This window comes from Prochlorococcus sp. MIT 0701 (assembly GCF_000760295.1).
Taxonomy (GTDB): domain Bacteria; phylum Cyanobacteriota; class Cyanobacteriia; order PCC-6307; family Cyanobiaceae; genus Prochlorococcus.
The window spans coordinates 1-54,560 of the sequence record NZ_JNBA01000027.1 but is presented as its reverse complement, the minus strand read 5'-3'; the positions used below and the strand labels follow the sequence as shown (position 1 = coordinate 54,560).

The window sequence follows — 54,560 nt, the reverse complement described above, 5'->3', positions numbered from 1 at the left end:
CATGGTGACCTGGGGCATCACTCCTGGTCAGGGCATTGCTGTAGACGAATCGGTGCCGACCGCTGATTCGCTTGAGCCAAGTGAACGTCCAATCGCCGAGGAAGCTTGTCGCTATATGGACTTGGAGCCGGGAATGGCTATTGAAGGGGTTCCAGTTGATGTTTGTTTTATTGGCAGTTGCACCAATGGTCGCCTCAGTGATTTAAAGGCTGCTGCCGCTATTGCCAAGGGCCGCCATGTAGCACAAGGGATTAAGGCCTTTGTGGTGCCAGGGTCGGAACAAGTTGCCAGGGCCGCTGAAGCAGAGGGGCTCGATGGTGTTTTTCGGAAGGCTGGATTTGAGTGGCGTGAACCAGGCTGTTCCATGTGTCTGGCGATGAATCCTGATCGTCTAGAGGGGCGTCAGATCAGTGCAAGTTCCAGTAACAGGAATTTCAAAGGGCGTCAGGGTTCGTCCCGAGGCCGAACCTTGTTGATGAGTCCCGCAATGGTGGCTGCTGCTGCCATTACCGGTCGGGTCACCGATGTGCGAAAGCTAATCAGCAACACTGCCACTCCTAAAAGATTCCACCAATGACGATTGAGGCCATACCTTTCCCCCATGGCTCTATAGACCAGGTGCGTGGCCGTGCCCTGATGTTGCGTGGTGACGACATTGACACGGATCGGATCATCCCGGCCCGGTTCCTTAAGTGTGTGAGTTTCGAGGCGCTGGGGGATCAGGTTTTTGAGGATGATCGCTTGGAACTGGGCGGTTCACATCCCTTCGACCTGACGGTTCATCAGGGTGCTTCGATCTTGGTTGTTAATGATAATTTCGGCTGTGGTTCTAGTCGTGAACATGCACCTCAAGCCCTGATGCGCTGGGGTATCCGTGCGCTGATTGGTCAGGGCTTTGCAGAGATCTTCTATGGCAACTGTCTGGCGCTGGGAATTCCATGTGCAACTGTCGCCCTTGCTCAGATTGATGCCTTGCAGCAGGCGGTGGCCGCGGATCCGTCGCAGAGCTGGGGCTTCAATCTTCAGACTCAGCAGTTGACGAGTGCTACAGGATCATGGGATCTACAGCTTGAGTCTGGCCCTCTCGAGATGCTGCTTAGCGGACGTTGGGATGCCACATCTCAGTTGGTGGCTCAGGACGCAGCCCTAAAGCGCACGATGGCGGACCTCCCATACCTCAATGATTTTGTGGCGTCGCTGCATTGAAGGTTGTTTGTTGAGGAGACGGAAGATTGAATTTTTTAGTGATTTGCTGCGGCAGATCATTTGCAGCGTGTCTATGAAAAGAGAAAGTCGAGCTGGTCATGGTTCCTCCCCCTTGCATCTGCACCATGGTGCTCGTCTTGTCAGCTTCTCCAGCGTTTGCGGCGCCAGTTGTGTCGCTCAACGTTGAGCCTTTCACAACACAGATGGAGCAGTTGCATCAATTCGGAGCCTGTAGGAGTTGTGATTTGCGCGGGGCAGACCTCCGTGATGCTCATTTGATTGGTGTAGACCTTCGCGATGCTGATCTGCGGGGCGCTCGTCTCGAGGGAGCGAATCTTGAGGGTGCTGATCTAAGTGGGGCTCGCTTGGATGATGCTCAGCTCAATAGGGCAATGCTCACGAATGCTGAGTTGAGTGGGACAGACTTGCGGCGTGCAGACTTACGTGAGGCTGTGGTGATCAATGCTTACTCGCCAGATGTGCGTACGGAAGGAATGCAGTTTGCCGGTGCTGATCTAACCGGTAGTCATTTGATTTATGGAGGTGCTCCATGATCAAGCCAATTAGAAGAGGTGTTCTTCAAATTGATCGAATTGATTGATGGGTGTATAGGGAACAAAAGGTACGCCGGTGCCGGTGAAGTTGAAATCATTGAGACGGAAACGAAAGCCGCCGATGCCTTTGTAGGGGTTGAAGTAGAAACCGAAGTCATAGGAACGACGTTGCCAGCGCAGTTCGATGTTTGAGTTAATGATGTCGCCGTAATAAGGTGAATTAGGGTCTACGTTGTAAGCGACGCCGGTATTAAGAAGTAAAGGTCCTGCGATTTGCTGTGTCAGGCCGATTCCTAGGGTGGCGAGATCAATGTTTTGGTCAAATTTAAATGGGCTAGAGCCTTGTTTTAAGGTGCCCCCACCACTAATAGATAAACGAGTAAAGTCTAAGAATGGCTTGCTGAATGTCCCAAGTGTGAGCGCTGGTCCTCCGGTAAGACCAATGGTGGCTTTTCGCTCTCCATCGCCATAGGCATCAAAGGTGGTTTTGAGATTAGTGTTGAATCTAAGTCCAGGTACGATTGCTACAGGTGAGTAGCGGTATGCTGCTTCAGGTGTTAGGGCAGCAGATTTGCCGATCCATAGTGGATAGCTGCTGTTTAATGACCCGTAGAAATTAGCGCGCCAGAGGTCAGAAAGATTTTCACTTTTGAACTCTTCTGCTTGATAGTTACCTGCGCCTGCTCTAAGGAGATAGTTGTTAGTCAGTTTGCCCCATGCCCAATCACCTTTCTTTTGGAGGAAAGCCCCATAGGCTGAATAAATATCAGTTTCTCCTAGGGATCCATTCCAGGCTTCGTAGCGATAAGCCGCAAAAAGGTTGGCCTGCAAAGAACCAATCCAGGGGATGTCAAAGTCCCTTTTTAAATCACCCCAGTAGCGGCTACCATTAGCAATATTTAGAGGATTAAAGGTACTTATATCAGCATTAATATCAACATCCCACCCCCAAGTTTTCCCAGTTAATTCTGCTTCTAGGCCGAATAAGTCAGCAGCCGTAATTGGCTGTGTTGTTTTGCTGCTGTCAATCGAGCTGCCAGGCGCGACGTAGCTTTTTGTCTCTCCGTCGATGGCTCGCTCTAGGAGGAATTGAGGCTGGAGGGAGAGGGTGTAGTTCTTTGTCAGCTCAATAGGTTTTAGATCACGGCCGACAAAGAAACCGTCTCGGTCTTCATTGTCGATGCCAAATACCCAACGGTTCTCAACCTCTTCCTGCTTTTTGATGGTTTGGGTTCTGGAGACTGGGATAGGAAAACGTTCCTCTACAATGAGTCGATTGCGGCGGCTTTGGATCACAATGTCCCCACTAGGTTCTTCAGTGGCAATCACATCTTCGGCATCAATCCGCGTTTGAGAAGGTGTGTAGGGATCATTTGAGAAGCCCATGCGGTCTGCTTTCCATCCCTCTGGGCTGATCGTGACCTTGGCGGCTTGAATCCTCCAGCGGCTGATAGAACCAGTGATGAGTTTGCTGGCTCCCTGTTGCTTGAGCTGAGAAGCGCGAACTCCGCCGTATTTGTTTTTTTCTGCGATATTGCCTGTTGTCGGACCAACGCCCTGTCGCCTCTCAATGGTGAGAGCTTGTTGGAACTGGATGCTGCTAATACGTTGATCGATCTTGGCAATTGCCTTGGCGCGCAATGCTTCTTGCTCTGCTGGAGAGAGCGTCGATGAATTCGTCTGGGCGAGTCTTTGTCGTGTGGCAACAGCTTGGGGAGGAGTAGTGCCAAGGGGGAGAGCCTCTGCTTGGGCTTTAGGGTCACCCTCCCCAAGGGTGATCGACTCAAGTGTCTCTTGAAGTCCTTGGCGAGTTGTTCGATTAGCACGATCGGGGTCAGGACAACCCAGTGGTGGCGGAACGTCAACTTGCTGCGGTGCTGTGTTGTCTTTGCCCCAGCGGTATCTCAAGCCAACAAGGTAAGCATTACTTCCTTCCTTGACACCGCTATAGGTGCCGAAGGCTCCTGAGCGATGGTGAATGCGTCCCACAAGAGAGAGTTGTTGTGAGACTGCGGCTTCAAGCTCAAAGCTCAGATAGTTGAGCAATTTTGCATAGTTCTCTCGGTATGTCTTTTCATAGTTGCTATAGGTCGTGTTGAAGCTGATTCCCTCGATCACGCCAAAACTCAACCACGGTTGCACCCATAGCCGTGCACCGATACCCAGCACACCTTCACCAAAGCTCTGGGCAGGTGTGTCTGAAAATGGTACTGATTGATTGAATTCTCCTCCAGCTTGTTGGTTGGCATTGTGAGCAAAGAGGTCTGCTTCTAGTTCAAGAGCGAAGGGGCCTGCACGAGCGATTCTTTTCTGTAGACCAAGGCCCAGTAGATATTCCTCCCTCATTCGGCCATTGAACAGAAAGGTGTCTCCAAAATTTGAATCAATCATCTGGCCACCCCAAGCCGTTACAGCCCAGGGATGGGGATGCCAGTCTGGTATCGGCGGCAGCACAGGTGGACAGGCCATGCCTGGTTGATTGTTTTCGTCTTGTCGAGATGTCTCGGACGATTGCGGTGGCTGATCTGGCTGTACCCATTGATTGTTTTGGGCAAGAGTTTGATTCCAGATCGTTGTTGAAGCGGTCTGGTTGCTGATAGCTCCAGCCGTGGTGCTGTTTAACTCAATGTCTAAAGCGGTGGGGAATCCGAGGCTTTCGCTTTCTTGTATTGCTAGGAGCCGTCTTGGCGTTGAGGGGTTTTGTGGGATCTGAGCTGCATCGGGTGAAGTGGGGCCAAGGTCGATTGCTGCGCTGTCGAGGTCTAGAACGCCATAGACGTCCTCAAGTTCACCTTCTTTTTGAATCAGGCTGTAGCGCAGGGAACTGGCTTGGAAGTACTGAGATCCCTTGCGGAAATTAACGCTACCCCTGGCATAAAGGGTGTTGAAGTTGCTGTCGAACTCAATGCGGTCTGCATGAAGGACGCCTCCATTGAGAACGGCCTTGACGTTCCCTTCAGCGATAAAACGCTCTTGTCTGGCGTCATAGCGTTGACGGTTAGCCCGAAGTTTGAGCTCTCGTGGAGGTTCGGGAGATTGTTCTGGAAGGCTGGACTGTTGTTGAAGGCCTGTTGATTGCCCAATCTGCCTCGCTGGTATTGCGATGGGAGCCGCTTGGGTGGGCGAGGAGGTGCCTTCTTTGTATGAGTTGCTTGGCTGAGAATTTGCTTCAGCAGGGATTAACCCTGTCGCAAGTAAGAGTCCAACGAGAAGGGTTGGGGGACTTTTCGCCGCCAATAGGCTTCAGCTGGGGCAGCTGATCTTCCCACAATTGATGGAAGATCTGAGCAGACCTCAGTCCAGTGTGTTGCGTGACCCGAGAAGTTTCGCTTGCAAAGGTTTTCAGTCTTCGAGATCCTTACGGGCTGGTGTCCTCGAAGGATCGCTGGCCAAGAAGCCGAAGACGAAAACCGCAATGAAGAAGAAGACGACCGAGTAAACGGAGAGCTTGAGGGCGAGCATGGAGAGACCGTTCAGCTTCTAGTACATCGATGACATCTTATGGGGCATAGAGGACGCTTAGGGATGCAGAAGCAGCTTCAAGCCCGACGATTGGCGTGGATTGAAACTTTTCGAAGTCGCTCTCGGCGGGATCTCAAGCCAGGTTGGTATCGCGCAGGGGATCGTGATCGGCTGTCTCTGCTTCACGATGATTGGGCTCAAATCCATCGACCCGACTGGTTTAACAGAGGTTTATTGGTCTGGCCTCGAGGCGGAGTATGGCTGCAATTGCAGCAGGAGATCCTTTGTCCTGAAGACTGGCGACAAGCTCAAGCCAGTTGTTTGCGGCTGGTCTTGGGTTGGTGGGCTGATCAGATGCGGCTGTGGGTGGATGGTGTGTTGGTGCATGAGGGGGATCTGTTCGATACCACTTGTCGTTGGAGCCTTCCTGAATCGATCCGTTTGGAGCGACCTTTAACACTGTTGCTGGAGTTGAGGAGTCCTAGCCATGACGATGGCGCGTTGATCAATAGTGAGTTGGTGCTGGAACCCAGGGCCGTTGCAGTGGATCCAGATCAGGTTCTGCTGCCTGAAGCGCTGGCGCTCTATTTAGAGGCGGGAGAGGTGTTGCCGGAGGCTTGGCTTGAGCTGGATCCGCACAGTCAGGAGGCAACCGTGGCTGTCGACCAGCAACTACGCAATGCAGCGCGGCCGCCGGGGCTGATCCATTGGATCGGCCATGCCCATCTTGATTTGGCCTGGCTGTGGTCAGTGGCTGACACCTGGCAGGCGGCAGAGCGCACGTTCCGTTCTGTGCTGCACCTGATGCAGCGATTTCCTGATTTCCATTTCAGCCACTCCTCGCCTGCTCTCTATCAGTGGGTTGAACATCACCGTCCAACTTTGTTTGCTGCGCTTCAGGATGCAAGTAGGGCAGGTCGTTGGGAGCCGATCAATGGCCCTTGGGTCGAGACTGATTGTGTACTGGTGAGCACTGCTTCGCTTTGGCGACAGTTCACGCTTGGACAGCAGTACAGCCGATCAGCATTTCCGGAGTGGTCCCATCAGTTGGCCTGGCTTCCAGACAGCTTTGGCTTTGCCGCTGGATTGCCAGCGGTAGCTACCCAGACAGGAATCCGTTGGTTCTGCACCCATAAACTGGCCTGGAATGCCAGCAATCCCTTCCCGCATCGACTGTTTCGTTGGTGCAGTCGTGGACAGGCTGAGGTACTAGCGCTGATGCTTCCGCCAATTGGCACTGATGGGAATCCGATGGCCATGCTTCGCGAGCAGCGGTCTTGGCAGGCGTCTACCGCTGTTGAAGAGGCTTTGTGGGTTCCGGGAGTTGGCGACCATGGAGGTGGTCCCACTGCGGAAATGCTGGAGCAGCTGCAGCTTTGGGAGGATCATCCCCAGGCTTTACCCCAGAGGTCGAGCACAGTAAGGTCTTATCTTGCGACACTTGAGGCTCATATTGAGACTTTGCCGGTGTGGCGTGATGAGCTCTATTTGGAGCTTCATCGCGGTTGTGCGACGACCCGTCCCGATCAGAAGCGTCAAAATCGTCACCTTGAAAGGCTTTTGAGGGAAGCAGACCTAGCTATAGCTTTGCTGGCTTGCCATCTTGGCGATAGGACTGACGTTCCTGGAACCTCGGTATCTTCATTGCCAGATTGGCGGCCTTTGCTCTTTCAGCAATTTCACGACATCCTTCCAGGTACATCGATCCCTGAAGTGTTTGAGCAGGCTGAGCCGGTCTGGCGATCGTCATGTCGTGAGTCAAGGCGGAGCCGCGACCAGCATCTGCAGCAGCTTTTGCGCAGTGGGGTCTCCTGCTCCGATCGATTCGATCCAGAGTCTTCCGAGGGGGGCTGGGTCTGGATGGCTCTACAGCCACTACAGCGTTGGTCGCCGGTGCTGAGATTGCCCCGAGACCAATGGGGCAGCGCAGATGGGAGGCTTCCATGCCAAGAGGCCAAGGGAGGCGGAACCTGGGTGCAGTTGCCTGTGCAGCAAGGGGTGACAGCAGTTCCGCTTCAACGTTGTGTCGGTAAGGCCTTAGATGGTGCTGATGGTTTACCTGTTCGTGGGGCTGTGCAGATTCAGCCCCTTGATGAAGGTGGTTGGCGGATTGGTAATGGCCTGTTGGAAGCTGATTTTGGTGCCGAAGGCTTGCAGCAACTCTGGGATCGGAACGGGATACCTCAGTTAGCAGGACCTCTGATCTGGGGCCTTTTTCGCGATCGTGGCGAATTTTGGGATGCCTGGGATCTGGCGGCTGATTATCGCCAGCATCCGTTGGCTCTGAACTGGAATGGTTCGATGGAGCTTGTGGAGCGCGGACCGCTTGTAGCGCGCTTGGTCTATCGAGGTTGGGCCGGGAGCAGTGCTCTGCGGCTTGATGTGCAGCTGAGGGCTGATTGCCCCTGGCTCGAGCTGCGTCTAGGCGTGGATTGGCGTCAAAGTCATGAGTTACTGCGTTTGGAGGTTCCCCTGGCTTGCTCAGCGGTGCGATGGGCGGCGGATACAAGCGGTGGAGTCATTGAACGACCTGCTGAGGCTATGACTGCTAGAGAACAAGCACGTTGGGAGGTCCCTGTGATCTCCTGGTTGGCGAGCGAGTCGTCGGCGCCAGGTGGTGGCCTTGCGGTGTTATTGGATGGCCCTCAGGGTGCGCAGGTGTGCCCAGACAGGCTTGGTGTTTCTCTGCTTAGAGGGGCTACCTGGCCAGATCCCTCTGCTGATCGGGGTTGGCATTGTCAGCGATTGGCACTGATGTCTGTTCCTGATGGCTGGAGTCGGGAGGCTGTCCCTCAGGCAGCATTGGCTTTTCGAGAGCCTGGGTGGTTGGGGCCTTCTGATCTCAAGGTGTCATGGCCAGGATTGCCGTCGCTGCCTTCAAAGCTGGTTCCATTGGCTGTGACGTATGCCGAAGTAAGGCGGCTGAAGATCAGCGTGCTTAATGCCGGTGCAACACGCCAGTCTTGGGCCGTAGGGAAGACTTGGCGGGTTGGTAGCGCTCACGAGTCCTGTCTCGGCGAAGCGGTAGAGCTGAAGCCTGGAGAGTTGGCTGAACTATTGCTTGAGCGTTTCGATTGATGTGATCTTCAGTCTTCGTGTTCTTCAAAGGGGTCTTCGAGTTCTTTTGAGGGAGGACCAAAAGCTGTGTAGAGACCGTATCCGGTCAGCCCGAAGGTGATGGTGACCATGGCAATGAGCAGGGAGTAGGTCTCGGAGGAGGAGTTTTCCATCACATCTCTCGACAGGATTAGTCCGTATGCGGACTATGACCATTACAGTAGGCATGCTTAATCACCATCCGAGACCGAAGCTCCGTTATGGCTCAAAGCACCCGTCTGGGAAATCTGATCAAATCTCTACCCGGCTACGCCCCTGGCAAGGTAGTGCCAGGTTGGGGAACTACCCCAGTGATGGCTGGGATCGGCTTCATGTTGCTGATTTTCATGGTGACCATCTTGCAGATCTACAACCAGTCGCTTCTCCTCCAAAGCATTAGCTTTGAATAGATTGTCCTCGGCTCTGCTGGGCTGAGGTTCGTCTATGAATGTGTTTGGCATCGGTCTCCCCGAGATGGCGGTTATCGGCGCCATAGCATTGCTTGTCTTTGGACCTAAACGACTTCCAGAGTTTGGTCGCACCCTTGGGAAAACCTTGAAAGGTTTTCAGGCAGCCTCAAAGGAGTTCGAGCGCGAGATTCATAAAACGATGGCAGAACCTGAGTCCATCGAACAGGCTGCGACTGAAGAGTCCACGCAGCAAGATTCCAATGAAATAAGTGAATCCCCTCAGGAGGCTAAAAACCCTCCCGCCAGCTGAGAGTGGTATGAGGCCGGGTCGTTTACGTCTATTGGTAGGCCTAGGTAATCCAGGGTCAAAGTATGTCGGTACCCGTCACAACATCGGCTTCATGGCCCTCGATAAGTTGGCTGGGCAGAAGTCAGTCAGTTTCCGGCCGCAAACAAAATTCCATGGACTGATGGCGGAAGTAGGGGTTGGCTCAGAGAGGCTTCGATTGCTGATGCCTCAGACTTATATGAATGAAAGCGGTCGGGCGATTCGTGCAGCCATCGATTGGTTTGGCTTGGAGGTTGATCAGTTGCTGGTGCTTGTAGATGACATGGATTTGCCTTTGGGTCGACTGCGGCTTCGCGCCCAGGGAAGTGCAGGAGGTCACAATGGTTTGCGCAGCGCGATTCAACATCTGGGGACCCAGGATTTTTGTCGTCTGCGCATCGGGATCGGTGCTCCAGGTTGTACCTCTGAGGAACGTAGAGCTCGAACGGTCTCGCATGTGCTCGGGGTGTTTAGTCGGCAGGAGAGCCTCCTAGTCGATCAAGTGCTTGATGAGGTGCTGATGGGTTTGGATCTGATTCAATGCCTTGGGTTGGAACGGGCAGGTAATCGTCTCAATGCTTTTCAACCGGAGGGTTGTTCTGCCTGCTGATGAGTCATTTGCCTGTCACAACGGCTCGCCTCTGTGTACACCGGCAAAGCTTTGCCGATCAGCGCTTGGATGGCGAGGTCTCGGCTGGGGGGTTTCAGTGGCAGTTCAGCTGGGCTTTCGATCGGGGTGAACTGAGAGTGGAACCCTCTCTTGGGCGAGCACTTATTGAGGATGCTTTACTGCGCTTCCTCGTTAAGGCTGACTACCACCTTGAGCCTGGTGGGGATTATCTGTTCACTGTTAGGGCCCGATTCTGAAGTTGGGTGGTCCGGGCCAAAGGAGTTGTTGCCCGAGGTGGTCTTCAAGCAACACCATGGCGGCTATGGCGTCCAGATGATGGGGAGGCAGGATCATTCCTCGGGGTAGCCAGCGGCGCCAGTTGCTTGGGGGCCATAGCTCCCAATAGCGATGGCGGGCGCGCAGCGTGCTTCCACGTTCTTCGACCACCTGCAAGGGGGCAATATGCAGCAGAAGGTTTTGCCAGTATTCACTGCTGGTGCCATTGCCGATCAAGATGCCTTCAAAGGGTGCTTGGTTTTGCCAATGCATGATGAGGTCGATCACAGCGGCTGCGGCCACCACTTTCCCCTCAAGCACAGCACTTGTTCCTGTATCGGCAAGAACTAATCCACATTTATTGCGGCCAGGATCTACGGCCACAAGCTTTGTCATGGTTTGTCTTCGGGAATCTTTGTCCAAGGACCACCCACGGGCTGCAGGACAACCGCTACCTGATCGGCCGTATCGCTATTGCGAAGTGCCACGGCTTCTAGCTCAACCCGCTCTTTAGAACGGTTCAGTAATGCCTTGCCGAGCCGGTTCATTTCACTGCCATCGAACTGCAGTCCTGAACTGAGGGATCCGCGTCTTTTTACCTCTGCCAGAGTTGATGCAAGCAGGAGGCTAAGTCGGTTGCGTACGCTTTCGGTGCTCTTCTCGTTTTGGTCAAGAGTCGTTCGTGCGAGTACTTCGCCTTTTCGGACGATGTTGATATTTGGGCGAGCATCCGGGAAGGCGTACACCACGTTCTCCCCACGCAACACGTTTGCGGCAGAGCGAACATGGACCACCCAGGTGCCTGGCTTTCGGATGATCTGTTCGATTCGGTTGATATCGGTGCGTGGCACGAGCAGGATTTGTCGATTGGCTTCTTCACCGGGACGTACGCGCCGAAAAGCCTCCAGGTTTGCTTCCTGAAGTAGGCGGTCGATCACGGCTTTCGCCTGGCTGGGGTTATCGAGCCGCAGGGTGGCTGCGGCAAGCTGCTGACCACTGCTCAGCACAACATCCCCTCGACGTAAGGCAATGAGGTTGGTCTCGAGCTGCTTCAGTTCTTTTTCAGCCGCGCTAATTCTGCTGCGAACATTGGCTAGTTCAACTTCCGTTCGGCGGATGTCGGCATCTTTTTTGGAAATGTCGCGACTGAGACGAGCTCGTTCCGCCTCGAGCTGTTGTCTTTGTTTTTGTAGTGGTGCGAGTTCGTTGCGAAGGGCGGCGGCTCGCTTTTTGGCTTCCTTCAGTTCATTCTGAACCTGATTGCTGTCCGACCTGGCCTGCTTGAGATCAAGCTCGGCATTGAACTGGGCCGAGCGACTTGAATTGAGGGCATCGCGGCTTTGTTGGAGCTTGGCCTGAAGATCATCCAGTTCAAAAAGTCCTACTCGCAGTTGTCGACTGACCAGCAGCATCAGTCCTAGGGACAGGGCGCTGATCAGGCTGCCAGTGAGAACGGTTATGAATACGGCTGTCGTTCGTGGTCTGAGATTGAACAGGCTCAGCCTTGCTTTGCCTACACGGCTGCCGAGACGATCGCCGAGGGTGGAGAGCACACCACCGAGTACGAGCAGGGAGAGGATCAGCAGCCAGCCGGTCACGACAATGGGCGGGTGGGATCAGGAATAGTGTCAACCCGTTCCACCATCCTGGACTGGGACGGGGATCAGTTGAACTTTTTGGCAAGGGCGATCGGATCAAGAACGGTGATTTTCTTGCGATCGATTTGTACTAGACCTGAATTGCGCAGGTCTCCTAACAGGCGAGTAATGGTGACGCGAGTCGAGCCGATTGCTTCAGCGATGGACTGATGTGAGAGGCGTAGGTCAATCGTGATTCCTTGCTCTCCTGGAACCCCGAAATCCCTGCAGAGGACTAGTAGGAAACTCACAAGCCTTGATGACATGTCGCGGTGAGTGAGGGTCTCGATCATGGTCTCGGTTTGCAAGATCCGACTCGAGAGACCCTGCAGCAGAAGTAATCCCACGCTGGTGTCGTTTTCGATCGCCTGGCGAACTGAGGTGGCTGGCGCTGTGATCATTTCCACTCGGGTGAAGGCTACAGAGTGATAAAAACGGTCCGAGCGATGGCCTGTGAGCAGTGAGAGCACGCCAAACAGACTGTTTTCACGCAGCAATGCCACGGTGATCTCTTCACCAGATTCATAGACCCGAGAGAGTCGAACAGCGCCGCGTCGGATGAGATAAACCTTTTCGGCAGGATCGCCAGGGAAGAAGATGGTTTTAGAACGTTCCACCATTTCGTTGCTGGCGCCATCCAGTTCGCGGATGACTTCCAGCAGGGTTTTCTGGGTTGGAGCAGGCGAGTTGGCCAAACTTCCGGCCCCTTGAACATAGGGTTGCTGGGCGTAACGGCTGAAACCGTGGATGACGCCGGCCATGGCTGCGCCGCAAATGGCAGAAATATGAAGCTAGGGAGTGGACCTCCACCACCATGTAGCAATGGTGACTGTTTTTAGTCTTCTTGCATTAACGCCGAACGTTGGAAGGCTTGTAGATGTTGTAGGCCGGGTTCCGCCAGATTCAGCAAGTCGTTGAGTTGATTCCTGCTGAATGGAGCCCCTTCAGCGGTGCCCTGCAGCTCCAGTAGGTGCCCATTAGAGCCCATGACCACGTTCAGATCCACATCAGCCCTGGAGTCTTCGCTGTAGTCGAGGTCGAGGAGGGGATGACTTTCGACTAAACCAACGGAGACTGCAGCAACTTGGTCGATGAGGGGCTGATGCGTAAGAAGGCCTTGCTCCAGCAAGCGATCGCAGCCTCTCTTTAAGGCGATCCATGCGCCGGTGATGGCGGCTGTACGTGTGCCGGCATCAGCCTGAATGACGTCACAATCAATTCGCAGGGTGGTTTCCCCAAGGGCGGCCATGTCGATCACGGCGCGCAGGCTGCGGCCAATGAGGCGCTGAATCTCTTGAGTTCGTCCGGAAAGCTTGAGCAGTTCACGGTTCTGCCTTTGCGGTGTAGACCCAGGGAGAAGGCGGTACTCGGCGCTCAGCCAGCCTTTGCCCTGGCCTTTGCGCCAGCGAGGTACACCTTCTTCAACGCAAACACTGCATAGGACTGCGGTGCGACCAGTGCGGATGATTAAGGAACTGAGGGCAAAGCCCATTGGATCCCATGTGATCTGAAGTGGCCGCATCACGTCAGCAAGGCGGCCGTCAGCACGGGGCTGGGGGGATGTGAGCATCGTGCTGTTGGTGGGTGAGATGACCTGAGCCTGGCAGAAACAGGTGCTTTTACACCAGGGATAGTGTCAAGAGCCTTGTTAAGCAGCTTCTCACCGCTACATTTGATTCCTGCTGGTTTTGTCGGGGCGATTGAGATTTTTATGACTGCCAGCCTGAGCCCCAGCCATCGCTCCGTGGATCCGTGTATGACGGATCATCGCTCGCAGGAGAGTGATGGGAGTCGGTCTTTGGCAGCAGTTGCTGATAGGCGGCTGCTGCACCTGGTGGCCCCTGAAGGGCAACTTCAGGTTTATACAGCCCCCTATCGAGGCAGTTTTTCTGTTGTCTTGAGTCAGGCGTTAAGAGCGGCTGGGCTGGGAAGTCGTGTGTTGGTGGCTCAGTTCCTGAAGGGAGGAGTGGATCAAGGCCCAGATGGGCGTGTGCACCTATGTGGGCGACTTGAGTGGCTGCGCCCTGCGGTTCCTGGCTGTCTATCTGAGCCTGCTTCAACGCTTGCCGTTAACTCCAGCGCGCCTGAGGCCGTGGAGGCCATTTGGCAGGAATGTCGGGATCGCATCTTGGCGAGTGATTTGGATCAAATGGTGTTGGATGAGGTTGGTCTGGCGATTGCTCTTGGTTATCTCAATGAAGCTGATGTGGTAACAACTCTGGAACAGCGGCCCGGGTCGATGGATGTCATTTTGACTGGCTCAGTCATGCCATCGATCCTGATGGCAATGGCTGATCAGGTCACTGAGTTGCGTCGTGGTTTCTAATGCTTAAAAACGACCGCTGGATCACCGAACAGGCCGCAGCAGGGATGCTTGAACCCTTTCAAGCCGGATTGATTCGACATCTTGATCCAGAGCAGCATCAGCGCCCTGTGCTCAGCTTTGGCTGTTCTTCCTTTGGTTATGACCTCAGGCTCTCTGCGAAGGAGTTTCTGATCTTTCGCCATGTACCAGGCACGGTGATGAATCCGAAGCGATTCAATCCTGCAAATCTCGAACCCACCCCTTTGCATCAGGACGAGGATGGCGAGTATTTCATCCTGCCTGCTCATTCTTATGGTCTCGGTGTGGCGCTGGAGAAGATGAAGGTGCCATCAAATATCACTGTGATTTGTTTAGGCAAGAGTACCTATGCCCGCCTTGGTATCATCGTCAATACAACCCCCGCCGAAGCCAGTTGGGAAGGGCATCTCACTCTTGAATTCAGCAATAGTTCTGGAGCTGATTGCCGTATCTATGCCAATGAAGGCATTTGTCAGCTTCTTTTCTTCGAGGGTGATCCCTGCGATACCACCTACAGCGATCGCCAGGGTAAATATCAACATCAGCCAGAACGCGTCACTCTCGCCAGGATTTGAACGAAAAAGATCTGTTGAATGCATGTCTGCTCTCAACAGATCTTTTTGATTTTGTAGACATTGATAGAGTGAAGCTACTGATCTCCACCACCACTTATGTCAGACAAGCAGCCAAAGTCAGGACCTCCTGAGGTGGAGACGAATACCTCAGGCGATTATCTCGGTGGATGGGGGCAGTTTGGCAACTCTTTTGTTTTGTGGGTGAGTGTTGCCATACTCGCCGCTTGTGTAGGAGTTTTGGTGTTCAGTATTAGCCTGCTGCAAGGTTAAGAATGAATTACTGCCAGATAATTCCATGAGGCGCAGTTTTCTACTATTGAGATTCTCTGCAGGCTTTGAAGTCCTTGGCGGGATTTTTGCTTTCGTTATGCCTGTTAGATTTTGCACACTACTTTTTGGCCATTCGATAGATAATGAACTGGTAGGTATTGCAAGATTATTTGCACTGGCAATTATTGCTCTTGGTTTTGCTTGCTGGGAAGCATCAAGCCATGCACCGATGCCAAATTCGAGGAAATCTCTTTGTGGTTATAACATTGCTGTAGGCATTTTATTAATGTCTATTGGCGTGAGCCAAGATGTAATTGGTGTTCTTTTGTGGCCAGGAGTATTTATTCATCTTGCAATAGGGTTTTTGCTGTTGCCTGGCCTTAGAAAGCAATAAAGCCTGTAGACAATAAAAGAGGTCTGATTGGTGTCGTTAAACGTTCAAATGGTGGGATGGAAAGCTAAGAGCAAGAAGCAAGAAAAATAAAGTTTAGCAAGGAATCTTGATCTCTTTTTGTTTCGATAGTCGCCTCAAGCAAAGCCCAGAAGAGTGGTATCCAGTTGCAATGAAGTTCCACGAAGCTATTTGCGAAAATATAACTCTAAGGACTAAAAGAAGTGGAAGACTAAATGCCCATTAGGATCATTCTATACAGTATTAGAATCTCGGCCACTTCCCGCAAATTTTTATCGGCTCAATAGGTTTGTTGGTTGCAGTTATTAATTGGCCGGCTGTCATAGCCAGCATTCACCCCGAACATCCAAGAGCGATCACCATTCAGCCAGCGATAACCAAAGCGGGTTGAGGTGGAGATGGTGGTACCGGCGACTTATGTATTGATGCTGCTGCTGGTGCCGTCGTAGTCAGAGAAGTTGGCATTGGCTAAAGCATTAATGAAGAAGGCGCTGTTCTCACCAACAGCAATCGGCAGAAAGGCACCAATCCCTGCTTGATTCGGTGTGCCTGCTCCTTGCAAGGCACCTTGAAAAACCCAGTTGAACTGCACAGCATCTTTAAGGTTGATCTCTTTCACGCCGAGATCATCTGCACTGCCTTCTTTCTCTTGAGCAGCTACTGGTTGGATGGGAGAGTTAGTTAGAGCAAGAGCAGCAACATAAGTAAGCGATAAGGAGAGACGAAGGGAACTCTGCACTTGGATTGAACGCTCAAAAGGGCACTCATTATCTGGCATGTTTTTGGTTGCAGCTATCAGGCCATGTGAACTGCAGTAATTGATCTTTTAAGCTTGCTCATGAGTTAAGTGGCATAGGAATCTATGCGTAAGGCTGTATCTAAGCAGAAAAATGATGGTGACAAATGATCACAGCTATTGGGATCTCGCCTCTGATCCGAAATCAGGAAATACCTAGTGTAGAGGCTATTTATTACTGAGTTGCTCCGGCCTTCAGGCAAGCTGTAAGAGAAGAAGCTTAATCTTCATAGATTAGATACAGGTGGAATCGTATCGGAAGGCATTGGTTAGATGATCAATTGGGCATCAATTCATGCGATCTAAGTTTTGCTGAGTTAGATCTATCAAGAGGGCGAGCTAGTTTAAAAGATTGGCTCTTTGCAGAAGGGAACGCTTTCACAAGGTGCATGATGCATTTCGCTCACCAGACTCCAGGGGCAGGCCTGTTGTGAGTACAGAAGGTTGTCGAGGGATTTTTTATATACTGCGTCACCCTGATGAGGTCCGTACCAATTTTTAAAGTTGTGCGATCTCCTTTATCGCACTTCCCTGATGGGATTTAAAGCCGCTTTGGATTCTCGTGACCCCTGTGCTCGTTATTTATTAGCGGAGAATGCTAACCCTGGCTTGAGAAGGTCTTCGATGCGAATATATTTTTCTCGCCTTGGATTTAGAATGCTCGGGATTAATCATCTGTGTTACAAGCTTTGGGGCTTGCCTTTGCAGTCTCGCTGAGCATTGCACTGCCGTCTCCTCGAGCAGAAACAGGCTGCATCGGAGGTTGAGCTAATGCAAGAGCAGCAGTGCCAGTAGGCGTTAAGGAGGGGCGAACGGAATGCTGCATGATTAGTTGCTTATCTATGAAGGAATTGTGGTTTGATGTTTGGGTTGTAATGCATCGCCACGCATACTCGCATGGTTGATAGTAAAAATCATCAGAGTACTTGACCGCTCAGAGCAAACAGTGATTGCCTAGGGTTTGGGATATTTGGCTTAAACAGATTACTATATAGTGGCTATAAGTTTTATTGAATCACACTTTTGCTGCTATTATATTACATTAATTGTAGGCATCTGATTGTCTGCCTTCATGCAAGCAAAGTAACAAATGCTTATCGTGCATGAACTCACAATTTCCAGTTAATTTTATTGCTAATTTGTGGACAAGTAAAGGATTGCAAGTAAGGATCTTTGTCAAGGTTATCCATTTATTTTGGCGTCTATGTCTTGGATTATTGCTTGCTTTTGCGTAAGTGCCATCGCTGGATGCCATTGGTTGGCAGGTGTTGTCGCAGCGCGACCGGAAAGTGAACAACAATGCTGGGCATCTCTAGGAGGAGGGGCAGGTGTTGCCTATGTCTTCCTGCATCTCCTGCCGGAGCTGGCCATTGGTGGCAAGGCACTTTCCGAAGCTCAAGGTATCAAGACTTTCGCGACGACGCCGGTTATCGAGGCATTTTTGTTTTTAGTTGCACTTATAGGAGTGACCTTCTTTTTCAGCATGGATGTGATCTCCTGGCAGAGCAAAAAAAATAACTCAATGGTTGCTTTGGTCCACGGACTTGCCTTTGCCTTGATTAACTACTTGTATGCCTACACCCTGCCCGCACTGATCACCACAGGCCGTCTATATGGTCTTCTGTTCACGGTGGCAATTTCAGCACACGTGCTGTTGGCGGATCGAACGATGGCTCGGCATCATCCGCTGGTCTACCGTCGTCGATTTCGTTGGTTGGGAACAGCTGCCGTTGTCTTGGGCTTCGCTCATGCGGCTCTACTTCCTCCGATCACAGATCTCACTCTTGCCATCGCAACAGCCTTCCTTGGCGGCGGGTTGTTGATCTCGGTGTTCCGCGAAGAGATTCCCTCTCCTTCGTCCACGCGCCTGTGGTGGTTTCTCAGCGGACTAAGCCTGATGACTGTTCTGCTGCTGAGGGCTCTCAGCCTTTACCATCACTAATATAGTCTATGTAAGATTAGTTGAGGTGATAGAGGTATTGCTTAGAAATGAGAAATTGATCGCTAGTGATGTAGTAACGAATAACTTATATTGAATCGAGTATCAGCAAATGGTATTTCTCTATTAGTATTTACAAGCCCAAAAGGCTTCCCCGCGATCGAGCTTGATCTGCTCGCTTAGTGCTAGAAAAACGTATCATCGATTGGATGCTAGCTTTAATGAGAAAGGACACCATGCCTTTATGCGTGGCTGGTAATGAGTGAATCTAATTACCACAAAAATCTCTACACAGCTTTTGGCTTGCAGATATCTAGTGATATTCAACTGCCTGAGTTGCGTACAGAAGTGAAGGCTGAGGCGGGTCCTGATCAGGTCATCATCGCTGCCTCAAGTAGGAAAGACTGGCCTGCCATTAACGCAAGTGATCACAGTACACCTAGCTTGCAAATGATTCCGGCAGATTGGAGATTAGAACTGGAGGGGATTGGTTGGTTTCGTGCCCATGAAGGTCGATTTATTAGTTGGCAGAGATGGGATGACAGCGTTAGTGATCGAGATTTGCGTACTTTTCTTGTTAGCAGTGCCCTTGGTGCCTTACTGATTCAGCGTGGCTTTTTGGTGCTAAATGGCACAGCTTTGGTTAAGGATGGAAAGGCTTTGCTGTTGTTGGGTTCTCCGGCTTCTGGCAAATCGACTTTGGCATGGTGTTTGCACCAGCAGGGATGGCAATTGTTGAGTAGTGAGCTCACTGTGATTGATGAGCAGGGGATGGTCTTGCCAGGAATGCAGCAGCTCAAGTTGTGGTATGACGCGGCAGAGGAGTTGATGCTCGATTGGCAGCAGTTACCTTTGGTACGTAAGGCATTGAAGCGTTACGCAATCTTGCCTCCGGACCTGTCTGTGGTTTCTGAGCCAATGCCGTTGGCGGTGATCTACGGACTCAACCGTCGAGAACAAAAAGACAAGAACAAGGAAGAGGTCAAAGACAAGGAAGAGGGTGCCGATGATCCTGATGCGATCTGTGCCTGGCAAGTAATCAGGCAGCAAGTTGCCTTGCTGCAGCTGCGTAACCAGGCTTTTCAGCCCCGCTTTTATCGTGGTATGGGCAAGGAACAGCAGTTGTTCATTCAAGCTGCAGCGTTAGTCAAGCGCGTGGAAGTGCATCGTCTAGCACTTCCGGATGGTGTGAAGCTGATGAAGAAAGTGCTGAAGGATAAGAGCCTTGAAGATCCAGTTTCACTGGCACCTAAGCAGAGCCAGGCAGAATCCCCAGAGGAGGAGTGATGACTGATCAAGACAACGGTTATTGGTATCTGGCGTCGTATCCGAAATCAGGAAATACATGGTGCCGGGTATTCATTACTGAGTTGCTGCGTCTTTCGGAAGAGGATGCAGAGGGGGAGCTCAATCTCAATCAAGATGTTGAAACCGGCTCGATTGCGTCTTCCCGTCATTGGCTAGATGACCAGTTGGGCATCAATACTTGCGACCTTAGTTTTGCTGAGCTGGATCCTCTTCGGGGGAGAGCGGGTGAAAAGGCTTGGTTGTTTGCCGAAGGCGAGCGCTTTCATAAGGTGCATGATGCCTTCCGCTCCCCAGACTCGATGGGCAGGCCTGTGGTGAGTACATCAGGTTGCAAAGGTGTTGTTTATATCATGCGCCACCCTGAGGATGTGGCCGTTTCCTTAAGCCATTTCTTCTCATGGGATCTGGCCAGATGCGTAGAGTTTCTGCTTGATCCGATGGCTGGGTTAGTGATGACGGATCGACATGGCGGCCATCAAGTTCGACAGTACATGGGGCGTTGGGGGCAGCATGTGATTTCGTGGGTGGATCAACAGCAGATTCCCGTGTTGGTAATGCGCTATGAAGATATGCTGGCCAAAGGCTCTGAGACTTTTTTGGAGTTGGCTAAGTTTCTTGACTTGCCTAATCAGCCGGAGTTGGTGAACCAGGCCTTGGAAAATACGTCGATTGATCGGCTCAAAAAGCTAGAGGATCAAGTAGGAGGTTTTTCGGAAAAACCGGAAGGATGTGAGCGTTTTTTTCGCTCAGGAAGAACGGGTGAAGGCGCAGAAAAGCTAAGCTTTGAACAACGTCAAAAACTTGCCAGTAGCTTAGATGTGGTGATGAAACGTTTTGATTACAGAGGGCCACAGGATGGCTGATTGTGAGGTTGAGTTTGTATTTGGCAGAGCCAGTGCACAACTATTTGAAGAGTTATCGACTTTTTGGCAAAAGCATCAGGCTTCAATTCAACAGGAGATAAGGGGGGGGGGCATTGTAGATAAAAGTTCAAAGACTGGTGAAAAAAAAAGGGGTGCTCCACGTCGTCAGCCTGCCGTAATTGCTAGAGATGCGTCAGGATTAATAGTAGGTATTGCTTTCGTATTATTGCGACGGTTAGACGGATCAAAGAACCTAGGCAGCCATGCTTATATTTATCGAATGTATATAGTTAAGAGCTGCCGTTCTGCAAGGCTGGCGAATCGTATGTGCCAGAATTTTGTGGATAACTTTCTTGCTGCTTCAGTTGATCGTGATCATCGTTGCAGTTATCTGATCAGCAAAAATATAAACCCCAGATTGAAGAATTCTTTCATTCGTAAATACTTTATAAAGTTAGGATTCCGAATGTTGGGTATAGATGATGACGGTTTTGAGGTTTGGTGCCTGCCTTTGAAAACGACCTATGTATTGTAAGCCCAATACTAAGCTGTATGCATTTTGAGAGATGTACATAACTATAAACTGTCAGGAGATAAGATTTACTGGCATCGCGATTGATTGTATAGATGTGAATGTGCGGCACTTTGTGCTTCCTGAATAGGGGGCAAAGCACTAGTATCGGTTTTGTGATCGTAAGATGTCACGCTTGCAATGGCTTAGATGAAGGCTGCCAACTCAATAATCCTTGATAATGTAAATTGAATGATGTCAGGATTGAATAACTTCTTTCTCGATGGCGATGCTTAAGAAAGCATCAACTTCACTTCTACAATTTGCAGGATCAACCTCATAGGCATCTGTTAATTTATCGCAAATCTCATTTGCTGTTAATGGTGATTTAAGTAGTTGCCAGATTTCAGAACCTGTCGAGTTAAGGATAAGGTAGTCACAGGTTTCGGACTGAAATAAAGCTGTCTCGCCATCAAGATCAGTGAAAATAGCTTTAGGATTGCGCTTGTAAGTGCATGATTCAGGGGTGCTATTCATTCCTGTCATCAGCTTGAAGAGGCAATAGCCTTATCGTAGAATCAAAATTATACTGTAGATGTAATGCGCTATGTATGACTGCTTGTGGCTGTGCTGTTTTGCATAGGAGCACAACATGTACTAAATTATTGACAATTGCAGTCATGCCAGCCGAATGATCTAGTCTAACCCTAGTTGTGATCAAGGCTATTGATTAAGGATTTATCGATATGAGCAATACTTCTACGCCTTGCCTAATGCTTTTAAGTTTTAAATCATTGATCATCATTTTAGTAAGCCATGATTGATCCTCAGTTCGAATACTTATCAGTCCCTGGGTTTAGTATCGCTAAGGCTCTTCTTTCGCCACCTGAATCAGAGCTGAAGAAGATGAATGGCTTTATGCAAAATCTTCAAGATAGGAGCGATAAGTCTAATAAATAGTTTTGGGATCAAAATGGAGGCATGGCTCATTTGCATAAGCTAGAACAATTTAACTGACTTATAATTGAAGTTGAAAAGCTTTCAATTAGATATCTTCAAGACCAAGGATATAATATCAGCCAAATGGCTTTGTTTCATCAAAAGTCTTGGCCTGTTATAACGAGAAAAGACCGTTCGATAAAGAGACATGCGCATGTTAATGCTGTATTGGCTGCTGTATTTTACTTGAGATGTTTTAATGATGCGGGTGGCAACCTAATCTTTCATGTCGATAGGCCTAGTCTTCCTAATATACCTAAAATCGATTCTGAGTCGATTGAATTCCCTGCATTGATTACTAAAATATCACCTCAGCCGTTTGACTTAGTGATCTTTCCTGCTGGTTTGCCGCATTCAGTGACTGTATACGAAGGAAAGCTGGCAAGGTGGAGTATCTCTTATGACATTAGTATTGCCGCTAGTGAGAAACTGGGGTAGGGCAGTTCGGAAGCAGTGGTCATTCATCCAGCCTATTGGAGAGAGTTTACTTGCCATAAAACTACTGAGGAAGAATAAGAAAGTACTTTGAATACTTCACTGTAGCTTGATTTATTTTATCGTTATGGTCGATAGTCTGCTTGCGATATCTTGTTCTAGCCTTATGCGATTAGAGTCTTAGTTGGCGGAGAATATTGATATTCTGCTTGATCTATTTAGGCGATATAGTTATATTAGCTGATGGCTCAAGTGCTCATACAATGGCTCATCATGTTATCGATATTTGCTTATCAACTACTTTTGTATTAGCCATGGCTCATTGGCCCAATGGTCTCTAAATCGTTTTGCTTCTCTATTCTTTCTTGTGATGCGTTCAGGGTGCTTATTGCGCCTACACCGGCGAACTTGGGTAGGGGTTGGTTTTGAATCAGAGCGTCAGTTAATTGCTGTAGTTGTTCTTGAGTGCGTGCCCCCAGTGAGAGACCCTGCAGTTTGCCTTTGTTATCGAAGAAGTTCAGCTGGGGAATGCCGTTGACGTCGTAGCGATCGACAAGGTCTTGCCAGCGGGGGTTGTCGACGTTCACCAGCACAACGTCGAGCTGGTTTTCGCTTTCACGTTCTGTTGTGAGCATGGCTGGGGCCATTTCACGACAGGCTTGACACCAATCGGCATAAAATTCGATCACGGTCGGTCGACCATTGTTGAGTGCGACATCTGGGTCGAGAGAGCGTCGTGCCAGTTGTTCGAGCGGAGCCTCAGCATTGAGGCCGCCCCGCAGCAGGAAAAGAACGACTGCTAAGCCCAATGCTGTGAATAGCAGTAACAACCTTTGGCCTTGGCCGAGAGTGGAAGAGGGGGAACTTCCGGTCATGATGGGCAAGATTCTCGATGCACTTTGGCAGGTCTGTTTTGTTGTTGTTGCTCGCTTCAATGGGCTAACTGTTCAGAAGTGAAGCGTCTTTTCACCATTCGTTGAGGTTGATGCTGATGCTGCGTCTCCTCGTTTTGCCCTTTCGTGCCCCCTCGTTGCTGTTGCTCTTTGGGGTGGCGGTCGTTATGGGCAACCATTGGTCGCTGCTTCAGTCTGAGCAGATAGACAGCCTCGGCCTTGATGTTGAGCTCTTCTGGATTGTTGAGGTCCTTCAGGCGATGGTGTTGGTCGTGATTTGCACGATGCCGGATCTGATCTTGCGTCAGGTCTCCTTGTTAATGGCTGCCAGTCGTGCAATCAGTTTGGTGGTGGTTTTGTTGTTGGTGATCACCGCTGGCCTGTACCTACTGCACCTGAGCCTGCTTGCGGATGTTCTCATCCTTGCTTCTGCGGTATTGCTTGCGCGCTTGGATCTCACTCGCATTCGTGTGGTTCCACCACCGGTTGTGATGGCGATTGCTCTGGGGTTGATTTTGCTTGGCGGGATATGGATAGGCCAGCAGATCTCTACGCCTTTACATCCCAGTCTCGCAGAGCTTTTTGGTGGATAGGCCTAAATAGCTCCAGAGGTTGCCGAGAACCTTTTTTGTATACAGGCGTGTCTCTGGGTAAGGGATTCGTTCCACCCAGAGCTCAGGGTCCGCAGCCAGTTCTGGGGTTAGCCAGTCGGCTACTGCAGCGGGCCCGGCGTTGTAACTGCCCACTGTCAGCCATGGATTGCCTTGCCAATGCTTCAGCAGCATTGCTAGGTAACGCGCCCCAAGGTCAATATTGGTTTCAGGCGTTGCCAGCACTTGCTTGTTCAGAGGGCTATCGCTGAGTTCTGCCGCTGTTTCCGGCATCAGTTGCATCAGCCCTATTGCGCCTACTGGAGACTCCACGCCTGGCGAGAAGCGTGATTCTTGCTTTGCTATGGCCAGCAATAGTTCAGCTCGGACGTCACTGCGGTGACTCGCTTTCTTGATCTCAGGCCAAAAGCGATATGGATGTTGGCTGTGATGGAGCAGTTGGCGTGTTTGGCAGTCCTCTCCTACGAGTCGCAGGCTTGTTCGCCAGAGCTGACTTAGCCCCATCCAGTCATCGCCGACGGCCATCCTGAGCCGCCCTTCCACCATCCTGGTGTTCGGATCATGTTGTGCGCGATCGGCTTCAACCCTCAGAGTCCGCCACGTTTCCCAGGCCTCCATTGCGAGACCAAGTCGCCAGAGTTCGTCTACAAGCTTTTCTCCACTGACTAGTGGGCTCCAGGATGGGAGCTCAGGGTTCGAAATTGATACGGGTTGCCCTTGCAGTGCAGGAAGATCAGCTCGACCAAGGCGTGCCTGGGCGCGCCAGGTGTAGTAACCATTGGGATGGGATCGGAGGAGCTTTTCCCAGATCTGGGTAGCCTCTCGATTGCTGCCCTGCTTGGAGGCAGTGAATCCGATCCAGAACTGTTGCCTAGCGGCGAGAGGCTCCGGCAATTTTTGGGTTGGGATGCTTTTGAGAATCGATTGGGCCTTGTTCCATTCCTCTTTCAGCAGAGCTTCTCGGCTCAGATCCCATTGCAGTTGCCAGCTAGCAGGACTATCAGGCCAGCGTTGAAACACATCGTCCGCTTGGATCCCATTTTCGAGGCGTACGCGGGCTGCCGCCACGCTGGGGGAACGATCAGCAAGGGCAGGCGGCAAGGACTCCAGCAGAGTCGCCTTCGGATTAAGAGGTTCACTGAGGAGACTCACCGCTTTAAGGCTTTCAGCAGCCTCTGGATGGTCTTGAGCCAGCTTCAAGAGCAGAGATTCGCCCTCGAGTTGTTCCTCCTTATTGCCTCGTAGCAGTGTCTGGCCAATGGCTAGGGCTGTTGCAGGATCAGGGGGTTGTTCTTTTAGGCAGCTCAGGGCTGTTCTGCCGTCGCCTAGTTGTGCCAGACCAAGGGCCAGTTCTTGTCGTTCTTGGTTTGAATGTCCGTTCCTTGCCGGAGGGCTGCAGGCGCTGCGTAGGACTTCTGCGGCACCAGGCCAGAAGACCCCCCAACGCGTGAGGTGAATGGCTCTTTGATGGCGACTGTTGCTGGCATCCAATTCAATGGCGCTGGCTAGTGCTGCTGGATGAGCGGGATGTTGCTGGAGTAGTTGCTGTCGCAGTTCAGGGTTATGGCGCCCGAGGCTGTAATACGCATCAGCCGCCGTCGTCGTGTTTGGAAAACGTTTCAGCAGGCTTTCCCAAAGATGATTGGCCTTTGATTTTTCCCCAAGACGCTCGGCTGTTTGGGCTTGCAGTTTGAGGGCAACGGCTGCTAATGGGCTGTTCCCCCAGCCTTGGCCGGCCAACAACCTCTGATGCCTCAGGGTTGATCCTTTTGTCTTGCTCACGAGCAGCAATGAGGCATCTCGGCGTTGCTGGGGATCGATTGACCAGCGATAGGCCTGCCAGAGCTCGGTTTGCGACATTCTGGGAGTAAGTCGCTTCAGCTGTGGTTTTAAAAGGGCTTGCCCAGCGAAGCTTGCCGCCAAGCTGAGTAGGGCTGTACCTCCGAGTAGAGGGAATCCGCGAAAGGGGTTCGCGATCACGCCAGAGCAGAAACTGTTGGCATTCTGTGGCGATGAAGTCCAGATGTGTGATCCAGTCTTCGCAAGGATTTATTCGGTTTGCTCAGGCTCAGCGCTCTGAGTGTGCACCCGTTGCGGAAGCGACATTATTCGTTGGGGGATTGCGCTGGCTTTGGCCAATGCAGTTGCGGCCTTGATGGATTGTGGCTTTGGTTGTGGTTTGAAGTGTGCCTGAGCTCGTCACTTTGCTCTCGGCCCCCCATCCTTTTGGCGTTGAGACTGTCTTCGATCATGTCCCCTCTCGATTGAGTCTCAGGCTCATGCCCTTTAACCTTCAGTCCACTTTTGAGGCCTGATGGTCTTTGCTGCTCTTGACCCCTTAGGTGTTCCCCTCGGGACGGCCCAGGCCAGCTTCGGCACAGATGGCATTCGCGGTCGGGTCGGAACGTTGCTGACGCCTGCGTTCATTTTGCAGGTGGGCTACTGGTGTGGTCAGGTGTTGCCTGAACAAGGCCCGGTGTTGATTGGGATGGATTCCCGCAGCAGTGGGGCCATGGTGGCTTCGGCATTGACGGCTGGTTTAACCGCTGCAGGTCGGGAAGTGTGGACCTTGGGCCTATGTCCCACTCCAGCTGTGCCTGGATTAATTCGCAAGCTTGGCGCTGCAGGCGGTTTGATGGTTTCAGCAAGTCATAACCCACCTGAAGACAATGGCATCAAGGTGTTTGGGGCCGATGGTGCCAAACTCAGCCCAGCAAAGCAGGCTCTCATCGAAGCGGGCCTTCGCGGCGAGGCCATTGGTGACAAAGGTCGACCAACGATCACGAGTTGCGGCCCTGCTTATCAGCGCGACGAGCTTCTTAGCCACTATCGCGATGCCCTGCTTGCCTCAGTGCTGCATCAACGCCTGGATGGAGTGCCAATTGTGCTTGATCTCTGCTGGGGAGCGGCAACAGCCTGTGGTGCTGAGGTGTTTGCGGCCCTTGGGGCTGATCTCACTGTGTTGCATGGTGAACCGGATGGAAGACGCATCAATGTCGGTTGTGGTTCTACCCAGCTCGATCCGTTGCGTCGAGCTGTGATTGAGCGCGGCGCGATCATGGGCTTTGCCTTTGATGGGGATGCTGATCGGATGCTGGCTTTGGATGGAGAGGGTCGCGTCGTCGATGGTGACCATGTGCTCTACCTCTGGGGATCAGACCTTCAGGATCAGCAGGCTTTACCTCAACAAAGGCTTGTGGCCACGGTGATGTCGAATCTCGGATTTGAGAGGGCTTGGCAGCAAAGAGGTGGGATTCTTGAACGCACGCCGGTAGGTGATCAGCATGTCTATGCCGCCATGGTGGAGAGCAATGCGGCTTTAGGTGGTGAACAGTCTGGCCATATCCTTTCAGCAGCTCATGGCCTTTGTGGTGATGGTGTGCTCACTGCTTTGCAGCTTGCCACCCTCTGTCATGGCAGGGGGCTGAGTCTTGCTGAGTGGTTGGATCAGAGTTTCCAGGCGTTCCCACAAAAGTTGGTCAATGTGCGCGTTCCTGATTTGGAACGACGTATGGGTTGGCAGCATTGTGAGCCTCTGCAGGAGGCGGTCTTGGCGGCAGAAGCAGCCATGGGTGAAGACGGCAGAGTCTTGGTAAGGGCGAGTGGAACGGAGCCGTTGTTAAGGGTGATGATTGAAGCGGCGGATTCTGCTGCTGTGGAGTTCTGGACAGCACAGTTGGCCGACCTTGCCGAGCAACACCTCAATCGGGGTTGAGTTTGAGTTGGCGGAGTGCAAGCTGCAGAGCACCATCCAGGGCATCCCCCTGGCCTTTGATCCAGCTTGCAGTAGGCAATCGCTTGGCAATGGCTTGCTCGATCAGCTCGCGAAAGGGTTGTAGATGTTCAAAGGCTCCGCCGTTGCCACAGATCTTGGGAGCCGATAGCTCAAGGCTTTGGGCAACGCCTGCGATCGCTTCGGCGATGCAGTGGGCTGATTGTTCAAGGATCGCAATGGCATCCTGATCGCCTACCTGAGCTTCTGCAACGACGAGTGGCGCGAGTTGAGCAAACCCGGCAGCACCGAAACTGGGCTGCACAACAAGGGCTTTGATAGCTGCTGCCGATGAGCAATTGAGAGCGCGCCAGAGTTTTTCGCGCAGAGGTCGATCGGGGATGCGGCCATCGGCCATGCGCAGGCTGAGCTGTAGCCCCTTTTGTCCGAGGTTTTGAGCTGAGCCACCCTCATCAAGTAGCCAACCCCAGCCACCACAGCGTTGTTCTTTCCCTTGATCGTTTCGCCCGATGCAGATCATGCCGGTGCCACTGATCAGCACAATGCCTGCGTCTTGGGGGAAGGCCCCATGCAGGGCTGTGCGTTCATCCCCAGTTGCTAGGCATTGGTTTGATTGGATGTTTAGACAACGCGCGAGCAATTGCTGCGCTTGCTCTTGCAGTGGGGTGTCATGTTCTATTCCGCTTGCTCCGACGGCCGCTGCAGCGATCAGAGCTTTTTCAGAGCTCAATCCAGCATTGCCGACAGCCTTGCTGAAGCTGCTTCGCAGTGCTTTCTCAAAGCGTTCTTCACCGTCAGAGGCCTGCAGGTGAATAACGCCGCTGCCGATGCCCTCTGCAATCGGCAACCACTGATTTTGATGCCAGCGGCTTAGGCGGCATCGGGTTTGGGTTTGGCCTGCATCAAAGCCTGCAAGCAAAAGGCCGTTCACGCTGTCTGTTGGAGTTGCTTTTGTTCTGGCTGTGTTTGGGCCAGTGTGGCGAGGCAGAACCAGCCCACGAGTTGAACCTCAGGTCGAAAAAAAATGGTATCTGTGATGCCATGCACCGCAAGCCCAGCAATGGCGGCCAGGCTTGCTAGAGCGGGGAGGGCCAGCGGATTGTTTGAGGTGAGGCCAGCGAGGCCCTTGCGCATGCTGGTGATTACTAGAGCGAGACTTGCAATGAGGCCAGGTAGTCCGGTCTCGACAAGGATTTCCAGGGGAACAGAGTAGGCACTTAGGGCGTTGAATTTGGGCTGTTGAAAGAGCGGATAGATACTGTTAAATGCAGCGTTGCCAGGGCCAATCCCCAGCCACGGGCGTGCCTGAATCATTTCAAGGCTCGATAGCCAAACGTTGATGCGGAAGTTGTTAGAGCTGTCATTTCGCCCTGCGATCAAGCTTGTGATTCGGGTGCGGATGGGCTCAATCTGGGTTGCGGCTATCACCAGCATGGCTGTGCCCAAAACAATCACGATTAGGGGCAGCAGACGACGCCAGACGAGAGGCCAGTGGCTGGTACTGCGCAACAGCAGCAGCACCAAAATCACAGCTAGAGCGGAAAGCATGCCTAGCCATCCACCACGGCTGAAGCTGAATAGGGTTGCTGTGATGCCAAGCCCTAGAGCGACCATCGCGTAAAGCTTTGCCCCCAAGCCTTGCCATCTGAGTAGGGCTACTAAGGCCAGCGGCAGGATGGGTATGAGATAGCCGGCTAGCAGGTTGGGATTACCAAGCGGACCATAAATTCGCACTGTCCCTGCAGCCACTGAATTGGGATCTGCCCAGTGGGCCATTTCCTCAGCGGGGGCATAGAGCTGCCTGATTGCGATCACAGAAGAGATCAGTTCGCCGGTTAGTAGGGCAGCCACCAGGCGATCCCACCAGTCGCTCCTGGTGGCTAGTAGCTGTCGCATGAGTGCGTACACCCCCAGGTAGCTGATTAGTTTGATCAATCCTTTGGCAGCTGCCAATGGAACGGGTGAGAATCCTGTGGCGAGCAATGCAATAGCGAGAAACACAAGTAACCAGCTACTGATGCTTCCAATTCGACCAGCTGGTGTCACGCAGCCCCAGATGATCCATAACGCTCCGGCCGCGAGGATTGTTAGTCCAAGCCCGGTTCGAGTCAGCATGGGCAGGGTTGCTAGGAGCATCATCAACAGCAACCCCGCAATCCACTGCAGGCGCATTTGCATCGCCTCAGAGGAGGGAATGCGTCCCTGCCAGCGCAGTAGCAGGGGCTGTGGGGCCGCAGTCTTAGGCATCAGCCGTCGGTATGTTCTTCTTCACTGGAATTATCGACCTGTTGCCATAAAGCTTCGAGGCTGGACAGCTCAGGAGCTTGTTGGTCGTTGCGTTGGTAGAGCCTGCGGTAAACCTGCAGGCCTTGATCGAGCACGTAACGTTCTCGCTCCGTCGGCACGGGCAGTGGGTTGGTCCTTTGCCAGGCTTGGGAATCATCTCTAGGACGCTCGAAACAGTTGCTTTGTTCAATCAGCATCACCATCGGTTCGATAACAGACAGCACATCACTCTGGATAAAGAGTTCACGGCCTGGTTGCAGGGCTGTTGCTAAGGCGATTAACAGGGAGGGTTGCAGCACCCTGCGCTTCTGATGACGACGTTTAAACCAGGGGTCTGGGAACTGGATGGACACCCATTGCAGCTGATCTCTAGGTAGGGCATCAAGCCATTGCTCAAGGCTCACATTGACGTTGCAGAACAAGAAGCGGAGGTTGTCGAGTTTGCTTTCTTGTCGATCCCTTTCCGCTGAAAGTACAAGCGGGTGGCGAATCTCAACACCCACATGATTCCACTCTGGTTGAAGTGGAGCCAGGCCTAACAGGAAGCCACCTCGAGCACAACCGATGTCGAGATGGAGAGGGCGGCTGGATTGCTTAAACATTTCTTCCGGGCTTGGCAGCGGCCTGGGAAGTTGGAAGAAACGGCTGAGGGGATTGACGTGCTGGCGCACACTTAGAACGATTGGGTTGGTTCCGAGGCAGAGGGGTCATGCCTAAGCAGACCCCAGCAAGCCGTGTAACCGTGAATGTGGGTAGCGCCTCCGGCAGGGCCGATTTCACCGTTGCAGAACACCCCAGCTATAGGTAGTTCTGCCATCAGTTTGCGTGCGATGTGTACATCACCATTGGGTACGCCGTAGAGGCCATGTCCTCGCCCGAGGCAAGCCATTAATAGGCCGAATAGAGGGGGGCTGGTATTGCGCTCTCTTGCGGCACCGAGCAGTTGCTCAGATTCCTGCCGTGAGGCCTCAGCTTCCCGCAGCTGAAATTGAACGTTCTGGCCAGCTCTTATTTGCTCGGCGACGGCAACGGCACCATTCTTGGGATCTACTCCGATCAGGTTCCTCACCAAAAAAGCTCCTTGAGGCTGAGGGGCTCCGGTTCCTGCTAACACCAGATCGCGTCGTTCTATTCCCAAAAAAAGTGAATGCCGAACCATCTCTCGTTCTTCTTCTGAGAGATCATCTAGCACTCGCTGTAGGCAGGCCATCGGACTGTCTCGCTGGTTTTCGTGACTGAGTTCCAAAAGAATATTTTTTTGCACCTGTTCAATCGCGAACACAGGCCCAATCGGTTTGCAACCCTGTGCGACAACGACTTCCAGATTCCAGTCGCCCCCAAAGCTGCAGCCAACGGCGCCCATGACGACGCGGTCGTCAAAGAACAGGGAGCCATGAGGGGCATTATGAGGGCCGGCAATGCCACCGAGTTTGGTGGTGGTTGGGTAGGCGTAATCCAGGCCGCTAATGAGATCATTGATTGAGGATGAGCTGGGATCCACAAGCAGCAGCATGCTGCGGGTATTGAAAGGATCAGAGCCAACCCATTCTTGCCAGTGCTGAGCTGGTCCATCTAGGTCTGGTAATGACTGGGTTTCAAGGCAGAAGGGCTTGAGAATGGCTCCTGGCAGCTGCAGCATGGTGATGCTGAGAGCAGGTTCTTTTTCGAGTTCTGAGGCATTCCCTTTGGCTGTGGTGCCAATCACGCCTCCACCAGCACACCCCAACCAGTGCGTTGCTTTCAGTCGACGCTGCAATAAAGGCAGCAATCGCGGTAGATCGCTGGCGTAGTGGGTGGAGGCAAAGACGAGTGCTAGATCGGCCGAGGTGCCCCCCGCCAGGGCTGCTGCCACCTCGTTGACCGCAGCCTCAAGGGAAGGTTGGCTGGACAATGCCGTTCGGCAGCTCGCCTGGGATGAGCGGCGTCTGAACCAATTGAGCGGAGAGAAGGGCTCCATGAATTGGACCCTAACAACACTGACGGAACTCAGGCCAGCATTGATAATGACGCCTTCACGAACCTCCCAAGTGCCTGAACTCCCCTATCGCACTCTGGTCTGGCTTACCTACCGCCTTGCGGCGATGTTTGCGCTGGGCCTGCCATTTGTTTTGTTGATCTGGGCTTCGGTGCGTCGGGAGGCTTCGATGGTGCGTTTACTGACCATCTATTGGAAGATTGCCAGTTTGTTAGCCATCAGCGTGCTGTTGCTGACCGATCAAAGGCCTATTGGTTATCTGACGACCTTCTTGGCCCCCTTGTTGATGGTGGCTTCAGTTTGGTTTTGGGTGGACCTTAATGAGGAGCTTGCCGATTTACCCCCCTGGCGGCCTCTGCCATTAACGGTGCGTATTTGGCGCTGGGCTCTGAGCGGATTCGGTCTAATCGCGGCGGCTATGGCGTCAACCAGTCTTGCTTGCATGAAGGACGTTGCAGGAGCTAATTGTCGCGTCTGGTTTGAGGCTCCGCAGGGGTTGCATCGGGTTGCGGAGCGACTGTTCGATTTCGTTTTCGGTGGACAGTGGACCGAAGCGGTCGCCGCATTTATTGGTTATGTGGCCTTGGTGGCTTATGTCGTGGGCTTGCTGCAGTGGCTTCTGGTGCGACTTCCCCGTCAGGGTCGGGTTGCTGGTGAATTCTGACCCTATTGCCTTTGATGCGATAGAGGAGCTGTGAGCAAAATCACCTCAGGTCTTGCGGCGCGTCAACACAACACAGAGAACTTGCGGAGAAGCTATGTGCATCGAGGACAGGTTGTCCTCACAATCAAATCAGGACAATGACATTCGACAAAGCCGAGCTGATTACCGACAAGTTCTTTACGCTTATTACTGCAATTTGTATTGCTGCGGTTATCTGTGCGTCACCTTCCGCAGAAGCTAATACAAATTCGAATGCAGGCCTTTTAGAGCAGGCCAGCAAAGAAGAGACATCTTTTCTATCTGGTTTGCCTGACGTTGACCCTCTCCCATTGCCGGATTCTGCCACTGGAGCTTTTTGATGGAGGCTTGATCATTGAATCCATTGCTCGATTGAATGATTATTCGGCTCCCTTTCGATGCTTTGAGTTTTGCTTTTCAAGCAGAATGTTCAATGACTGCTGCTCTGGATGCGACTGTGCTGCTGATGAGCTGATGTCATCACCGCATTGACTTGGATAAGCCTCTGGATATCGCTAGTGACGCAGAGGCTCAGTGCTGATGACATTGGTGGTGGCATGGTTGTGATGGATGGTGAGATGTCGTGGAGAGCACTTTTATTGATGTTCGAGCACGCCCACGCAGCGACCGCAAAGTGTGGGATGTGTCGTGTGCTGGCCGACATCAGTTTCGTAGTGCCAACAACGTTCGCATTTGCTACCGCGAGCCCTGGCAACCTCGATCGTCGCCAAGGTGTTGTCCTGACTTGCTAGTACTTCTGCCCATGGTTCACCACCTAGTTGTAAGTGAGACACCAGCAACCAGTCGCGCAATCCATCCACATCGGGATCTCCTTGTTGCCTGAGCCAGTCGAGTGCTTCCTGGAGCGCTTCGCTGTGTGCTTCCAATCGGACAGCTGCTTCAAGTGCCGCACCCAGCTCCTGTTGACTTCGGCAGTCTTCTAGAACGCGGTTCACGGCGCTGCGCAGTTCACGTAGCTGGTGCATTGGCGCCATCATTGAGGGGTCTCGCCAGGTCTCTGGGACCGTGGGCCATCCCCTACGAAAGACAGAGTCTTCAGCTACTGAGTAGGGCAGGTTCTGCCAGATGTCTTCGGCCATATGACATAGCACCGGGGAAATGGCGCCAGCTAGACGCTCAATGATGAGAGCCATCACCGTTTGACAGCTGCGTCGGCGACGCTCGGATGGTGAGCTCACATAGAGCCGGTCCTTGGCAATATCGAGGTAGAAGTTCGATAGGTCGACCACGCAGTAGCTCTGGAGTAACTGGAAGAAGCGATAGAACTCGTAGCGATCAAAGGCCGTTGAGATCTCATCCATGACCTCAGCTGTGCGTTGCAGCATCCAGCGATCGAGTAGGGGTAGCTCTGGCACGGGAATCGCATCGCGCTCGGGATCGAAGTCGTGCAGGTTTCCGAGCAGATAGCGGGACGTGTTACGCACCTTGCGATACACATCTGCGAGTTGACGCAGAATGCTGGCTCCGATCGGAACATCGGCGGAGTAATCCACAGAGCTCACCCATAGGCGCAGAACGTCGGCGCCGTAGGGAGGTTCTTGTTTCTGGTTTTTGCCACCGTCGATAATCACCGCTGGATCGACGACATTTCCTAGCGATTTGCTCATTTTTCGCCCCTTCTCATCGAGGGCGAAGCCATGGGTGAGCACCTGCCGATAGGGAGCTTGGCTGTTGATGGCTACGGAGGTCAGCAAAGAAGACTGAAACCAGCCCCTGTGTTGGTCAGAGCCTTCTAGGTACAGCTCGGCAGGGTAGGTGAGGCCATCTTGTTGACTGGCAACAGCCGCCCAACTTGACCCCGAGTCAAACCATACGTCCATCGTGTCGGTTCCTTTGCGCCATCGTTCAGCTTCTGCGGCATAGGCCGGTGGCAATAGCTCGACTTCGTTGCGTTCCCACCACACGTCGGCACCATGTTCTGTGATCAGGGCCTTGATATGAGCAAGGGTCTCGTCGTTCAACAGCACCTCATTGCCTTCTCGCTCGTAGAACACTGGAATCGGTACGCCCCAAGTGCGCTGCCTGGAAATACACCAGTCGCCCCGTTCTCGCACCATCGCTTCAATGCGATTGCGGCCCGAGGCTGGTAGCCACTCCACGCTGTTGATGGCTGTCAATGCTTCATTGCGGAAGCCTTCGACAGAGGCAAACCATTGCTCTGTGGCGCGAAAAATGGTGGGTTTCTTTGTTCGCCAGTCATAGGGGTAGCGGTGGGCATAGGGTTCGTGCTTCAGCAGAGCACCTCTTTCCTCAAGTGCCGCAATGATGGTGGGGTTGGCGTCTTTGAGCACGTTGAGACCAGCGAATGGACCCGCCTCACTTGTCATTGTTCCGCTTTCGTCTACTGGGCAGAGCATGCCCAGGTCGTTCTTTTGGCCTGTATTGAAGTCGTCGACACCATGGCCTGGGGCCGTGTGCACAAGACCAGTTCCCGATTCGGTGGTGATGTATTCACCACCGATCACGATCGGACTGTCTCGATCCAGTAGTGGGTGTTTGTAGATAAGACCTGCAAGAAGGGCTCCCTTGACAGTGGCGCGAGCTGTGAGTTCCAGCGCGAGGGTGTCGCGTAACGATGGCAACAATTCAGCGGCCACTAGTAGTAGTCGACCTTGGTTGTCAACTGCAAAGGAGTAGTCGAGTTTCTCGTTGACCGAAACCGCAAGGTTGGCGGGAAGAGTCCAGGGGGTGGTGGTCCAGATTGCAATTTGAAGAGCCTGGCCGAGTTCGAGGCCGTTATTCGGTAGCTCCAGGCCCTGATTGCTAAGAGATGTGCGCAAGCTCTCGGGCAGTTTCGCTGCTGGAAAAGCAGCGTAGACACTTGGACTGGTGTGACCGTCTGGATATTCCAACTCCGCTTCAGCAAGGGCTGTACGGGAGCTGGGACTCCAGTGCACCGGCTTGAGTCCCCGATAGATGTATCCCTTTTGAAACATCGTGCCAAATACTTGGATTTGGGCGGCTTCGTATTCCTTCTGGAGCGTTAGGTAGGGATGCTCCCAGTCGGCCCAGACGCCCCAGCGGCGGAAGCCTGCCATTTGGCTGTCCACTTGCTTGCGTGCAAAGGCTGCGGCTTTCTTGCGCAATTTCAGTGGTGTGAGTGCTTCGCGCTGCTCTTGATTGAGGTTCTGCAACACCTTCAGTTCGATCGGAAGGCCGTGGCAGTCCCAACCGGGCACGAAACGCACTTGACGGCCACGCAGGATTTGATGCTTGTTGATGATGTCTTTCAGCACCTTGTTGAGGGCATGGCCCATATGCAGGGCTCCATTGGCGTAGGGCGGCCCGTCATGAAGGGTGAAGTTTTGGCCCTGATTGTTCAGGCCAAGCTGTAAATCAATGCCTTGTTGCTTCCAGAACTCTTGTAACTCTGGTTCTCGTTGGCTTGCATTGGCGCGCATGCCAAAGCTGGTTTGCAAGAGGTTGAGAGTGTCCTTGTAGGAGGTTCGTGCAACACCATCCGGGTGTTTTTCCTGGGTCACGGTGTCACTGCAGCAGGAGAGATTATCAATGGAAGGCTGTTTCGATTCAGTTTTTACCGCTGGAGTCTCTTGAATGTCTTCAGTGTCTGAAGTTGTTTCTGGTTCGCTATCTGTTGGGGCCTTGGTGGGAGCCTCTTGGGGGATGTCTTTGGGCTGTTGGGCTTGAGATGGCTGTTGAGCTTGAGATGGCTGTTGAGCTTGAGATGGCTGTTGAGTTTGAGATGGCTGTTGAGTTTCAGTTGGCTGTTGAGTTTCAGTTGGCTGTTGGTCAAAAGTTTGCTGTGGCTTTGAAGTCTGCTGCTGGCTTGTTTTCTGCTCTTGGCGTTCTTGAACCTTTGCTTCAGGGTGTGTTGAGTCTTTAGGGGAGTCAGTTCTGCCAACGTCAACAGTTTGTTTGCTCTCAGCGGGTTGCTGATCTTCTGATTGATGCTCAGCGGTCTGCTTGGGGGCTAACGATGTCTTGAGGCTGGTATTGGCTTGAGCCGTAGAACTTTCTTTAAGTTCAGAGTTGGTTTTTGCTTGATCGGCTGGTGTCGCCTCGGTTGACACCGCTGGGGGAATGTTGGCGGCTTGTTGATTTGCTGATGAAGGTTGGTTTGTAGATGGCTGTTGCTCAATAGCTGGTGCTGAGTTTTGGACTGCGTTTGGTTCAGGCCGCACCCATTTCTTATTGCTTGCGTTTGGTTTTGGCTGCACCCGTTCGATCAACCCGTTGAGCCTGTCACCGATGCTTGCCAGTGAGGCCAACAGTTGTTTGAAGCTATCAGTGGTAAGAGGCTCAGGGCTTTCCCCTGATTCAGGGCTGGGTTCAGATCCCTCCGCTGATGTGATCTCGTTGGACAAAGCTGAGTCTTGGTCGGCGGTTGGTTCAGGACTCACCCATTTCTTATTGCTTGCATTTGCTTTTGGCCGCACCCGTTCCATCAATCCCTTGAGGGTGCTGCCCAGGTTTGCGATAGAGGCTCCTAGTTGCTTGAGGCTGGTGGTCCATCGCTCCCGAGAAATCAGCCCTTGCTGATCATCCGCACTGAGTTGTTGCCAGCGGTTTTGGGCGACTTCCACCCCGAGCCTGCTCACGAGTAGTGCGCCACAGATCACTGCCAGCATTGGGGTCCCCTGCCAGCGGTCGCTGCTGGTGATCAGCCCCAGCCCCAGCATGAGCACCACAGCTCCCCACAGCCCGTCACGGGGGCGACTGAGTTCAGTGGCAAGCAGCGGTAGCAGGAGTACTGCCAGGCCGAGCAGGAGAGAGAACTCCCCGAGGAGGGTGGCCAGCATCTTTGGCACAACGGTGTAGGCCCATTCTGGAGTGGTGTTTAGAGTTCAGTACGTGCCCATCTGGCGGAATTGGTAGACGCGCTGGTTTTAGGTACCAGTGGCTTAGGTCGTGGGGGTTCAAGTCCCCCGGTGGGCATCCTTTTTAAAGCCCTTGGTTTGATCAGGGGGTATGTTTCCATTTCATGACTCAGGTACTCTCCAACCCGGATCCTGTTGAGGCTGAAGCCAGCTCCAAGTCGGCTTCTCAACAGCTAACGGTGCCGAAGGAGTACCTCGATCCGCCTTCCCCTTGGAATCCCACGGTGGGATTGTTCCTGGGCGGTTATGGCTTGGCGGCTCTAACGATTTGGCAGTGGTGTTTTGGTGATTGGCCTTTACAAGTTCTGGTGGCGTTGGCGTTCTTCGCCTTGCATATGGAAGGCACGGTGATTCATGACGCTTGTCATAAGGCGGCTCATCCGAATCCTTGGATTAATCAGGCCATGGGTCATGGTTCAGCAATTTTACTGGGCTTTAGTTTTCCTGTGTTCACAAGAGTGCACCTTCAGCATCACTCACATGTGAATGATCCCAACAATGATCCGGATCACATTGTTAGCACTTTTGGCCCGCTTTGGTTGATTGCGCCGCGGTTTTTCTATCATGAATATTTCTTTTTTCAACGACGTTTATGGCGTCGCTTTGAGCTGATGCAGTGGGGACTTGAGCGAGGTTTTTTTGTTTCAATTGTGATTGCTGGTCTTCATTTTGACTTCATGAATTTTGTTTATAATTGTTGGTTTGGCCCTGCCTTAATGGTTGGGGTCACCCTGGGCCTTTTCTTTGACTATTTGCCCCATCGTCCCTTTACTGCACGGGACCGTTGGCATAACGCCAGAGTATATCCAAGCAGGATGATGAATTGGTTAATTATGGGTCAGAATTATCATCTTGTTCATCATTTATGGCCGTCTATTCCCTGGTTTGAGTATAAGCCGGCCTACGAAGCAACAAAACCTCTATTGGATGCCAGGGGATCACCTCAGCGACTCGGATTTTTTGAAAGTAGAGCCGATGGGTTTAATTTTCTCTATGACATCGTTTTGGGCGTCCGTAGCCACACAGCACGTCGTAGCAAGATGCGTCCACTAGCCAAATTGATACCCAGCCGCCGCTGGCGGCGACGCTGGATTGCTTTGTTGCATCGCACTGCTGTCTTGCCAGAACCCAAGAAGCGTTGATTATTCGGCCAAAATCTTTGGCACTCTGAAGAAGTCGCCTTCGCGTTGAGGGGCAAGATCTAGCAGTTCTTCGCGTACTGGAGTCGCAGACACCTCGTCAGTACGCGTCACATTCACCACTTCTACTGCTCGAGTGGTGGGCTTTACGTTCGCGGTGTCAATTTCTTCAAGCTGGGCCACGTAAGCAAGGATTTTCTCTAGCTGCTCTGTATAGGTCGCGATCTGATCATCTGGCAGGTCTAGGCGAGCTAGCTGGGCCACTTTGCGTACGTCTTTGGCGGTGATCTTGCTCATGCTGCGGTAAGGAAGCTTGTTAGATCTTCGCTCAACGCGGTAGCCGCTGTCTCTAGCAATGAGGCACCATGCTCTGGCTTAGCGAGGTAGGGGTTTGAGCCCATGCGGCCATCCGGATGCCGTCGGCGGAAATCCTCCGGGCCGTGGATTGGTCCTGCAGGGGCTGGCTCCGGTAGAGGCCGTTGTTTGCTGAGCAGACTGGGTTCTATGTGCAAGGTGAGAGCAATTTCGCTGGGAGTGGCGTGCTGGCCTTCTTGATCGCCATATAACTCTCTGGCTGCGCGAAAGACAGAGCCCGCCATAAACCAGTTGGCCAGTTTGCATCGCAGTTTGGATGCCACGGGAAGGTCGTTGCTGATTGCGCTGCTGTAGGCCTGGGCAAAGGCGGCCTTAGTGGTGGCGATATTGCCGCCATGCCCGTTGATCACAAAGATCCGCTCGAAGCCATGGTTGGCAAGGGATATCACGAGATCGTGGATCAATGCGAGCAGAGTGGCGGGTTTTAAGCTCATCGTTCCGGCGAAACCGAGATGGTGTTCAGCCATCCCGAAGGCTTGGGTCGGTGTGACAAGCACCCCTGTGCGACGGCCGACTTCAAGAGCTACTGCTTCAGCCGTGAGTGCATCGGTGCCAATCGCGCCAGTGGGTCCATGTTGTTCGGTGGATCCAATTGGCAGGATCACGCCCTGGCAATGGTTCAGATAGTCGTCCACTTCTGGCCAGCTACGCAGGGCTAGGCGAATGGAGTCGACGCTGCTGACGGCGCCGGGCAGGGTGAAGGACATGATGGGGAGGGATGCTTTGACGAGGGATTATTAGGTGCTGCTGTTGAACCAATGGTCTTGTTGTCGCAACCTTGGGTTCTGAACAACAGCATGGCGGCCACGAAAGAAATGTGTAGCTAAATCAGAGGACGCTTTAGTTCCTGATGCTTTTCAAGCTGCCTGTAGGGCGTAAAAATTTCGGCTCAGTTGTTCAAGGAAGCGGATCGATCAGAGATCCAATCTTTGGATGAAGGTGTTGGCGATATTAATCAACGGTAAGAGAGGGAATAAGAGCTCTCCTCGCAGATTGTGAAGTCATGGACTCTGTCGGCAGTTGATGGCTATAGAGCGTTTGCCTTAATTGGTTCACTTTTATGATGGGGTTTTCTCTTGCAATGGTGATGCATGAGTTCTTGATTGGAATGGTTCGTTCCAGGCTTATTTGCCATGCTGGGGCCTGTTGCTTGTGGTTTTAGTTGAATATTTAAGGACAATTCTTTTGAATCTAATTCAGATCTCTGCAGCAGTGAACTCAGATTTTGAGCTGATAGTGAACATGTGAATTTATTATATAAGGGCTAGTCTCTGAGCTTAGAAGGCTTACATGAGAGGTGTTTTCGTTTATAGTATTGACCGTGTTCTTGACCTGTCTTTGACCTATCTTTCATCCTTGCTGGCTAAGAGGGTTTATGCTTTTGCTGCCATTGGTGCAATGATTGTGCCTCAATATGCACGAGCTGAAAATCTTACATTTAAACTGATTAACGGAGATGTGGTCAGTGGCGAGTACTTGCCAGAAGAAAGTAGCAATAAGGTGAAAGTCCTTCTTAGTCCTTATTTTGGTCGCATTGAGATTGATACCTCTTTCATTAAACCAGAGCCCACTCCATCGCGATGGCTCAGCTCGGTTGATGTTGGCATTGATGGATCGAATACGGGAGATGATTTGTCATTTGGCTATTCTCTTTCGGCGTCCACTCGTTTCAAGGGAACGGATCATGAGTTGAATGCTTCAGCGAGCTTTGACTTTGATAAGAGTGTAGATACTGAAAGTGTGTCAACGATTGATACGAATCAAGGCGCATTCTCTATTCGCTATGACAGAACTTTACCTTCTCCCAAATGGAGTACATATGCCTCCACAGATTACACTTACAATGCTCTCAATGATGTTGGCGTTAACACGAATGTTTTTTCAGTTGGTGTTGGCTATAAGGTTTTAGATAATAAGAAATTATCTCTGAGAGTCTCTTTAGGCCCTTCTCTGATCTGGTTTGATGGTGGCTCTGGTTGCAGCACAGGTGATTACGTTTCGGATGGAATTGCATTGGAAAAATATTGCGGTGAGATCATTCCATCTGGAACAATAGGGGCTGCCATAGAATGGGATGTGAATGAGCAATTTCGCCTGTCAATTAATGATCAGTTGACAGGATCATTCGTCAATGGCATGGCGGCAGGAAATGATTTGAGTGGTACGCTAAAGTTTTTCCCTTCCAAAAACTCTAAATTTTATATGTCTTTAGTGGCTCGACTAATTTATAGTGCTCTTCATTCACCTGATATTAATAATACATTTAATTTTAAACTCGGCACAGAGTTTTAATTCTTCTAGAAGAAACAGAAGCAAGAAGAAACGGGTCTCACCAGGGCAACAGCAACTCCCATTTGCATTTGATGTTCGGCTCAATCAAATTCCAGAAGACTGGCATCAGGTTGCGGTGAGATTTAGACGGGCAAATGGCATCCGTGATGGTGATAGGGAGCGAAGTATTTGGCAGTTGCGTTGAGGAGATATAAGTAGATGTAAGGCTAAAGAATGCGGAGGCTTTATTTGCTCTGCCTTGTATTTTTTGTGGATGGATTAGGCGGTTGGATGGGTGAAAGCTATGACTATTTTGTTGTCAGTGGTGCCAGGTATTGAAGGCTGATTGACGCGTTACTTACCCCGCATATGTTGGGCATACCCCGGACACCCCGGCCTCGTTTTATAGGTTGAAGGCGCGTTGCACATCCCAAAGGCGCGTTTCTCCAATGCAGATAGGTTATGTTGGCAACCAACCCCGACCCGCCCGCGCGTACAAATACCTAGCACACTCGCCAGCCCGCCGGAACCAGCCACGCTTTCCAGCTCCTTTTCAGAAAGCTCTGATTGAGCGTTCCCAAAGTCATCAGCAGAGATGCTAAAGCCAGCCTCTTTCGCAATCGCTAGAACTGCGTCTGAATCAGCAGCTGCCTTTAGCTTCTCCTGAAGGCTGGTGTCACCTTTGACCTTCTCCAGGAAGGCTTTGAGTTGCTCTTCTGACATCTGAGCGAAAGGGCTTCGTTCATTTCATTGTCTCTTGTGCAAGCAGCGTTGTTCAGACTTCGGTGAAGAAGGTTGTCGCTCCAGCCACGCCCATAGCCACTCAGCACATCGTCAAGGATTTCCCAGCACTACCTCAATCCTTCTTCTGGCGTCCTGCAGAAGTTGTTGGACCTGACCTCATCGGCTGCCGGTTGGTGAAACGCCAAGCGGATGGAAGCCTGCTTTGGGCGTTATCTCGGACGTATCGCCATCACGCCAAAGGAGCAGCCAAGTGCCACTGGGGCTCAAGGATGCTGAAGCGATTGGTTCAGAGCAGCAGGAGCAACAGAAGCAAGAAGAAACGGGTCTCACCAGGGCAACAGCAACTCCCATTTGCATTTGATGTTCGGCTCAATCAAATCCCAGAGGAGTGGCATCAGGTGGCGCTGAGATTTAGACGAGCCAATGGCATCCGTGATGGTGATAGGGAGCGAAGGTTTTGGCAGTTGCGTTGAGGGGATATGAATAGATGTAGGACTAAAGAAAGCTGAGGCTTTGTTTGCTCTGCCTTGTATTTTTTGTGGATGGATTAGACGACTAGATGGGTGAAAGCTATGACTATTTTGTTGTCAGTGGTGCCAGGTATCGGATGCTGATTGATGGTGGGTATGGGGTAATTAAAGCAATAAAAAACCCCTGTCACTGCAGGGGCAATGGGGGTGAGTAAGCTTTTCATCATTTTTATACATACAGTTCTCTTATTGTGTTAGTCCTGTCTTTTCTTGTCACAAAGTATAACCAGAAAGAGCTAACTAGCTAACTAGCTAACCGGATCCCCGCTCCTCCAAAGTTCCCAGTTGCACCCGCTAACTCTCCCACTTCCCCGTTTTCTTATTATATTCTCCAATCCCATCCCCAGTTGCACTCTCCCACTTTATTCTCCCTCGCCTACGCCATATCTCCATTCTCTGCTCATAATAAGCTTGCTCATAACACACCGAGTCTCTGCAGCTTCCATTAATAAAAACAAATTTTCTGTCTGAAAGACAGCCACGCCTTCCAGCTCCCAGCCACGCCTTCCAGCTCTTCTTCTGAAAGTTGTTCTTCTGAAAGTTCGGATTGAGCTTGGTTAATTTCATCAGCAGAAATAATAAACCCAGCCTCTTTCGCAATCGCAAGAACTGCATCAAAATTAGCAGCTGCTTTCAGCTTCTCCTGAAGGCTGGTGTCAGCTTTGACTTTTTCAAGGAATGCTTTGAGTTGCTCTTCTGACATCAGGGAAAGAATGTAGATAATTCAATTGTCCTTCCTCCAAGCAGCGTTGTCAGACTTGGGTGAAGAAGGTTGTTGCTCCAGCCACCCCCATAGCCACCCAGCACATCACCAAGGATTTCCCAGCTCTGCCTCAATCCTTCTTCTGCCGCCCTGCAGAGGTGGTGGGCCCCGAATTGATTGGCTGCCGCTTGGTGAAACGCCAAGCCGATGAAAGCTTGCTCTGGGGTGTGATTGTGGAAACGGAGGCGTATTCCCAGGCAGAGCCCGCCTGCCACGGCTATCGCCGCCGCTCACCGCAAAACGAAACGCTGTTTGGTGAGCCTGGGCGGTTCTATGTGTATGTGAGTTATGGCATTCACCACTGCGTGAATGTGGTTACGGATCGCTCTGAATGGGCTAATGGTGTTTTGTTGAGGGCGATTGCACTTCCGGATGAACCGGAACGCGTCGCTGCGGGTCCCGCTTTATTGGCGCGTCGTTTTGGTTTGGATCGCTCCGATGACAGAAGAGCCGTCACAGGAGAGAATGACCTGTGGCTGGCACCTAGGCCGGCTGATTTCGGTACGCCAACGATTGTGAGCACAACCAGGATCGGTATCTCTCAAGGACAAGACATTCCTTGGCGTTGGTATCTCAAGAACTGTCGCAGCATTAGTCGCCGTGCCAAGGGAGATCGCACTCCGCCTTTGCAACAAGCCTGGGCTCCTGTTGCCAATGATGGCCAATGAGCGGTTGGTCCCATCGACACATCCTTGATCTGGCCAGCTTCTCCCTTGAGGATTACAGCTCTGTTCTGGAGCTAGCGCATCGCTTCCGCTCCATGCCTGTCACGGGTGCGCGCAAGTTGCCGGCGTTGCAGGGGCGTTTGGTGGCAACGTTGTTTTTTGAGCCCAGTACTCGCACCCGAAGCAGCTTTGAGTTGGCGGCGCGGCGTCTTTCGGCTGATGTGCAGAGTTTTACTCCAGCGAGCAGTTCACTCAGTAAGGGAGAGACTTTGCTTGATACAGCGCGCACCTATGTAGCCATGGGCGCTGATGTGCTGGTGGTGCGTCATAGCTCGACCAGTGTTCCCGAACAGCTTGCTTGTGCTTTAGATCGTTCAGGCGAACGCACGGCTGTGCTCAATGGTGGCGATGGGTTGCATAGCCATCCCAGCCAGGGATTGCTTGATCTCTATACACTTGCCCATCATTTTGATCCGGATCACCCTCTGCCTGAAGCTCTTCAGGACAAGCGGATCGTGATCGTTGGAGACGTTCTCCATTCACGTGTGGCGCGTTCCAACCTTTGGGCACTCACTGCCTGCGGTGCAGATGTTGTGTTGTGTGGTCCGCCGAGCCTGGTTCCTCAAGATTTTGTTGCTTTTGTCGAGGCGCCACCTCCTGGTCAGGCCCATGACCCGGTTCAACATCGTGGTTGTGTGGAGGTGGTGCGAACCCTTGAGGAGGCTTTGCCTGGTGCGGATGCGGTGATGACTTTGAGGTTGCAGAAGGAAAGGATGCATCAGCATTTGCTTACTGATCTAAACCGCTTTCATCGTGATTATGGGCTCACCCACGAGCGCCTCAAGTTATGCGGGAAGCCTGTACCTCTGCTCCATCCTGGGCCTGTGAACAGAGGGGTTGAGTTGGGTGGATCATTACTGGATGATCACTCCATCAGCCTTGTCGAAGAGCAGGTGCGCAATGGCATTCCTATCCGTATGGCCTTGCTTTATTTGATGGCAGCTGTTGATTCTTCCCCAGATCCTTCCTTAGCAGCCATTGGCTGAGAAGCTATGCCTGCGATCTGAGTGCTGTAGTACTTCATGGCGGCTTGTAGTGCTGCGTCCGGTGCTGCGATTGAGGGGCCTAAACCAGGCTGCATTGGGAAATGAGCATCTGGGGCATCAATGTCGATGTGCTGGCTGGGCATTCCCGTGAGCAGCATCGATGAGCGTTGTTGAGACACCACGGCTACTAACCATTTAAAAAGCAGCGTGATGCGGTTCTCTGGGTTGGGCATGAAGGCCAAGTGGGCAAGAGCCCAGCACATCCAGCCAATCCCTCCTGAGAATTTGAAGCCACGCAGATCTGCCACCGCTGCTACACGATCAAGAACCGCCATGCTGCCGAAATCAAACCAGTTGAATGTTGGCCGGGATGACCCGCTCACTAGTGCAGCGATGTCTTTGCCTACAAATCCGCCGGCTTGCGTAGCTGGGCCGGCCATGCCAGGTAGGGGTGTCTGATTGGTTGTGTGCCGATAGGAGCAGAGGTCTCCAACGACTCGGATTTCGGGATGGCCGGCAACGGAAAAGTCTGGTTCCACAACGATTCGCCCCCCCTTGTCGAGTTCACAACCGATCGAGTCGGCCAAATTGCGGCCAAGGTGCGAAGGACGCACGCCAGCTGTCCAGATCACGGTTGCGGCCTGAAGATACTGATCACCATTCGGGGTGCTAATCATTACCTCGCCGGGTTGCATGGACTGCACCCTGCCTTTGAAAATCATTTCTACACCGAGTGATTCGAGAGTCGTGCGGGCTGATTTCGACAACATTTCAGGCATGGCGCGCAGCACCCTTTCGCCAGGATCAACCAAGTAGATCTTGGTTTGGTCCGGATTGAGTTGTTTGAATTCACGGCGCATGGCATTGCGCATTAACTCAGATACGGCTCCTGCCATCTCGCAGCCAGTGGGCCCTGCACCCACAATCACGACGCTCTGTAGGAATTGACGGGCGTTGGGGTCGGGTGTTTGTTCGGCCTGCTCCATCGCCATCAGGAGTCGACGCCGGATTTCTTCGGCGTGCTCAAGGATTTTCATCGGTGGAGCAAAGCTGCGCCATTCCTCATGCCCGAAGTAGGTGCTGCCAGAGCCGGTAGCGAGCACGAGGTAGTCGTAACTCAAGCTTTTGTTATTGAAAACGATCTGTTTGTCTTGCGGATTGAGCTGGGTGACTTCACCGAGCAGAACTTGCACATTGAATTGCCTGCCAACCAATTGGCGTAGGGGGGTGGCCACATCTCCTTTGGAGACAAGGCCTGTAGCGACTTGGTAGAGGAGGGGTTGGAAGAGGTTGAAATTTCTTTTGTCGATCAGAGTGACGCGCACCTCTGTATTGGCGAGAGCTTTGCAAGCACGCACTCCTGCAAACCCACCGCCAATAATCACAACATGGGGTGCACGGCGTAGGCGTTCTTCTGGTGGCTCTAATTCGAGGAAGAAGTGGTCTTTGCCCATGCTCCCTCTGAGGATGGTGTTGCTTGAAGGATATGGAGCATGTTGGCAATTTCCTTTGAGGTCATGCTTCTCACTTAGATCACAACAACTTGAAGCCTTCTAGGAGCAGGCCGTAAAGCAGACCAATCCTTGCCATGTCTAATAATTGGCGTGCCAGAACGGCCCGTTTGGGAGCAGGCCACTGGCGCCGTAATCGCACCATCACTTCCCAAATCACGACAGTGAGAAGGGCTCCGATGGGGTCCATGAGGTCTAACGCGCCACTGATCGTTCCAACCGAGCTGCCTAACAGAAAGGTTATTAATAAAACGATCACAAACAATGAGCTTCTCCGCCATGGGTTCACAGCCCAAAATTCCAGTCGCTCTCCTGCTTGACCAACACTGCGTTGAAAGCGAGTGAACTGAAGCTGTTGGGGCATAAGTAAAAACTGGCAGGGTTGGACTGAGTTGAACCCCCCATCACCCAGCCTGGAATCCTGCCAGACCCTTTTGCAACACTTGTGGCCTATGTGTCTTCATTCTCTCCAATAGTTAGTGGATTTGAATAAAAAAGCTTGCTAGGCAGAGTTTGGCAAGTGATCTGGGCGATTAACTGGCTTCGGCTTTGGCTTTACGCGATGACTTGCCTTCGAGTAGCTCAAGCAGAGCCTCCATCTGTGCCATCACTCCACGCACCTCACCTGCTTCGGGGAGAAGGCCATCTTCCATGACTCCTTGGTGCATTTCTCGTAGCTCTTGGCGGATGTAGCGAAGATGACTCACCACCTGTTCACGTTTTGATTGCGACATTGAGGACCAGATCCTTCTTCACTCTCTTTTAACGCATGGACTGTCAAAGAGTGCTTGCGCCCGCATGTCAGATTTCCTGCAAGGGCAATTAAGGCAAATGTGAGTAGGGCTGAAGGACGTGTTATCACGGTCATCATGACAAGACCTGCCAGTCCAATCAGGATCTGATGTTTGTGCTTACGGATACTTCGAAGAGGAAACTCCATGGCCTTAGGACTTGTCTAAGCGGATTTGCATATGACAAGCCTCTCTATAGCAATCGATCTCGTTGAGACCTGAATGGAGAATAGGGGATTCGAACCCCTGACCTCTGCGGTGCGATCACAGCGCTCTACCAACTGAGCTAATTCCCCAGCGGCAGGAACCTAGCGTCCAGGCAGAATGAAGCTGCTCCTTGCTTGAGCAAACTCCATGCGGAACTCCAAGGTGCTTTCCATGGATATTGCTGGTGCGATTACTCCAGAACGTCTTGAGGCCTTTGATGATGAGGCAACTGCGGTCCTCGCTAGGCGTCTTGAAGATGACGATTACCCCACGCCCTTTGCCGGGTTGGGCGATTGGCATCTATTGAGGGCTTTGGCGATTCATCGCCCTGAGCTGACAGCTCCATACGTGCATCTGATCGATCAGGAACCCTTCGATGAAGATTGAGGCGGCACGCCCTCTTATGGGTCGCCGTCTGCTTGTAGCAGTCACTGGCAGTATCGCGGCTGTTAAAACACCATTGCTGGTGAGTGCTCTGATCAAGGCCGGCGCTGAGGTGCGTTGTCTTGTGACGCCTAGTGCTGCTCGTCTAGTCAGCCCTGTTGCTCTGGCCAGTCTTAGTAGGCATCGCTGCTACCAGGATGAGGATCAATGGAATTCGAGCGAGCCTCATCCTTTACATGTGGCCCTGGCTGAATGGGCTGAGCTTGTCATTGTGGCTCCTTTAAGTGCAACGAGTCTTGCCCGCTGGACGCAGGGGCTTGCAGAGGGGCTTCTGGCAAGTTTGTTGCTGGCCTGTGAACGGCCGGTGCTTGCAGCGGCAGCAATGAACACTGCCATGTGGTCCAACCCTGCCGTGAGGCGGAACTGGCAAGAGTTGCAGACTGATCCACGAGTGCTGCCATTGGCACCTGAATCTGGGCTGCTGGCCTGTGATCGGATCGGGGATGGCCGCATGGTCGATCCGAAGTTGATTGAGCTGGCTGCGGTGAGTGGGCTTTTGCAGGCTGATGAGACGGGCAGGCTGCAACGCGATTGGCAAGGGAGAAGGTTGTTGGTGACCGCTGGATCGACAGTGGAGGTTTTGGATCCAGCCAGGCTGTTGATCAATCGCAGCAGCGGCCGCATGGGGGTGTTGCTGGCGCAGGCAGCGCGGCTACGGGGTGCCCAGGTGGATTTGGTGCATGGTCCTTTGAAACTGCCTGTTGCTTGGTTGGAGGGGTTGGCGGCCTATCCAGTGACCAGCGCAGATGAGATGCAGGACATGCTGGCGCAGCTGCAGTCCAAAGCAGATGCAGTGGCGATGGCGGCGGCGGTTGCGGACGTACGTCGGGTTAACCGTGCTCAGACGGAGAAACTTTCGAAGGATTGTTTGCTTCAGTCTTTTGGTCAGGGCTGGGAGCAAGTCCCTGACCTTCTAGCCGAGCTCGTTTTAAGGCGACCAGTTGGTCAGGTTCTGCTTGGTTTTGCTGCACTAACTGGTAATGAAGCTCAGATTCAGCAGCTTGGTGAGGAAAAGCGTCTTCGCAAAGGCTGTGATCTGCTGATGGCGAATCCGATTGATCGCCCTGGTCAGGGTTTTGAGGAGGATTTCAATGGTGGTTGGTTGCTTGCTGCCGGTGGCAGCGTCCGTTCTTTACCTGTTACGTCCAAGCTGGCATTGGCGCATCAGTTGCTGGATGCCATTTTGGAGGTTCAGGTGGTGATTTCGACGCCATCTTGACCAAGTAGATCGATGAAAGTGCGCAGTTGCAGCCTTGGGATATATGGCCAGCCTCCGCTTTTCTCCATGGTTCGAAGCAGGGTGTAAAGGTCTTGACGGTCTTCCGGCAAGCTTTGGCGAAAGGGACCTTCCTGGATATCGCGATGGATCGTTTCAATCTCCCGCAGTAATGCCAGCAGGGTCTCTGCCTGTTTGAGCTCATTGGCCACCTCTCGTAGTTCAGCCATCAGTGGGGCTATACGGCCTTTTATGGCGTCTTCGTTATGGGTGGTCACTGAGCTCGGTAAGCGACGGGTTGTTGAGAGGTGCAAGAGGCTAGCCGTAACGCCTATTTGTGCCCTGTAGGATCCAAACGATCATTTTGGGCGGTTCATCCCGCAGTTATCTGGCCTTTCGGCTTCTTCCCATGCTGTTTCGTCCTTTGCTGGCCCTGGTGCTGGCTTTCTGTCTCACCTTTGTAGCTGCCCCAAGCAGTGTCTCCGCCGCAATCACAGATGGCGCGGGCAATAGCGATTTCGTTGTTGGCAATGAACGCTCTAATGCACGTTTTGGCAACATCGTTAATACCGGTAGAGCAAACGATTGCCCAACCATCGCCGCTGGTTCAAGTGGATCCATCAGCATTGGTTCTGGCGATACTCTCAGCGACATCTGCTTGCAACCCACTGAGGTGTTTGTGAAGGTTTCGCCTACAAAGCGTAAAAAAGCTGATTTCGCTAAAACAAAGATCATCAGCCCATCCAATAACACCACAATTGAGCAGGTTTTCGGAGACATTTCTGGTTCTGGCTCCTTCTCTGAAAAAGGTGGTATTGATTTTTCGCTAATCACCGTTCTCGCTCCTAATGGTGAGGAAGTGCCTTTTGTCTTCTCCGCTAAAGACATGCAGGTGGATTCAAACAGTTCTTCAATCTCGGTTGGTACTGAGTTCAAAGGCACAACAAGGACACCTAGTTACCGCACTAGTAACTTCCTTGATCCCAAAAGTCGTGCTTTGACTACAGGTGTTGACTATGCCCAAGGCCTCGTTGCATTGGGTGGTGATGACAAGGATCTCCAGACTGAAAACGTCAAGCGCTATATCGATGACAAGGGTCAAATCACCCTCTCAGTCGATAGTGTTGACGCTGGCTCTAATGAATTTGCTGGCACCTTCGTCGCACTCCAGTCTGCTGATACAGATATGGGTTCTAAGGAAGCTCGTGATCTCAAGATCTCTGGGGTCCTCTATGGCCGCAAGGGCTGATTAGAACACTTCTCATCGTTCCCCAAGTCCAATCAACTGAATACTTTTTCAAGGGGGCCTAAGGGCCCCTTTTTTTTTGAGCATGGTTTAGTCGGGCCTGGTCTTAGCTGATAAGAACCATCCGTCTGGGAGAATCTCCCGGCATCCCAAGGCTTGTCATGATTGCCAGTCCCTCTGCATCTGCCCAGTCTCCCGGCGTGATCGCTCCCTATGGAGGGAAACTGGTGGATTTGATGGTGGCTACTGATCAGCAGGAAGCTGTCAAGGCAAGTGCAAACCATGTGTTGGAGTGCTCCGATCGCAATGCTTGCGACCTGGAGTTGCTTGTCGTTGGAGGCTTTTCGCCTGAGCGGGGCTTTATGCATCAGGGTGACTATGACGCTGTTGTTTCAGGCCATCGCACTCTTTCCGGCTATCTTTTCGGCCTGCCAATCGTGATGGATACCGATCGAGAGGATGTAGCGATCGGTGATCGGGTGTTGCTGAGTTACAAGGGTCAGGATTTGGCAGTTCTTCAAGTAGAGGACAAATGGGAGCCCGACAAGGTGGTGGAAGCCAAAGGTTGCTATGGCACCACCTCCCTGGAACATCCCGCTGTGCGCATGATTGCCACTGAACGCAAGCGCTTTTATCTCGGGGGCACCTTGCAGGGTTTGGAGTTGCCTAAGCGTATTTTCCCTTGCAAGAGCCCTGCTCAGGTTCGGGCGGAACTTCCTGCTGGGGAGGACGTTGTTGCCTTTCAGTGTCGCAATCCCATTCATCGCGCTCACTACGAGTTGTTTACGAGGGCCTTGCATGCCAGCAATGTGAGCGAGAACGCTGTTGTGCTAGTGCATCCCACCTGTGGACCAACTCAGCAGGATGATATCCCTGGCGAAGTACGTTTTCAGACCTATGAGCGGTTGGCTGCTGAGGTAGATAATCCCCGCATTCGCTGGGCCTATCTTCCCTATGCCATGCATATGGCAGGTCCTCGCGAAGCCCTGCAACACATGATTATTCGCCGCAATTATGGATGTACCCATTTCATCATCGGTCGTGATATGGCCGGATGTAAGTCCTCCCTTAGCGGCGATGACTTCTATGGCCCTTACGACGCGCAGAACTTTGCACAGGAATGTGCAGTAGAGCTAGCAATGGAAACGGTCCCCTCGTTGAATCTTGTTTTCACTGAAGAGGAGGGCTACGTCACTGCCGAGCATGCCGAGGCTCGTGGATTACATGTCAAGAAGCTCAGCGGTACGCAGTTTCGCAAGATGTTGAGAAGTGGCGAGGAGATCCCTGAGTGGTTCGCCTTCCGTAGCGTGGTTGAGGTGCTGCGAGCCACGTGATTCCCTAAGCCCGAATAACATTCTTTCATTACAGGCAGGAGAATCTTGGATAAACGCTGGCGCAACGTAGGTCTTTACGTTCTTCTGGTGGTCGTGGTTGTCGTGGTCGGCACGGCCTTCCTCGGCAAACCTGGCACGACTGAGCGGGAGACTCTCCGCTACAGCGAATTCGTTGAAGCAGTTCAGGACAACCAAGTGAGTCGGGTGCTGATTTCCCCCGACCAGGCCACCGCTCAGGTTGTTGAAAGCGATGGTCGACGCGCGGATGTCAACCTTGCCCCTGACAAGGACCTTTTGAAGTTGTTAACGGATCACAACGTTGATATTGCTGTTCAACCAACCCGCCAGGCAGGTGCTTGGCAACAGGCCGCCGGAAGTTTGATTTTTCCCTTGTTGTTATTGGGCGGACTTTTCTTTCTCTTCCGACGTTCTCAGAGTGGTGGCGGTGGTGGCAACCCTGCCATGAATTTTGGCAAGAGCAAGGCCAGAGTTCAGATGGAGCCGTCCACTCAGGTCACCTTTAGTGATGTTGCTGGGATCGAAGGGGCAAAGCTTGAACTTACCGAAGTCGTTGACTTTCTCAAAAACCCAGATCGATTTACTGCTGTTGGCGCAAAAATCCCCAAAGGAGTTCTGCTTGTAGGCCCTCCCGGAACTGGCAAAACACTGCTTGCCAAAGCAGTGGCTGGTGAAGCGGCGGTGCCGTTCTTCTCGATTTCAGGCTCGGAGTTTGTCGAGATGTTTGTTGGGGTTGGTGCCAGTCGAGTCCGTGACCTATTTGAGCAGGCCAAGAAGAACGCTCCTTGCATTGTTTTCATTGATGAAATTGATGCGGTGGGTCGGCAGCGGGGGGCTGGCCTTGGCGGTGGCAACGATGAGCGTGAGCAGACTCTTAACCAGCTGCTGACTGAAATGGATGGTTTCGAGGGCAATACCGGCATCATCATCGTGGCGGCCACCAATCGGCCTGATGTGCTCGATTCGGCGTTGCTGCGCCCTGGTCGATTTGACCGACAGGTTGTTGTGGAGCGCCCTGATTACACCGGTCGCCTGCAGATTCTCAATGTGCATGCCCGCGATAAGACCCTGTCCAAGGATGTTGATCTCGACAAAGTGGCGCGGCGCACACCAGGCTTCACAGGGGCTGATCTTGCCAACTTGCTCAATGAAGCGGCAATCCTCGCAGCGCGTCGTGAGCTCACAGAAGTGAGCAATGACGAGATTAGCGACGCCATTGAGCGGGTCATGGCTGGTCCTGAGAAGAAGGATCGTGTCATGAGTGAACGGCGTAAGCAACTGGTTGCTTATCACGAGTCTGGTCATGCCCTGGTAGGAGCCCTTATGCCTGATTACGACTCGGTGCAGAAGATTTCCATCATTCCTCGTGGTCAGGCTGGTGGTCTCACATTCTTCACCCCGAGTGAGGAGCGGATGGAGTCGGGCCTCTATTCCAGGGCTTATTTGCAGAACCAGATGGCTGTTGCTCTGGGTGGTCGAGTTGCAGAAGAAATCGTCTACGGCGAAGACGAGGTGACCACTGGTGCATCAAATGACCTTCAACAGGTCGCTCAGGTTGCCAGGCAGATGGTCACGAGGTTCGGGATGAGCGACAAGCTTGGTCCGGTCGCCTTGGGGCGGTCTCAGGGAGGGATGTTTCTTGGCCGTGACATCGCCTCTGAACGCGATTTCTCTGAAGACACTGCAGCGATTATCGATGCAGAGGTCTCTGATCTTGTTGATGTGGCTTACAAGCGTGCCACCAAAGTATTGATCGAGAATCGTTCTGTTCTTGATGAGTTGGCTGATTTGCTTGTAGAGAAGGAAACTGTTGATGCTCAGGATTTGCAGGAATTGTTGATCCGACGCGATGTAAGGGTTGCCGAATACGTCTGAGCGCTCTGGTGATTGCCTCTGGCTTGATAGGCAAGAGGTCTTGATAGCCTCACTACGGGCCCAGCCTTTGGTTGTGGTATTGCGTAGCGAGCACGACGATCTTGAGGGATCTAGCTCCAGAGCTTCTTTGTTTGCGGTTTTCGAGCAGTTGCATCTTCTCGGAGTTCGGCATGTGGAGCTGGCCTGGTCTCCTCATCCTGGTTGGATGTCTTTGATGAAGGAGGTGCAGAAGTGCTTTGCAGGGCTCTGCCTGGGAGCAGCCTCTATTAGCTGTCCAGAAGCCTTGCAGTCTGTGGCAGAGCTAGGCCTTGCTTATGCCATGACTTCATATTGGGATCCCGACCTTCATCAGAAGGCGCGGGAAATGCATCAGCTCCTTGTGCCTGGGGTGTTTACTCCTACTGAGATTCAGCAGGCTTATCGTTGTGGATGCCGGCTCGTTAAGTTGTTCCCTGCATCAGTTTTGGGGGTTGATTACTGGCGTCAGTTGGCTGGACCGATGGACTCTTTGCCCTTTGTGATTGCCGCTGGTGGGCTTACGGTTCAAGACTTCATCCCCTGGCTTAATGCGGGGTATGACGCTGTTGCTCTTGGGCGTGGGCTGGTTCAACAGGGGCAGCTTGACCCTGCATTGCAGGCTTATTTGAAGCCTCCAGCAACGACAGCCTAACTTCGACTATTTGTTGACATTTGATCGAGATGCTACATATAAGATAGCTATTTATTCTTCAATGTCTCAGCTAACCATCAAGCTAAGCGTTAAAGCCGATGCTCTTATCGCACAGCTTCAGAAGGAGATCTTTAATCGTCGCCGTAAGAAGGTGAGTGCAGCTGGGGTAGTGGAAACCTTGGTTGAAAGCGGTGCCAAGTCTCAGTCGGATAAGCGTTTTGCGACCTCCTGGACCAATTTGATCAAGGACATCGAAAAGGCTGCCAAGCTCGCCAATACCCATGGCAGCAAGCCTTCTAATCTCACTGCTGATGAGTGGGCCATGGTGCTAACTCATCGCAGTCGCGGTCCAGGTAAATCAACGAGTAAGACTCCTGCAAAGAAGGGGCCTGCTGGAAAGTCTGCAGGGAAATCCAGTACGACTAATGCTTCGGCTACTAAAGCCCCCGCAAGGAAGGCTTCGACTACCAAAGCCCCTGCGAAGAAAGCCTCTGCTACTAAAGCCCCCGCAAGGAAGGCTTCGACTACCAAAGCCTCTGCTGCTAAAGCCCCCGCGAAGAAAGCCTCTGCTGCTAAAGCTCCCGCGAAGAAAGCCTCTGCTGTTAAAGCCCCCGCGAAGAAAACCTCTGCTGCCAAAGCTTCCGC

At 52.4% G+C, this 54,560-nt stretch carries 59 protein-coding genes, 2 tRNA genes and 2 pseudogenes (1 of these 63 running past the window's edge); 34 read left to right on the top strand and 29 right to left on the bottom strand.

Annotation, left to right across the window (positions count from 1 at the left end; genetic code table 11):
- From leuC to EV12_RS06520, 3 genes are all read left to right on the top strand, one after another.
- A protein-coding gene (leuC, locus tag EV12_RS06530) for a 3-isopropylmalate dehydratase large subunit (RefSeq protein ID WP_036913585.1) crosses the window boundary here: on the top strand, positions 1-577 show its end. The gene continues 860 nt to the left of window position 1, outside the view; only the last 577 of its 1,437 coding nucleotides appear in the window; its start codon lies off the left edge, out of view; it ends in the stop codon at positions 575-577.
- The gene (locus EV12_RS06525) at positions 574-1,206 is read left to right on the top strand and encodes a 3-isopropylmalate dehydratase small subunit (RefSeq protein WP_036913583.1); all 633 of its coding nucleotides are present in this window, start codon (positions 574-576) and stop codon (positions 1,204-1,206) included. The genes leuC and EV12_RS06525 overlap by 4 nt, the downstream gene beginning before the upstream one ends.
- 98 nt (positions 1,207-1,304) lie before the next feature.
- Positions 1,305-1,760 (top strand): pentapeptide repeat-containing protein, encoded by a 456-nt coding sequence (locus EV12_RS06520; RefSeq protein ID WP_036913580.1) that lies wholly within the window; start codon positions 1,305-1,307, stop codon positions 1,758-1,760.
- Between the two features lie 9 nt (positions 1,761-1,769).
- On the opposite strand, the gene EV12_RS06515 is transcribed toward EV12_RS06520, so the two are convergent.
- Both EV12_RS06515 and EV12_RS06510 read right to left on the bottom strand, forming a co-directional pair.
- Positions 1,770-4,997 carry a DUF3769 domain-containing protein gene (locus EV12_RS06515; protein WP_036913577.1) on the bottom strand — a complete coding sequence of 1,076 codons (3,228 nt, stop codon included), beginning with the start codon at positions 4,995-4,997 and terminating at the stop codon, positions 1,770-1,772.
- 105 nt (positions 4,998-5,102) lie between these two features.
- Positions 5,103-5,222: a photosystem II reaction center protein I gene (locus tag EV12_RS06510; RefSeq protein ID WP_011131207.1), complete on the bottom strand. Its 120-nt coding sequence runs from the start codon at positions 5,220-5,222 to the stop codon at positions 5,103-5,105.
- A 63-nt stretch (positions 5,223-5,285) separates the two neighbouring features.
- Between EV12_RS06510 and EV12_RS06505 the strand changes: the two genes are divergently transcribed.
- Positions 5,286-8,300, top strand: coding sequence for an alpha-mannosidase (locus EV12_RS06505; protein WP_036913574.1), 3,015 nt, complete (start codon positions 5,286-5,288; stop codon positions 8,298-8,300).
- Between the two features lie 8 nt (positions 8,301-8,308).
- On the opposite strand, the gene psbN is transcribed toward EV12_RS06505, so the two are convergent.
- The gene (gene psbN / locus EV12_RS06500) at positions 8,309-8,452 is read right to left on the bottom strand and encodes a photosystem II reaction center protein PsbN (RefSeq protein ID WP_011827045.1); all 144 of its coding nucleotides are present in this window, start codon (positions 8,450-8,452) and stop codon (positions 8,309-8,311) included.
- 87 nt (positions 8,453-8,539) lie between these two features.
- On the opposite strand from psbN, the gene psbH reads away from it, so the two are divergent.
- From psbH to EV12_RS06480, 4 genes are read left to right on the top strand one after another with little or no spacing between them, the layout of a single operon-like run.
- Complete coding sequence (gene psbH / locus EV12_RS06495; RefSeq protein ID WP_036913571.1) at positions 8,540-8,728, top strand: photosystem II reaction center phosphoprotein PsbH; 189 nt, start codon at positions 8,540-8,542, stop codon at positions 8,726-8,728.
- Positions 8,729-8,762: 34 nt separating this feature from the next.
- On the top strand, positions 8,763-9,038 hold the full coding sequence (locus EV12_RS06490; protein WP_036913569.1) for a TatA/E family twin arginine-targeting protein translocase: 276 nt from the start codon (positions 8,763-8,765) through the stop codon (positions 9,036-9,038).
- A gap of 7 nt (positions 9,039-9,045) precedes the next feature.
- On the top strand, positions 9,046-9,666 hold the full coding sequence (gene pth / locus EV12_RS06485; protein ID WP_036913566.1) for an aminoacyl-tRNA hydrolase: 621 nt from the start codon (positions 9,046-9,048) through the stop codon (positions 9,664-9,666).
- Complete coding sequence (locus EV12_RS06480) at positions 9,666-9,923, top strand: DUF3146 family protein (protein ID WP_036913563.1); 258 nt, start codon at positions 9,666-9,668, stop codon at positions 9,921-9,923. The genes pth and EV12_RS06480 overlap by 1 nt, the downstream gene beginning before the upstream one ends.
- Here the strand turns inward: EV12_RS06480 and EV12_RS06475 are convergent.
- The 4 genes from EV12_RS06475 to rph form a co-directional block, all read right to left on the bottom strand.
- The gene (locus EV12_RS06475) at positions 9,907-10,338 is read right to left on the bottom strand and encodes a resolvase (protein ID WP_241466539.1); all 432 of its coding nucleotides are present in this window, start codon (positions 10,336-10,338) and stop codon (positions 9,907-9,909) included. The two genes, EV12_RS06480 and EV12_RS06475, sit on opposite strands and share 17 nt — an antisense overlap.
- Positions 10,335-11,540 (bottom strand): DUF3084 domain-containing protein, encoded by a 1,206-nt coding sequence (locus EV12_RS06470; protein ID WP_036913557.1) that lies wholly within the window; start codon positions 11,538-11,540, stop codon positions 10,335-10,337. Before EV12_RS06470 ends, EV12_RS06475 begins: the two co-directional genes overlap by 4 nt.
- Before the next feature lie 65 nt (positions 11,541-11,605).
- Positions 11,606-12,340: a global nitrogen regulator NtcA gene (gene ntcA, locus EV12_RS06465; RefSeq protein WP_036913554.1), complete on the bottom strand. Its 735-nt coding sequence runs from the start codon at positions 12,338-12,340 to the stop codon at positions 11,606-11,608.
- Positions 12,341-12,414: 74 nt separating this feature from the next.
- Entirely contained in the window at positions 12,415-13,149 is a 735-nt protein-coding gene (gene rph / locus EV12_RS06460) for a ribonuclease PH (RefSeq protein ID WP_036913551.1), read from the bottom strand.
- 141 nt (positions 13,150-13,290) lie between these two features.
- Between rph and EV12_RS06455 the strand changes: the two genes are divergently transcribed.
- The 4 genes from EV12_RS06455 to EV12_RS06445 all read left to right on the top strand — a co-directional run bounded on the left by EV12_RS06455 (position 13,291) and on the right by EV12_RS06445 (position 15,162).
- Entirely contained in the window at positions 13,291-13,905 is a 615-nt protein-coding gene (locus tag EV12_RS06455; RefSeq protein ID WP_036913882.1) for a cob(I)yrinic acid a,c-diamide adenosyltransferase, read from the top strand.
- A complete protein-coding gene (dcd, locus tag EV12_RS06450) occupies positions 13,905-14,498 on the top strand; it encodes a dCTP deaminase (protein WP_036913549.1) in 594 nt (197 codons plus the stop codon). Before EV12_RS06455 ends, dcd begins: the two co-directional genes overlap by 1 nt.
- A gap of 96 nt (positions 14,499-14,594) precedes the next feature.
- Positions 14,595-14,768, top strand: a complete 174-nt coding sequence (locus tag EV12_RS14165; protein ID WP_193742171.1) for a hypothetical protein — start codon at positions 14,595-14,597, stop codon at positions 14,766-14,768.
- A 25-nt stretch (positions 14,769-14,793) separates the two neighbouring features.
- Entirely contained in the window at positions 14,794-15,162 is a 369-nt protein-coding gene (locus tag EV12_RS06445) for a hypothetical protein (RefSeq protein ID WP_036913547.1), read from the top strand.
- A gap of 304 nt (positions 15,163-15,466) precedes the next feature.
- On the opposite strand, the pseudogene EV12_RS06440 reads toward EV12_RS06445, so the two are convergent.
- Positions 15,467-15,919: pseudogene (locus EV12_RS06440) on the bottom strand (carbamoyl-phosphate synthase); the annotation flags it as partial.
- A 724-nt stretch (positions 15,920-16,643) separates the two neighbouring features.
- A complete protein-coding gene (locus EV12_RS14160) occupies positions 16,644-16,802 on the bottom strand; it encodes a hypothetical protein (RefSeq protein ID WP_193742170.1) in 159 nt (52 codons plus the stop codon).
- A gap of 378 nt (positions 16,803-17,180) precedes the next feature.
- Here EV12_RS14160 and EV12_RS06435 point away from each other — a divergent pair, with 378 nt between their 5' ends.
- From EV12_RS06435 to EV12_RS06420, 4 genes are all read left to right on the top strand, one after another.
- A complete protein-coding gene (locus EV12_RS06435; RefSeq protein ID WP_036913545.1) occupies positions 17,181-17,918 on the top strand; it encodes a hypothetical protein in 738 nt (245 codons plus the stop codon).
- Between the two features lie 255 nt (positions 17,919-18,173).
- A complete protein-coding gene (locus EV12_RS06430; RefSeq protein WP_036913542.1) occupies positions 18,174-19,202 on the top strand; it encodes a hypothetical protein in 1,029 nt (342 codons plus the stop codon).
- Complete coding sequence (locus EV12_RS06425) at positions 19,202-20,086, top strand: sulfotransferase domain-containing protein (RefSeq protein WP_036913536.1); 885 nt, start codon at positions 19,202-19,204, stop codon at positions 20,084-20,086. Before EV12_RS06430 ends, EV12_RS06425 begins: the two co-directional genes overlap by 1 nt.
- Complete coding sequence (locus tag EV12_RS06420) at positions 20,079-20,621, top strand: hypothetical protein (protein ID WP_036913534.1); 543 nt, start codon at positions 20,079-20,081, stop codon at positions 20,619-20,621. Before EV12_RS06425 ends, EV12_RS06420 begins: the two co-directional genes overlap by 8 nt.
- A gap of 234 nt (positions 20,622-20,855) precedes the next feature.
- Here EV12_RS06420 and EV12_RS06415 read toward each other — a convergent pair whose 3' ends face one another.
- Positions 20,856-21,134 carry a PqqD family protein gene (locus EV12_RS06415; protein WP_036913533.1) on the bottom strand — a complete coding sequence of 93 codons (279 nt, stop codon included), beginning with the start codon at positions 21,132-21,134 and terminating at the stop codon, positions 20,856-20,858.
- A gap of 546 nt (positions 21,135-21,680) precedes the next feature.
- On the opposite strand from EV12_RS06415, the gene EV12_RS14940 reads away from it, so the two are divergent.
- Positions 21,681-22,034, top strand: coding sequence for a putative 2OG-Fe(II) oxygenase (locus EV12_RS14940; protein ID WP_036913531.1), 354 nt, complete (start codon positions 21,681-21,683; stop codon positions 22,032-22,034).
- A 305-nt stretch (positions 22,035-22,339) separates the two neighbouring features.
- On the opposite strand, the gene EV12_RS06405 is transcribed toward EV12_RS14940, so the two are convergent.
- Positions 22,340-22,906, bottom strand: a complete 567-nt coding sequence (locus EV12_RS06405; protein ID WP_036913529.1) for a thioredoxin family protein — start codon at positions 22,904-22,906, stop codon at positions 22,340-22,342.
- A 116-nt stretch (positions 22,907-23,022) separates the two neighbouring features.
- Between EV12_RS06405 and EV12_RS06400 the strand changes: the two genes are divergently transcribed.
- Positions 23,023-23,517, top strand: a complete 495-nt coding sequence (locus tag EV12_RS06400) for a hypothetical protein (protein WP_081939906.1) — start codon at positions 23,023-23,025, stop codon at positions 23,515-23,517.
- On the opposite strand, the gene EV12_RS06395 is transcribed toward EV12_RS06400, so the two are convergent.
- Complete coding sequence (locus EV12_RS06395) at positions 23,482-25,515, bottom strand: lytic transglycosylase domain-containing protein (protein WP_036913525.1); 2,034 nt, start codon at positions 25,513-25,515, stop codon at positions 23,482-23,484. The two genes, EV12_RS06400 and EV12_RS06395, sit on opposite strands and share 36 nt — an antisense overlap.
- Positions 25,516-25,547: 32 nt before the next feature.
- Between EV12_RS06395 and EV12_RS14155 the strand changes: the two genes are divergently transcribed.
- Positions 25,548-25,691, top strand: a complete 144-nt coding sequence (locus EV12_RS14155) for a hypothetical protein (protein ID WP_193742169.1) — start codon at positions 25,548-25,550, stop codon at positions 25,689-25,691.
- Positions 25,692-25,849: 158 nt separating this feature from the next.
- Positions 25,850-27,250, top strand: coding sequence for a phosphoglucosamine mutase (gene glmM, locus EV12_RS06390; RefSeq protein ID WP_036913523.1), 1,401 nt, complete (start codon positions 25,850-25,852; stop codon positions 27,248-27,250).
- Here the strand turns inward: glmM and EV12_RS06385 are convergent.
- From EV12_RS06385 to EV12_RS06370, 4 genes are read right to left on the bottom strand one after another with little or no spacing between them, the layout of a single operon-like run.
- Positions 27,237-28,199, bottom strand: a complete 963-nt coding sequence (locus EV12_RS06385) for an N-acetylglucosamine kinase (protein ID WP_036913520.1) — start codon at positions 28,197-28,199, stop codon at positions 27,237-27,239. The genes glmM and EV12_RS06385 overlap by 14 nt on opposite strands.
- Positions 28,196-29,515: an IctB family putative bicarbonate transporter gene (locus EV12_RS06380; RefSeq protein ID WP_036913517.1), complete on the bottom strand. Its 1,320-nt coding sequence runs from the start codon at positions 29,513-29,515 to the stop codon at positions 28,196-28,198. Before EV12_RS06380 ends, EV12_RS06385 begins: the two co-directional genes overlap by 4 nt.
- Positions 29,515-30,225 (bottom strand): tRNA (guanosine(46)-N7)-methyltransferase TrmB, encoded by a 711-nt coding sequence (gene trmB, locus EV12_RS06375; protein WP_036913514.1) that lies wholly within the window; start codon positions 30,223-30,225, stop codon positions 29,515-29,517. Before trmB ends, EV12_RS06380 begins: the two co-directional genes overlap by 1 nt.
- A 2-nt stretch (positions 30,226-30,227) precedes the next feature.
- On the bottom strand, positions 30,228-31,511 hold the full coding sequence (locus EV12_RS06370) for an FIST signal transduction protein (RefSeq protein WP_036913510.1): 1,284 nt from the start codon (positions 31,509-31,511) through the stop codon (positions 30,228-30,230).
- A 70-nt stretch (positions 31,512-31,581) separates the two neighbouring features.
- Between EV12_RS06370 and EV12_RS06365 the strand changes: the two genes are divergently transcribed.
- Entirely contained in the window at positions 31,582-32,193 is a 612-nt protein-coding gene (locus EV12_RS06365; protein ID WP_036913879.1) for a DUF3177 family protein, read from the top strand.
- A 137-nt stretch (positions 32,194-32,330) separates the two neighbouring features.
- Positions 32,331-32,552, top strand: a complete 222-nt coding sequence (locus EV12_RS06360; RefSeq protein ID WP_036913507.1) for a hypothetical protein — start codon at positions 32,331-32,333, stop codon at positions 32,550-32,552.
- Positions 32,553-32,641: 89 nt separating this feature from the next.
- Here the strand turns inward: EV12_RS06360 and EV12_RS14815 are convergent, their stop codons facing one another.
- Entirely contained in the window at positions 32,642-32,770 is a 129-nt protein-coding gene (locus EV12_RS14815; protein WP_255327644.1) for a hypothetical protein, read from the bottom strand.
- Positions 32,771-32,807: 37 nt separating this feature from the next.
- Positions 32,808-35,714, bottom strand: coding sequence for an isoleucine--tRNA ligase (ileS, locus tag EV12_RS06355; RefSeq protein WP_036913876.1), 2,907 nt, complete (start codon positions 35,712-35,714; stop codon positions 32,808-32,810).
- A gap of 1,332 nt (positions 35,715-37,046) precedes the next feature.
- Here ileS and EV12_RS06350 point away from each other — a divergent pair.
- Both EV12_RS06350 and crtR read left to right on the top strand, forming a co-directional pair.
- Positions 37,047-37,128 (top strand) — tRNA-Leu (locus tag EV12_RS06350).
- Between the two features lie 46 nt (positions 37,129-37,174).
- The gene (crtR, locus tag EV12_RS06345; protein ID WP_036913503.1) at positions 37,175-38,212 is read left to right on the top strand and encodes a beta-carotene hydroxylase; all 1,038 of its coding nucleotides are present in this window, start codon (positions 37,175-37,177) and stop codon (positions 38,210-38,212) included.
- On the opposite strand, the gene gatC is transcribed toward crtR, so the two are convergent.
- Entirely contained in the window at positions 38,213-38,506 is a 294-nt protein-coding gene (gene gatC / locus EV12_RS06340) for an Asp-tRNA(Asn)/Glu-tRNA(Gln) amidotransferase subunit GatC (RefSeq protein WP_036913500.1), read from the bottom strand. It lies immediately after the preceding gene.
- Positions 38,503-39,291, bottom strand: a complete 789-nt coding sequence (locus EV12_RS06335; RefSeq protein WP_036913497.1) for a creatininase family protein — start codon at positions 39,289-39,291, stop codon at positions 38,503-38,505. The genes gatC and EV12_RS06335 overlap by 4 nt, the downstream gene beginning before the upstream one ends.
- A gap of 583 nt (positions 39,292-39,874) precedes the next feature.
- On the opposite strand from EV12_RS06335, the gene EV12_RS06330 reads away from it, so the two are divergent.
- On the top strand, positions 39,875-40,876 hold the full coding sequence (locus EV12_RS06330; protein WP_036913495.1) for a DUF481 domain-containing protein: 1,002 nt from the start codon (positions 39,875-39,877) through the stop codon (positions 40,874-40,876).
- A 501-nt stretch (positions 40,877-41,377) separates the two neighbouring features.
- Here the strand turns inward: EV12_RS06330 and EV12_RS14635 are convergent.
- A pseudogene (locus tag EV12_RS14635) lies at positions 41,378-41,578 on the bottom strand (Nif11-like leader peptide family natural product precursor); the annotation flags it as partial.
- 62 nt (positions 41,579-41,640) lie between these two features.
- On the opposite strand from EV12_RS14635, the gene EV12_RS06320 reads away from it, so the two are divergent.
- Positions 41,641-42,072: a hypothetical protein gene (locus EV12_RS06320; protein ID WP_152562353.1), complete on the top strand. Its 432-nt coding sequence runs from the start codon at positions 41,641-41,643 to the stop codon at positions 42,070-42,072.
- 502 nt (positions 42,073-42,574) lie between these two features.
- On the opposite strand, the gene EV12_RS06315 is transcribed toward EV12_RS06320, so the two are convergent.
- The gene (locus EV12_RS06315; RefSeq protein WP_052039525.1) at positions 42,575-42,832 is read right to left on the bottom strand and encodes a Nif11-like leader peptide family natural product precursor; all 258 of its coding nucleotides are present in this window, start codon (positions 42,830-42,832) and stop codon (positions 42,575-42,577) included.
- A gap of 59 nt (positions 42,833-42,891) precedes the next feature.
- On the opposite strand from EV12_RS06315, the gene EV12_RS06310 reads away from it, so the two are divergent.
- Positions 42,892-43,560, top strand: coding sequence for a DNA-3-methyladenine glycosylase (locus EV12_RS06310; protein ID WP_081939902.1), 669 nt, complete (start codon positions 42,892-42,894; stop codon positions 43,558-43,560).
- Positions 43,557-44,603 carry an aspartate carbamoyltransferase catalytic subunit gene (locus tag EV12_RS06305; RefSeq protein ID WP_036913492.1) on the top strand — a complete coding sequence of 349 codons (1,047 nt, stop codon included), beginning with the start codon at positions 43,557-43,559 and terminating at the stop codon, positions 44,601-44,603. The genes EV12_RS06310 and EV12_RS06305 overlap by 4 nt, the downstream gene beginning before the upstream one ends.
- Here EV12_RS06305 and EV12_RS06300 read toward each other — a convergent pair.
- The 4 genes from EV12_RS06300 to EV12_RS06285 form a co-directional block, all read right to left on the bottom strand.
- Positions 44,546-46,057, bottom strand: coding sequence for an NAD(P)/FAD-dependent oxidoreductase (locus EV12_RS06300; protein ID WP_036913490.1), 1,512 nt, complete (start codon positions 46,055-46,057; stop codon positions 44,546-44,548). The genes EV12_RS06305 and EV12_RS06300 overlap by 58 nt on opposite strands.
- A gap of 79 nt (positions 46,058-46,136) precedes the next feature.
- Positions 46,137-46,478: a DUF565 domain-containing protein gene (locus tag EV12_RS06295; RefSeq protein WP_011826981.1), complete on the bottom strand. Its 342-nt coding sequence runs from the start codon at positions 46,476-46,478 to the stop codon at positions 46,137-46,139.
- Positions 46,479-46,647: 169 nt separating this feature from the next.
- The gene (locus EV12_RS06290; protein ID WP_011131171.1) at positions 46,648-46,848 is read right to left on the bottom strand and encodes a hypothetical protein; all 201 of its coding nucleotides are present in this window, start codon (positions 46,846-46,848) and stop codon (positions 46,648-46,650) included.
- Positions 46,849-47,128: 280 nt separating this feature from the next.
- Positions 47,129-47,201 (bottom strand) — tRNA-Ala (locus EV12_RS06285).
- A gap of 58 nt (positions 47,202-47,259) precedes the next feature.
- Here EV12_RS06285 and isiD point away from each other — a divergent pair.
- Positions 47,260-47,499, top strand: coding sequence for a protein IsiD (gene isiD / locus EV12_RS06280; RefSeq protein ID WP_036913487.1), 240 nt, complete (start codon positions 47,260-47,262; stop codon positions 47,497-47,499).
- The gene (coaBC, locus tag EV12_RS06275) at positions 47,489-48,775 is read left to right on the top strand and encodes a bifunctional phosphopantothenoylcysteine decarboxylase/phosphopantothenate--cysteine ligase CoaBC (RefSeq protein ID WP_036913484.1); all 1,287 of its coding nucleotides are present in this window, start codon (positions 47,489-47,491) and stop codon (positions 48,773-48,775) included. The genes isiD and coaBC overlap by 11 nt, the downstream gene beginning before the upstream one ends.
- Here the strand turns inward: coaBC and EV12_RS06270 are convergent.
- Complete coding sequence (locus tag EV12_RS06270) at positions 48,748-49,050, bottom strand: hypothetical protein (protein WP_036931186.1); 303 nt, start codon at positions 49,048-49,050, stop codon at positions 48,748-48,750. The genes coaBC and EV12_RS06270 overlap by 28 nt on opposite strands.
- A gap of 131 nt (positions 49,051-49,181) precedes the next feature.
- Between EV12_RS06270 and psbO the strand changes: the two genes are divergently transcribed.
- The 4 genes from psbO (at position 49,182) to EV12_RS06250 (ending at position 53,915) form a co-directional block, all read left to right on the top strand.
- Positions 49,182-50,021 carry a photosystem II manganese-stabilizing polypeptide gene (gene psbO / locus EV12_RS06265; protein WP_036913864.1) on the top strand — a complete coding sequence of 280 codons (840 nt, stop codon included), beginning with the start codon at positions 49,182-49,184 and terminating at the stop codon, positions 50,019-50,021.
- 158 nt (positions 50,022-50,179) lie between these two features.
- Positions 50,180-51,352: a sulfate adenylyltransferase gene (gene sat, locus EV12_RS06260; protein ID WP_036913478.1), complete on the top strand. Its 1,173-nt coding sequence runs from the start codon at positions 50,180-50,182 to the stop codon at positions 51,350-51,352.
- Between the two features lie 45 nt (positions 51,353-51,397).
- Positions 51,398-53,245: an ATP-dependent zinc metalloprotease FtsH3 gene (ftsH3, locus tag EV12_RS06255; protein WP_036913475.1), complete on the top strand. Its 1,848-nt coding sequence runs from the start codon at positions 51,398-51,400 to the stop codon at positions 53,243-53,245.
- Entirely contained in the window at positions 53,229-53,915 is a 687-nt protein-coding gene (locus EV12_RS06250) for a bifunctional 4-hydroxy-2-oxoglutarate aldolase/2-dehydro-3-deoxy-phosphogluconate aldolase (protein ID WP_036913472.1), read from the top strand. The genes ftsH3 and EV12_RS06250 overlap by 17 nt, the downstream gene beginning before the upstream one ends.
- 82 nt (positions 53,916-53,997) lie before the next feature.
- Here EV12_RS06250 and EV12_RS14905 read toward each other — a convergent pair whose 3' ends face one another.
- The gene (locus EV12_RS14905; protein WP_052039613.1) at positions 53,998-54,198 is read right to left on the bottom strand and encodes a hypothetical protein; all 201 of its coding nucleotides are present in this window, start codon (positions 54,196-54,198) and stop codon (positions 53,998-54,000) included.
- Between the two features lie 50 nt (positions 54,199-54,248).
- Positions 54,249-54,560, bottom strand: a 312-nt coding sequence (locus EV12_RS14900) for a hypothetical protein (RefSeq protein ID WP_193742168.1), incomplete at its 5' end; no start/stop codon positions are given.

Excerpts from the sequence above, each read along its gene's own strand:
- EV12_RS06360 (WP_036913507.1), top strand. The coding sequence starts at position 32,331 with ATGACATTCGACAAAGCCGAGCTGATTACCGACAAGTTCTTTACGCTT.
- pth (WP_036913566.1), top strand. The coding sequence starts at position 9,046 with ATGAGGCCGGGTCGTTTACGTCTATTGGTAGGCCTAGGTAATCCAGGG.
- EV12_RS06415 (WP_036913533.1), bottom strand. The coding sequence starts at position 21,134 with ATGAATAGCACCCCTGAATCATGCACTTACAAGCGCAATCCTAAAGCT.
- EV12_RS06430 (WP_036913542.1), top strand. The coding sequence starts at position 18,174 with ATGAGTGAATCTAATTACCACAAAAATCTCTACACAGCTTTTGGCTTG.
- psbO (WP_036913864.1), top strand. The coding sequence starts at position 49,182 with ATGCTGTTTCGTCCTTTGCTGGCCCTGGTGCTGGCTTTCTGTCTCACC.
- EV12_RS06305 (WP_036913492.1), top strand. The coding sequence starts at position 43,557 with ATGAGCGGTTGGTCCCATCGACACATCCTTGATCTGGCCAGCTTCTCC.
- EV12_RS14165 (WP_193742171.1), top strand. The coding sequence starts at position 14,595 with ATGTCAGACAAGCAGCCAAAGTCAGGACCTCCTGAGGTGGAGACGAAT.
- EV12_RS14940 (WP_036913531.1), top strand. The coding sequence starts at position 21,681 with ATGGCTTTGTTTCATCAAAAGTCTTGGCCTGTTATAACGAGAAAAGAC.
- EV12_RS06525 (WP_036913583.1), top strand. The coding sequence starts at position 574 with ATGACGATTGAGGCCATACCTTTCCCCCATGGCTCTATAGACCAGGTG.
- EV12_RS14160 (WP_193742170.1), bottom strand. The coding sequence starts at position 16,802 with ATGCAGCATTCCGTTCGCCCCTCCTTAACGCCTACTGGCACTGCTGCT.
- EV12_RS06510 (WP_011131207.1), bottom strand. The coding sequence starts at position 5,222 with ATGCTCGCCCTCAAGCTCTCCGTTTACTCGGTCGTCTTCTTCTTCATT.
- isiD (WP_036913487.1), top strand. The coding sequence starts at position 47,260 with ATGCGGAACTCCAAGGTGCTTTCCATGGATATTGCTGGTGCGATTACT.
- EV12_RS06520 (WP_036913580.1), top strand. The coding sequence starts at position 1,305 with ATGGTTCCTCCCCCTTGCATCTGCACCATGGTGCTCGTCTTGTCAGCT.
- EV12_RS14905 (WP_052039613.1), bottom strand. The coding sequence starts at position 54,198 with ATGGGTATTGGCGAGCTTGGCAGCCTTTTCGATGTCCTTGATCAAATT.
- EV12_RS06425 (WP_036913536.1), top strand. The coding sequence starts at position 19,202 with ATGACTGATCAAGACAACGGTTATTGGTATCTGGCGTCGTATCCGAAA.
- EV12_RS06300 (WP_036913490.1), bottom strand. The coding sequence starts at position 46,057 with ATGGGCAAAGACCACTTCTTCCTCGAATTAGAGCCACCAGAAGAACGC.
- EV12_RS06480 (WP_036913563.1), top strand. The coding sequence starts at position 9,666 with ATGAGTCATTTGCCTGTCACAACGGCTCGCCTCTGTGTACACCGGCAA.
- glmM (WP_036913523.1), top strand. The coding sequence starts at position 25,850 with ATGGTCTTTGCTGCTCTTGACCCCTTAGGTGTTCCCCTCGGGACGGCC.
- EV12_RS06290 (WP_011131171.1), bottom strand. The coding sequence starts at position 46,848 with ATGTCGCAATCAAAACGTGAACAGGTGGTGAGTCATCTTCGCTACATC.
- EV12_RS06445 (WP_036913547.1), top strand. The coding sequence starts at position 14,794 with ATGAGGCGCAGTTTTCTACTATTGAGATTCTCTGCAGGCTTTGAAGTC.
- EV12_RS14155 (WP_193742169.1), top strand. The coding sequence starts at position 25,548 with ATGAAGTCCAGATGTGTGATCCAGTCTTCGCAAGGATTTATTCGGTTT.
- rph (WP_036913551.1), bottom strand. The coding sequence starts at position 13,149 with ATGCTCACATCCCCCCAGCCCCGTGCTGACGGCCGCCTTGCTGACGTG.
- EV12_RS06380 (WP_036913517.1), bottom strand. The coding sequence starts at position 29,515 with ATGCCTAAGACTGCGGCCCCACAGCCCCTGCTACTGCGCTGGCAGGGA.
- EV12_RS06435 (WP_036913545.1), top strand. The coding sequence starts at position 17,181 with ATGTCTTGGATTATTGCTTGCTTTTGCGTAAGTGCCATCGCTGGATGC.
- EV12_RS06405 (WP_036913529.1), bottom strand. The coding sequence starts at position 22,906 with ATGACCGGAAGTTCCCCCTCTTCCACTCTCGGCCAAGGCCAAAGGTTG.
- crtR (WP_036913503.1), top strand. The coding sequence starts at position 37,175 with ATGACTCAGGTACTCTCCAACCCGGATCCTGTTGAGGCTGAAGCCAGC.
- EV12_RS06475 (WP_241466539.1), bottom strand. The coding sequence starts at position 10,338 with ATGACAAAGCTTGTGGCCGTAGATCCTGGCCGCAATAAATGTGGATTA.
- EV12_RS06455 (WP_036913882.1), top strand. The coding sequence starts at position 13,291 with ATGACTGCCAGCCTGAGCCCCAGCCATCGCTCCGTGGATCCGTGTATG.
- psbN (WP_011827045.1), bottom strand. The coding sequence starts at position 8,452 with ATGGAAAACTCCTCCTCCGAGACCTACTCCCTGCTCATTGCCATGGTC.
- EV12_RS06335 (WP_036913497.1), bottom strand. The coding sequence starts at position 39,291 with ATGTCCTTCACCCTGCCCGGCGCCGTCAGCAGCGTCGACTCCATTCGC.
- EV12_RS06370 (WP_036913510.1), bottom strand. The coding sequence starts at position 31,511 with ATGGAGCCCTTCTCTCCGCTCAATTGGTTCAGACGCCGCTCATCCCAG.
- EV12_RS06400 (WP_081939906.1), top strand. The coding sequence starts at position 23,023 with ATGCTGCGTCTCCTCGTTTTGCCCTTTCGTGCCCCCTCGTTGCTGTTG.
- EV12_RS06315 (WP_052039525.1), bottom strand. The coding sequence starts at position 42,832 with ATGTCAGAAGAGCAACTCAAAGCATTCCTTGAAAAAGTCAAAGCTGAC.
- EV12_RS06505 (WP_036913574.1), top strand. The coding sequence starts at position 5,286 with ATGCAGAAGCAGCTTCAAGCCCGACGATTGGCGTGGATTGAAACTTTT.
- coaBC (WP_036913484.1), top strand. The coding sequence starts at position 47,489 with ATGAAGATTGAGGCGGCACGCCCTCTTATGGGTCGCCGTCTGCTTGTA.
- EV12_RS14815 (WP_255327644.1), bottom strand. The coding sequence starts at position 32,770 with ATGCCACCACCAATGTCATCAGCACTGAGCCTCTGCGTCACTAGCGAT.
- dcd (WP_036913549.1), top strand. The coding sequence starts at position 13,905 with ATGCTTAAAAACGACCGCTGGATCACCGAACAGGCCGCAGCAGGGATG.
- EV12_RS06490 (WP_036913569.1), top strand. The coding sequence starts at position 8,763 with ATGAATGTGTTTGGCATCGGTCTCCCCGAGATGGCGGTTATCGGCGCC.
- gatC (WP_036913500.1), bottom strand. The coding sequence starts at position 38,506 with ATGAGCAAGATCACCGCCAAAGACGTACGCAAAGTGGCCCAGCTAGCT.
- EV12_RS06330 (WP_036913495.1), top strand. The coding sequence starts at position 39,875 with ATGAGAGGTGTTTTCGTTTATAGTATTGACCGTGTTCTTGACCTGTCT.
- EV12_RS06295 (WP_011826981.1), bottom strand. The coding sequence starts at position 46,478 with ATGCCCCAACAGCTTCAGTTCACTCGCTTTCAACGCAGTGTTGGTCAA.
- ntcA (WP_036913554.1), bottom strand. The coding sequence starts at position 12,340 with ATGGCCGGCGTCATCCACGGTTTCAGCCGTTACGCCCAGCAACCCTAT.
- EV12_RS06420 (WP_036913534.1), top strand. The coding sequence starts at position 20,079 with ATGGCTGATTGTGAGGTTGAGTTTGTATTTGGCAGAGCCAGTGCACAA.
- psbH (WP_036913571.1), top strand. The coding sequence starts at position 8,540 with ATGGCTCAAAGCACCCGTCTGGGAAATCTGATCAAATCTCTACCCGGC.
- sat (WP_036913478.1), top strand. The coding sequence starts at position 50,180 with ATGATTGCCAGTCCCTCTGCATCTGCCCAGTCTCCCGGCGTGATCGCT.